This is a genomic window from Stutzerimonas stutzeri, assembly GCF_000952685.1.
In the GTDB taxonomy this organism is placed as follows: domain Bacteria; phylum Pseudomonadota; class Gammaproteobacteria; order Pseudomonadales; family Pseudomonadaceae; genus Stutzerimonas; species Stutzerimonas stutzeri_E.
Map to the genome: position 1 here is coordinate 1 of NZ_JYHV01000018.1, position 57,201 is coordinate 57,201.

The 57,201-nt window shown below is 59.1% G+C and carries 52 protein-coding genes (1 of these 52 only partly in view); 22 read left to right on the forward strand and 30 right to left on the reverse strand.

Annotation, left to right across the window (positions count from 1 at the left end; all coding sequences use genetic code 11):
• Nucleotides 1–135: 135 nt before the first annotated feature.
• From UF78_RS23280 to UF78_RS10850, 3 genes are all read right to left on the reverse strand, one after another.
• Nucleotides 136–348, reverse strand: coding sequence for an MbcA/ParS/Xre antitoxin family protein (locus UF78_RS23280; RefSeq protein ID WP_080890597.1), 213 nt, complete (start codon nt 346–348; stop codon nt 136–138).
• Between the two features lie 425 nt (nt 349–773).
• Nucleotides 774–1,652 carry an alpha/beta fold hydrolase gene (locus UF78_RS10845; RefSeq protein WP_045162237.1) on the reverse strand — a complete coding sequence of 293 codons (879 nt, stop codon included), beginning with the start codon at nt 1,650–1,652 and terminating at the stop codon, nt 774–776.
• 154 nt (nt 1,653–1,806) lie between these two features.
• On the reverse strand, nt 1,807–2,718 hold the full coding sequence (locus UF78_RS10850) for a LysR family transcriptional regulator (protein ID WP_045162238.1): 912 nt from the start codon (nt 2,716–2,718) through the stop codon (nt 1,807–1,809).
• A 101-nt stretch (nt 2,719–2,819) separates the two neighbouring features.
• Between UF78_RS10850 and UF78_RS10855 the strand changes: the two genes are divergently transcribed.
• Nucleotides 2,820–3,629, forward strand: a complete 810-nt coding sequence (locus UF78_RS10855) for a class II aldolase/adducin family protein (RefSeq protein WP_080890599.1) — start codon at nt 2,820–2,822, stop codon at nt 3,627–3,629.
• Nucleotides 3,630–3,700: 71 nt separating this feature from the next.
• Here UF78_RS10855 and UF78_RS10860 read toward each other — a convergent pair whose 3' ends face one another.
• From UF78_RS10860 to UF78_RS10890, 7 genes are all read right to left on the reverse strand, one after another.
• Nucleotides 3,701–4,687, reverse strand: a complete 987-nt coding sequence (locus UF78_RS10860) for an alpha/beta hydrolase fold domain-containing protein (RefSeq protein WP_045162239.1) — start codon at nt 4,685–4,687, stop codon at nt 3,701–3,703.
• Between the two features lie 31 nt (nt 4,688–4,718).
• Complete coding sequence (locus UF78_RS10865; protein ID WP_080890600.1) at nt 4,719–6,089, reverse strand: MmgE/PrpD family protein; 1,371 nt, start codon at nt 6,087–6,089, stop codon at nt 4,719–4,721.
• Nucleotides 6,090–6,171: 82 nt separating this feature from the next.
• Nucleotides 6,172–6,480: a DUF4387 domain-containing protein gene (locus UF78_RS10870; RefSeq protein WP_045162241.1), complete on the reverse strand. Its 309-nt coding sequence runs from the start codon at nt 6,478–6,480 to the stop codon at nt 6,172–6,174.
• The gene (locus UF78_RS10875) at nt 6,473–7,888 is read right to left on the reverse strand and encodes an acyclic terpene utilization AtuA family protein (RefSeq protein ID WP_045162242.1); all 1,416 of its coding nucleotides are present in this window, start codon (nt 7,886–7,888) and stop codon (nt 6,473–6,475) included. The genes UF78_RS10870 and UF78_RS10875 overlap by 8 nt, the downstream gene beginning before the upstream one ends.
• Nucleotides 7,889–7,957: 69 nt before the next feature.
• The gene (locus UF78_RS10880) at nt 7,958–8,968 is read right to left on the reverse strand and encodes a phosphoglycerate dehydrogenase (protein ID WP_045162243.1); all 1,011 of its coding nucleotides are present in this window, start codon (nt 8,966–8,968) and stop codon (nt 7,958–7,960) included.
• A 49-nt stretch (nt 8,969–9,017) separates the two neighbouring features.
• Nucleotides 9,018–10,418: an OprD family outer membrane porin gene (locus UF78_RS10885; RefSeq protein WP_045162244.1), complete on the reverse strand. Its 1,401-nt coding sequence runs from the start codon at nt 10,416–10,418 to the stop codon at nt 9,018–9,020.
• Between the two features lie 93 nt (nt 10,419–10,511).
• Nucleotides 10,512–11,804, reverse strand: a complete 1,293-nt coding sequence (locus UF78_RS10890; RefSeq protein ID WP_045162245.1) for a CitMHS family transporter — start codon at nt 11,802–11,804, stop codon at nt 10,512–10,514.
• Nucleotides 11,805–12,007: 203 nt separating this feature from the next.
• Between UF78_RS10890 and UF78_RS10895 the strand changes: the two genes are divergently transcribed.
• The 3 genes from UF78_RS10895 (at nt 12,008) to UF78_RS10905 (ending at nt 16,149) form a co-directional block, all read left to right on the forward strand.
• A complete protein-coding gene (locus UF78_RS10895; RefSeq protein WP_045162246.1) occupies nt 12,008–13,192 on the forward strand; it encodes a citrate synthase in 1,185 nt (394 codons plus the stop codon).
• A 558-nt stretch (nt 13,193–13,750) separates the two neighbouring features.
• Complete coding sequence (locus tag UF78_RS10900) at nt 13,751–15,031, forward strand: lipase family protein (RefSeq protein WP_052679315.1); 1,281 nt, start codon at nt 13,751–13,753, stop codon at nt 15,029–15,031.
• Nucleotides 15,032–15,057: 26 nt separating this feature from the next.
• Nucleotides 15,058–16,149 (forward strand): AbrB family transcriptional regulator, encoded by a 1,092-nt coding sequence (locus UF78_RS10905; RefSeq protein WP_045162247.1) that lies wholly within the window; start codon nt 15,058–15,060, stop codon nt 16,147–16,149.
• Between the two features lie 75 nt (nt 16,150–16,224).
• Here the strand turns inward: UF78_RS10905 and UF78_RS10910 are convergent, their stop codons facing one another.
• Entirely contained in the window at nt 16,225–17,580 is a 1,356-nt protein-coding gene (locus UF78_RS10910; RefSeq protein WP_045162248.1) for an ATP-binding protein, read from the reverse strand.
• On the reverse strand, nt 17,577–18,290 hold the full coding sequence (locus UF78_RS10915; RefSeq protein WP_045162249.1) for a response regulator: 714 nt from the start codon (nt 18,288–18,290) through the stop codon (nt 17,577–17,579). Before UF78_RS10915 ends, UF78_RS10910 begins: the two co-directional genes overlap by 4 nt.
• A gap of 162 nt (nt 18,291–18,452) precedes the next feature.
• On the opposite strand from UF78_RS10915, the gene UF78_RS10920 reads away from it, so the two are divergent.
• Together UF78_RS10920 and UF78_RS10925 are read left to right on the forward strand one after the other, a co-directional pair.
• Nucleotides 18,453–19,238 carry an MlaA family lipoprotein gene (locus UF78_RS10920; protein ID WP_045162250.1) on the forward strand — a complete coding sequence of 262 codons (786 nt, stop codon included), beginning with the start codon at nt 18,453–18,455 and terminating at the stop codon, nt 19,236–19,238.
• The gene (locus UF78_RS10925) at nt 19,231–19,467 is read left to right on the forward strand and encodes a hypothetical protein (RefSeq protein WP_230623622.1); all 237 of its coding nucleotides are present in this window, start codon (nt 19,231–19,233) and stop codon (nt 19,465–19,467) included. The genes UF78_RS10920 and UF78_RS10925 overlap by 8 nt, the downstream gene beginning before the upstream one ends.
• Before the next feature lie 204 nt (nt 19,468–19,671).
• Here UF78_RS10925 and UF78_RS10930 read toward each other — a convergent pair whose 3' ends face one another.
• Nucleotides 19,672–20,280 (reverse strand): glutathione S-transferase N-terminal domain-containing protein, encoded by a 609-nt coding sequence (locus tag UF78_RS10930; protein ID WP_045162251.1) that lies wholly within the window; start codon nt 20,278–20,280, stop codon nt 19,672–19,674.
• Nucleotides 20,281–20,358: 78 nt separating this feature from the next.
• Between UF78_RS10930 and UF78_RS10935 the strand changes: the two genes are divergently transcribed.
• A complete protein-coding gene (locus UF78_RS10935) occupies nt 20,359–20,826 on the forward strand; it encodes a MarR family winged helix-turn-helix transcriptional regulator (protein WP_045162252.1) in 468 nt (155 codons plus the stop codon).
• Nucleotides 20,827–20,831: 5 nt separating this feature from the next.
• On the opposite strand, the gene UF78_RS10940 is transcribed toward UF78_RS10935, so the two are convergent.
• The 7 genes from UF78_RS10940 to UF78_RS10970 all read right to left on the reverse strand — a co-directional run bounded on the left by UF78_RS10940 (nt 20,832) and on the right by UF78_RS10970 (nt 28,179).
• Complete coding sequence (locus UF78_RS10940) at nt 20,832–21,845, reverse strand: zinc-dependent alcohol dehydrogenase (protein ID WP_045162253.1); 1,014 nt, start codon at nt 21,843–21,845, stop codon at nt 20,832–20,834.
• Nucleotides 21,846–21,849: 4 nt separating this feature from the next.
• Nucleotides 21,850–22,281, reverse strand: coding sequence for a PaaI family thioesterase (locus UF78_RS10945; protein ID WP_045162254.1), 432 nt, complete (start codon nt 22,279–22,281; stop codon nt 21,850–21,852).
• 259 nt (nt 22,282–22,540) lie between these two features.
• Complete coding sequence (locus tag UF78_RS10950; protein WP_045162255.1) at nt 22,541–23,860, reverse strand: NTP/NDP exchange transporter; 1,320 nt, start codon at nt 23,858–23,860, stop codon at nt 22,541–22,543.
• A 75-nt stretch (nt 23,861–23,935) separates the two neighbouring features.
• Complete coding sequence (locus UF78_RS10955; RefSeq protein WP_045162256.1) at nt 23,936–24,985, reverse strand: oxidoreductase; 1,050 nt, start codon at nt 24,983–24,985, stop codon at nt 23,936–23,938.
• A gap of 175 nt (nt 24,986–25,160) precedes the next feature.
• Nucleotides 25,161–25,421, reverse strand: coding sequence for a DUF2790 domain-containing protein (locus UF78_RS10960; RefSeq protein WP_045162257.1), 261 nt, complete (start codon nt 25,419–25,421; stop codon nt 25,161–25,163).
• 680 nt (nt 25,422–26,101) lie between these two features.
• Nucleotides 26,102–27,475, reverse strand: a complete 1,374-nt coding sequence (locus UF78_RS10965) for a heavy metal sensor histidine kinase (RefSeq protein WP_045162258.1) — start codon at nt 27,473–27,475, stop codon at nt 26,102–26,104.
• The gene (locus UF78_RS10970; protein WP_045162259.1) at nt 27,472–28,179 is read right to left on the reverse strand and encodes a heavy metal response regulator transcription factor; all 708 of its coding nucleotides are present in this window, start codon (nt 28,177–28,179) and stop codon (nt 27,472–27,474) included. Before UF78_RS10970 ends, UF78_RS10965 begins: the two co-directional genes overlap by 4 nt.
• Before the next feature lie 410 nt (nt 28,180–28,589).
• Here UF78_RS10970 and UF78_RS10975 point away from each other — a divergent pair, with 410 nt between their 5' ends.
• Nucleotides 28,590–29,489 (forward strand): LysR family transcriptional regulator, encoded by a 900-nt coding sequence (locus tag UF78_RS10975; protein ID WP_045162260.1) that lies wholly within the window; start codon nt 28,590–28,592, stop codon nt 29,487–29,489.
• 18 nt (nt 29,490–29,507) lie between these two features.
• On the opposite strand, the gene UF78_RS10980 is transcribed toward UF78_RS10975, so the two are convergent.
• Nucleotides 29,508–30,002: a lipocalin-like domain-containing protein gene (locus UF78_RS10980; RefSeq protein WP_230623624.1), complete on the reverse strand. Its 495-nt coding sequence runs from the start codon at nt 30,000–30,002 to the stop codon at nt 29,508–29,510.
• A 104-nt stretch (nt 30,003–30,106) separates the two neighbouring features.
• Complete coding sequence (locus tag UF78_RS10985) at nt 30,107–30,940, reverse strand: SDR family oxidoreductase (protein ID WP_045162261.1); 834 nt, start codon at nt 30,938–30,940, stop codon at nt 30,107–30,109.
• A 15-nt stretch (nt 30,941–30,955) separates the two neighbouring features.
• Here UF78_RS10985 and UF78_RS10990 point away from each other — a divergent pair, with 15 nt between their 5' ends.
• A complete protein-coding gene (locus tag UF78_RS10990) occupies nt 30,956–31,936 on the forward strand; it encodes a LysR family transcriptional regulator (RefSeq protein ID WP_230623626.1) in 981 nt (326 codons plus the stop codon).
• Between the two features lie 98 nt (nt 31,937–32,034).
• On the opposite strand, the gene UF78_RS10995 is transcribed toward UF78_RS10990, so the two are convergent.
• Complete coding sequence (locus UF78_RS10995) at nt 32,035–32,829, reverse strand: DeoR/GlpR family DNA-binding transcription regulator (RefSeq protein WP_045162263.1); 795 nt, start codon at nt 32,827–32,829, stop codon at nt 32,035–32,037.
• A gap of 270 nt (nt 32,830–33,099) precedes the next feature.
• Nucleotides 33,100–34,008 (reverse strand): LysR family transcriptional regulator, encoded by a 909-nt coding sequence (locus UF78_RS11000; protein ID WP_045162264.1) that lies wholly within the window; start codon nt 34,006–34,008, stop codon nt 33,100–33,102.
• A gap of 100 nt (nt 34,009–34,108) precedes the next feature.
• Here UF78_RS11000 and wrbA point away from each other — a divergent pair, with 100 nt between their 5' ends.
• Entirely contained in the window at nt 34,109–34,735 is a 627-nt protein-coding gene (gene wrbA, locus UF78_RS11005; protein ID WP_045162331.1) for an NAD(P)H:quinone oxidoreductase, read from the forward strand.
• Nucleotides 34,732–35,940, forward strand: a complete 1,209-nt coding sequence (locus UF78_RS11010; RefSeq protein ID WP_045162265.1) for an MFS transporter — start codon at nt 34,732–34,734, stop codon at nt 35,938–35,940. The genes wrbA and UF78_RS11010 overlap by 4 nt, the downstream gene beginning before the upstream one ends.
• A gap of 38 nt (nt 35,941–35,978) precedes the next feature.
• On the opposite strand, the gene ligD is transcribed toward UF78_RS11010, so the two are convergent.
• On the reverse strand, nt 35,979–38,534 hold the full coding sequence (gene ligD / locus UF78_RS11015) for a DNA ligase D (RefSeq protein WP_045162266.1): 2,556 nt from the start codon (nt 38,532–38,534) through the stop codon (nt 35,979–35,981).
• Between the two features lie 32 nt (nt 38,535–38,566).
• Entirely contained in the window at nt 38,567–38,887 is a 321-nt protein-coding gene (locus UF78_RS11020; protein WP_045162267.1) for a hypothetical protein, read from the reverse strand.
• A 267-nt stretch (nt 38,888–39,154) separates the two neighbouring features.
• Between UF78_RS11020 and UF78_RS11025 the strand changes: the two genes are divergently transcribed.
• Nucleotides 39,155–39,436 carry a DUF1652 domain-containing protein gene (locus UF78_RS11025; RefSeq protein ID WP_045162268.1) on the forward strand — a complete coding sequence of 94 codons (282 nt, stop codon included), beginning with the start codon at nt 39,155–39,157 and terminating at the stop codon, nt 39,434–39,436.
• 26 nt (nt 39,437–39,462) lie between these two features.
• Here the strand turns inward: UF78_RS11025 and UF78_RS11030 are convergent, their stop codons facing one another.
• Nucleotides 39,463–39,993 carry a ferritin-like domain-containing protein gene (locus tag UF78_RS11030; RefSeq protein WP_045162269.1) on the reverse strand — a complete coding sequence of 177 codons (531 nt, stop codon included), beginning with the start codon at nt 39,991–39,993 and terminating at the stop codon, nt 39,463–39,465.
• Nucleotides 39,994–40,180: 187 nt separating this feature from the next.
• On the opposite strand from UF78_RS11030, the gene UF78_RS11035 reads away from it, so the two are divergent.
• Nucleotides 40,181–41,293, forward strand: a complete 1,113-nt coding sequence (locus UF78_RS11035; protein ID WP_080890604.1) for a mechanosensitive ion channel family protein — start codon at nt 40,181–40,183, stop codon at nt 41,291–41,293.
• Nucleotides 41,294–41,384: 91 nt separating this feature from the next.
• On the opposite strand, the gene UF78_RS11040 is transcribed toward UF78_RS11035, so the two are convergent.
• Nucleotides 41,385–41,885, reverse strand: coding sequence for a CinA family protein (locus UF78_RS11040; RefSeq protein ID WP_045162271.1), 501 nt, complete (start codon nt 41,883–41,885; stop codon nt 41,385–41,387).
• A 297-nt stretch (nt 41,886–42,182) separates the two neighbouring features.
• On the opposite strand from UF78_RS11040, the gene glgA reads away from it, so the two are divergent.
• From glgA to UF78_RS11075, 7 genes are all read left to right on the forward strand, one after another.
• Nucleotides 42,183–43,733, forward strand: coding sequence for a glycogen synthase GlgA (gene glgA, locus UF78_RS11045; RefSeq protein WP_045162272.1), 1,551 nt, complete (start codon nt 42,183–42,185; stop codon nt 43,731–43,733).
• Between the two features lie 12 nt (nt 43,734–43,745).
• Nucleotides 43,746–45,527 (forward strand): malto-oligosyltrehalose trehalohydrolase, encoded by a 1,782-nt coding sequence (gene treZ / locus UF78_RS11050; RefSeq protein ID WP_045162273.1) that lies wholly within the window; start codon nt 43,746–43,748, stop codon nt 45,525–45,527.
• Nucleotides 45,517–47,595 (forward strand): 4-alpha-glucanotransferase, encoded by a 2,079-nt coding sequence (malQ, locus tag UF78_RS11055; RefSeq protein ID WP_045162274.1) that lies wholly within the window; start codon nt 45,517–45,519, stop codon nt 47,593–47,595. The genes treZ and malQ overlap by 11 nt, the downstream gene beginning before the upstream one ends.
• Nucleotides 47,592–50,411, forward strand: coding sequence for a malto-oligosyltrehalose synthase (locus UF78_RS11060; RefSeq protein WP_045162275.1), 2,820 nt, complete (start codon nt 47,592–47,594; stop codon nt 50,409–50,411). Before malQ ends, UF78_RS11060 begins: the two co-directional genes overlap by 4 nt.
• Nucleotides 50,404–50,781 (forward strand): DUF2934 domain-containing protein, encoded by a 378-nt coding sequence (locus UF78_RS11065; protein ID WP_045162276.1) that lies wholly within the window; start codon nt 50,404–50,406, stop codon nt 50,779–50,781. The genes UF78_RS11060 and UF78_RS11065 overlap by 8 nt, the downstream gene beginning before the upstream one ends.
• A 99-nt stretch (nt 50,782–50,880) precedes the next feature.
• Nucleotides 50,881–53,031: a glycogen debranching protein GlgX gene (gene glgX, locus UF78_RS11070; protein WP_045162277.1), complete on the forward strand. Its 2,151-nt coding sequence runs from the start codon at nt 50,881–50,883 to the stop codon at nt 53,029–53,031.
• Between the two features lie 246 nt (nt 53,032–53,277).
• Entirely contained in the window at nt 53,278–54,135 is an 858-nt protein-coding gene (locus UF78_RS11075; RefSeq protein WP_080890601.1) for a M23 family metallopeptidase, read from the forward strand.
• Between the two features lie 12 nt (nt 54,136–54,147).
• On the opposite strand, the gene UF78_RS11080 is transcribed toward UF78_RS11075, so the two are convergent.
• Together UF78_RS11080 and UF78_RS11085 are read right to left on the reverse strand one after the other, a co-directional pair.
• Entirely contained in the window at nt 54,148–54,429 is a 282-nt protein-coding gene (locus UF78_RS11080) for a DUF2218 domain-containing protein (RefSeq protein WP_045162278.1), read from the reverse strand.
• Between the two features lie 28 nt (nt 54,430–54,457).
• Nucleotides 54,458–55,285: a DODA-type extradiol aromatic ring-opening family dioxygenase gene (locus UF78_RS11085; protein WP_045162279.1), complete on the reverse strand. Its 828-nt coding sequence runs from the start codon at nt 55,283–55,285 to the stop codon at nt 54,458–54,460.
• 104 nt (nt 55,286–55,389) lie between these two features.
• Here UF78_RS11085 and UF78_RS11090 point away from each other — a divergent pair, with 104 nt between their 5' ends.
• Together UF78_RS11090 and UF78_RS11095 are read left to right on the forward strand one after the other, a co-directional pair.
• On the forward strand, nt 55,390–56,310 hold the full coding sequence (locus UF78_RS11090; protein WP_045162280.1) for a LysR family transcriptional regulator: 921 nt from the start codon (nt 55,390–55,392) through the stop codon (nt 56,308–56,310).
• 311 nt (nt 56,311–56,621) lie between these two features.
• Nucleotides 56,622–57,201 carry the 5' portion of a zinc-dependent alcohol dehydrogenase gene (locus UF78_RS11095; protein WP_045162281.1) on the forward strand. The gene runs 689 nt beyond the window's last position, so the window shows 580 of its 1,269 coding nt (coding positions 1–580); it begins with the start codon at nt 56,622–56,624; the stop codon falls past the right edge of the window.

The following is a 57,201-nucleotide window of genomic DNA, read 5'->3' on the forward strand; positions in this document are numbered from 1 at the left end:
GAATACGAAGGGGCATCAGTACCGTCCGCTCCGGCCGAAAGCGGCTGTTACAGGCGCTGGAGAACCAGCTCGCTTTTGTATATGGGGGTTAATAGCGGGCGCAGCTCGCTAGCAGCATTATTACCAGTTGCGCCACTAGACTACGCCGCCACTGGCAATAGCCCATAGCACTCTTCGGACCTGCTGCGTTCCATGTATGGAGGCGCAGCAGCTAACTGGGGTGTTTCCACCAAGTGCTAAGTTTGGCTTGGCCATCCATTCCGACGCGAGTGAGCGATCTTCGAAGACTTGCTCCGCTAGATCCTGCACATCACTGAGCAATTTCCTTTCAATCTCATTTGGGTCCATGTTCAGTCACTCCTCGCCACAATCCGTAGTGATGATAGCCGTTTGTAATGACAGTGCGACTGGGTAGCTGACCGCCAGCCAAGCGCAACACCATAAGATTATAGCTCTCTCGAATTCGGTCGAATCCGCGCTTGCCTGTTGCGCTTGGCTTGACGCCACACCGCAACAAACCGATGTCGCACTCTGCCACAACACGAGGATTGGCGAAGCCGCGCTAAGACCGGCGTCTCAGAGCGTCCACAAACGCAACAGCTGCCGAAACTGCTCCCTTTGCGTAGTACGCAGTATATGAACCAGCGCCACTCTCGTAGCTTGTCGAGCTGTGTTCAGGCCTGATCTTTCAGCCGCGAACGACAAGCTGCCATGATAGCGCCTGGATTACCGAGACGCTGCCACTGGCAGATTGTCCTAAAGCTGTGGCTTGCTCACCGCTCCAGAAAACCGAATACATGCTCCAGCAATATCTCTGGCACCTCTTCGGCTAGATAGTGGCCGGCTGGCAGTGCCGTTCCCTGGACATCGGCAGCAACCTTTTGCCATTCATTCAACGGATCGAAGCATTGGCCGATTGCGCCATGTTTGCCCCATAACACCAGCAATGGTGCCAGCAGTCGCCGCCCGGCTTTGAGGTCCTCTCGATCATGGTCCAGGTCAATGGAGGCGCTTGCGCGATAGTCTTCGCAGATACCGCGCGCACTATCGGGTAGCCGAAGACAACGGAGGTACTCAGCAAACGCTTCTTCGGTAAATGGCTTCATTCCGGCACTGCGACCGCCCATCACGCCGCGAAGATAGAGATCTGGATCTGCTTCGATGAGTGTTTCCGGCATAGGCGCCGGGCGAATCAGAAAGAACCAGTGCCAATATGCTCGAGCGAAGGCTTCAGTGGTCTGCTCGTACATCGCCAAGGTCGGTGCGATATCCAGCAACACCATTCGTCGCACCGCTTCAGGGTGGTCCATCCCCAGTCGAGCAGCAACTCGCGCGCCGCGGTCGTGTGCGAGCACGTCGAAGTGCGGCAGGTCCAGAGACGTCATCAATTCGACCATATCCCGAGCCATTTCGCGCTTGCTATAGCGGGCGTGCTCAGGGTCCGCTGCAGGCCTGTCTGAGTCTCCATATCCCCGCAAATCAGCTGCGACAACCGTGAACTGTCTGGCCAGTATCGGCGCCACTTTGTGCCAGATCACATGCGTTTGCGGATGCCCATGAAGCAACAGCAGCCCCGGTCCATGACCGCCGATGCGATAGCAAATCTGAACACCGTTTACATGCCGAAACTCTTTGCGGAACTCGTTGAACACGCCGATGACTCCTTCTTAACGGTTTCGCGCATGCTAAGCCGAAGTTGACGGCACTCAAGATGCCAACTGTGATGCGAATGTTCACACTTCATGTTGGCGCTAGAACAACCGGGTAAAGCGTTCACATGCCCTCCTCAGACTAATCTCGGCGTTCTCAAGGCTCCCGTTTCATTAGGATCATGATGTCCACGAGCTCTTTCGTAAGCCAACTCATATACGGCTCACCGCCGAGGGATTTGCGCCAGTACAACCTCACAGAGATGGCCGTGCTGGTAAAAGGTAAGGACACCAGCCGGTTGCCCGTCAGATGGGCGAGCCGTTCCGCGTACGTCCTCGGCATTGTCAGTAGAAGGTCCGTTTGGGCTACCACCTGAGCTGCCGCGTGGTAATGCTCGCAATGCAGTGCTATTCGCCGTGGCTCCCCTGTCAGGCCAAGCACTTCTTGGTCGACAGTGCTGCGTTCGCGGTCGGTCAAGGTAACAAGAACGTGCTCACTCTTCGCATAATCGGAAAGACTGATTTCGCCTTGGTTGAAAGCAAGGTGCTGTGGCCCAACCATCACTGCGAGCTGTTCCTTGACCACTTCGCGACTCGCCAGCAGTTCGCTGACCGGATATTCCAGGCTCATCGCAACGTCGAGCGCTCCTGAGAGGATTAGCGCCTCGATATCTTCGCCCTGCACCCGCCGACTTTGAAAGCGCACTCCCCAACCACCTGCTCGAGCGCGCTGCAGGAGCGTCGGCATGATCAGAAATTCCAGTGCATCGCGAAGACCGCAGCGAAACGTCATTGCTGACTCAGCAGGATCGAACACCCTTTCACGCCGCGCGGTAGTGGCAAGTTCACTGAGCGCATTTCGAACCGTGGGCAGAATGTCTCGCGTATGCGGAGTCATCACGAGTTGGCGGCCGTGTTTAACAAATAACGGGTCGTCAAGGGCAGCTCTAAGTCGGCGCAAAGCATGCGAGACCGCTGATTGCGATAAGTTGAGTCGCTCAGCCGCCTCGGTCGCACTCCCCGTCTCGGCTACTGCAACCAGAACGCGAAATAGATTTAGGTCGCTCATCGAATGAATTGCATTCATGTAATTATGTGAAATATCGCCATTATACACCGCCAACGGCCTGCGCTATTTTCAAACCCCACTAATAATAAGAGGTCCCGGATATGGATATTTTGAGCCAAGTTAAAATGAGCACAGTTGGCGGTGAGGGTGCCGCCAAAATACCAATGCCGCCTACATTCAATGATCCACTTGAACAGCGGGCCTATATCAAGCATCGACTTGCGGCGGCGTTCAGGTTATTTGCTCATTATCAGTTCGATGACGGCCTCGCTGGGCATATAACTGCTCGAGACCCAATCGAGCCAGATACCTTTTGGGTGAATCCGGTAAGCCTGCATTTTTCGATGATACGCGCCAGTGATCTTGTGCGCCTCGATCACAAAGGGCAACTGGTAGAGGGAAATGCATTCGTCAACTTGGCGGCATTCATGATCCACTCTCGGATTCATGCTCGTCATCAGCACATTCACTCCGTAGCACATGCTCACTCTCCTCAAGGGCGTGCTTGGTCCGCCTTTGGCCAGCCTTTACAACCACTCACGCAAGACGGCTGCGTGTTTTTCGAGCGCCATCGTGTGTTCTCGAACTTCAACGGCGTCGTGCACCACAGCGAAGAAGGAGATGCCATTGCTGACCATCTAGCAGATGGAAGCATCGCATTGATTCTCCAGAACCACGGCCTCTTGAGCGTAGGAAAGGATGTAGATAGCGCAGTGTCGTTATTTGTACAGCTCGAAAGAGCTTGCGAAACCCAACTAATGGTGCAGGCCGCCGGCCATGACTTCCAACCCATCAACCCGGAAGTTGCTCGTAAGACCAGGGATTTCACGGGTTCAGAACTCGTAGTATGGGGAAATTACCAACCCCAATACGAAATGATTACGCGCCTGCATCCAGACCTGTTCGAATAACCTCATACTATGTGGCGCCGTCCCTGCACGAGCAGGCGCCGGCGCATTCAAATATGGAACTCCGAAGCGGCCTATTTTAAGAACGACCTGCGCAGCGCTTGCCCTTCGACACGAACCAAATCTTTAACTACTTCTGCTACCTCGTTAAAACGAAGCACACCATGAATGACCCCAGGAGATACAGTCAGACTTGACTCGACACCGACACGTTCAAGTTTGTGTTGCAGTGCGATGTTTTCATCTAGAAGCGGGTCCAGGTTACCAACTACCAGTCGAGTCGTCGGAAGCCCGTCCAGGTTTGCGTACAGCGGTTGAACCCGCCAGTCGTTTTCATCGTGTACCAGATAGCTATCCCAGTACTGACGCATCGAATCAGCAGAAAGCCCATGCCCGCCGACACCGCTTAACCGGCTCCATGATTCAGACGTTGTATCTTTTGAATACACTCCATAGAAAAGCAAAAGATGCTCCAACGGAGTTACCCCATTCTCACGCAGTGCGACGGCCGCTCCTAGCGCCAAATTAGCGCCTGCTGAGTCACCACCGAATGCGAATCGATTGACTTCGAACCCGGCAACCATGCGGTCGCCGATCACCTGTCTGGCTATCGCAACCACTTCCTCGAAGGCCGCAGGGAATGGTTGTTCGGGTGCAAGCGCGTATCCAATTGAAAGGACTGCCACCCCGCTCTCGCGCACTAACTGCCTCAGGGGGGCGTCCCAGTCTTCTAACGAGCCGTGCCTAAACCCGCCGCCATGGCAATAAAACATTAAGCCTGGCGGATAACTCCTGTCGGGCCAGTAAAGTTTGCAGGGCACTTCGCGCCCATTCGCTAGAAAAGCCATTAACTGCTCGAGTGCCAACGGCACGCTGCTTGCCGAGACGAACTGCGCTATTCGCTGTAAATAAGCTCTCACCCCTGAGATCCCCTCTCCTTTTGGAGGAAATAATCCAGCTTGACTCAAAAGCGAAGAAACCCTGGTTAGGTCCGGGTGAACGGCCGATAACTGATCCGTTACGATCGAGTTCGGTAGATAGCTATGTTCAGTATGTTCCATGAGATTATTCTCGTTTTGGACTGATACAAACTCACATTCTCATCATGGCGGCAAAAAGAGCGTCGTAGTCAGATTGCTGTTCGAGCGTAGAGACGAAATCCAGAACGTCGTTCTGTGCACCCTCTCCCAGATACGGGGCCGCCATCTTCCGGAACTTCTTCTCGAAACACTTCCCAGTCATGGGCGTCTCAACCGAGCCTGGTCCAGTAATAATTTCACTAACCAGTACTTCACCAGATTTCAACGTGACGGTGACTCGATTGGCCAAGTGTTTGGGAAATAGTTTCGTGAGTTTCGGGTCTTCTACAACTATCGTCTTGTCCATCAGGGAGATGACGAGAGGATCCGTTATCTTTTCGAGCGAATACGAATCGACGGAAATATCCGCATCAATCAAGGCGCGGGCTACGTTGTAAGGCAAGCTGTGGTCAGCGGTTTCTCTAGTCTGAGGACGCCATTTATCCGATGCATCGGCCAAGACACGTTTGTTGAAGTCGGAAGTTTCGATGCAAATTGCCTGGATATCGAATATGTCATCTATTCGCTTGTTTAGCTCAATCCCTGCCCATACAGCAGTATGTAGCTCTCCGTTGGTAGGAAACGTTTTGGTGAGCGAGCGTTCAATGGCAAAATCTTCGTTTTCAACGGAACCGAAATCGGCAACATCCAGAAAGAAATCGCCCGTGATTTGTTTGCGGAAGCCCATCTCCCCTTCGAATATCGGTGATGGCCCGGTCATTCCATGCCGCGCCATCTGTGCTGAAAATATTGCGTTGCGCGCAGCGTTTGCTGCGGAACATCCCTTCCAGTCCGACAAATTTCCAGAGCGTACCTGGCGCATCGCCAGATGGCCGTTAAGCGAGATGTTAATTGCCTGCTCTATTTGCTGCTCTGTAAGCCTCATCAACTTGGCGGCAGCAACTGCCATCGAGATATTGATGTAATTGACATGGTCCCAGCCCCGCTTATTCAAGCTCGCCGCATCCTGAAATCGCATTTGAATTTCGTACGCCAGTAGAATGGCTGCGATCAGTTCTCGCCCACTCGCGCGCTCCGCCTGTGCAACAGCCAGGCACGCCGGAATGTTGTCACTTGGGTGGCCAGGTTCCAGGCCCATGTAGCCATCGTTGTAATCCAGAAACCTCACCATGACGCCATTGGCAAATGCAGCATATTCAGGCGCTGTTCTTACAGCCGTTCCAAAAATACTGGCTCGACCCGGTACCGAGGCGGCATATGCGACGCTAGCTTGAACTGGGGCTGCACCATACGCGCCTAATACGCATGCAAGGCTGTCCAAAAACCGGTTACGAACGATAGTGTTCAGCTCGTCTGAGTACTCTGCCGTTGGAAATTCGTACGCATACTTCGCGATGTTTTTTGCTAGCGTATGGCTTCCCATCCCCATCTCCTTAAAATAAACGCAGCCCAATAAGCGCCACAAAAATCCCTTATGCGCAGATTAGGGCATAAGGGATCTCGAATTAATCGACAGAAACGTTTAGTAGTCGAACGTACTGCTGACCTGCGTGCATGTCTCGCTCAACTATTCCGCCTTGAGGCGTCAGTCTCGGGTAAGAAATCTTTATCATGTCGAGCTGCGGGACCGGAATACGTTTTATGAACGCAGGATTCGCCCCATATAACTGCGCGAACGCCTCAACAGAAAGCGCTTCGCTCTCGTGGTAGCGATTGAAATTTTCACGTCCATCAAAATAGATGTCGAAGGTAATCCAGAATGGCCCCGCTTGTTTCGATCTGATATAGCGGCACACTTCACGTAATTTAGGCATTGCTTTTCTCCTCGCTTTTATTCTTGCGCCCGAAGGTCAGCCATTCAGTGCTAACTAGTTCGAAAGGATCGTCCAGCTTCACAACATGGTTCAACTTGAACTCGTAAACTTGGCCGCGCGGGATATCGGCAGGAGAAAAAGCAAATCCGTATGAAGGCAGTTCTTTCCCCATAATGCTGGGATAGTGGAAAAAATACGGGTTGCAGGCTTGGGCAATCGAGTTGGCCAGCTCTTGGGTCGCTGCGGTCGAAACGAACAAGATACCTAGTTCAGGAGGTGTCGCAGTGCCCGCTGGGGGCTTGAGGCCGGTCACCGCATTCCAACCGTATATACGGAGAGAGATATGAAATTCCCCGAGTTCTTGTGCCGGAATGCACTGGCGCGTGCGCACATAAAGTGCTTCCAACAGGCGATCATGGAATCCATCGATATTCGCGAGCACGTCCGGGTCTTGCACGCCAACTAGCATAAGCGTCTGGTACAGCCCTGCTGCGGCGCCTTCCAGTTTCATGGTGTAGGGTTTGGGATCCCACCGCGAACCCGTCACCCGAACGACGCGTTCATCCAGCATTTGATACTCAGCGTCCTTTACGTCGAGGACTCCGCCTGGCTCGATAAGACGAAATGGGTCGCTGTTCTCATAGAGCATGTGCCCAGAGACACTCTTGGCGGTGCATCGATTATTCAGACTCAGCGGCTCTACTTCGAAACCGTCATTATCAATCGTGAGCAAAACCCCGGAGCCCGCCGTAGGGTTGTCAGCGCATTGCACGCCACACTCCGCGATCTTCCCTGCGTGCCATGAGGGTCCCCAGGGCGCTCCTTTCCAGATGGGAAATGCTGCGATGACGGCGGTATCAGTCGCCCTACCGGCCAGGATGATGTCTGCGCCATCTTCCAGGGCAGCCACGAATGGCTCGACGCCCAGCGCGGCGACGATATGCTCACAGGAGTCGATAGTGGCGTCATCCAAAGACTGGGACGGCGGAAGCGGAGTGATACGCCCTTCCGCGTTCAGCCTCTTAATCGTCGCCTTATCCTGTTCGCAATGGATCAGTGCGATTCTAGGCGTGATATTCAGTTCACCGGCGACCTCGAGCACGATATCGCGAGTCCATGCCAAGTTCAGATCGCCGCCTGCCTGTCCGGAGGTCCCTACTATTATCGGGACGCCACTATCTGCGTGGGCTTGCATCAAAATTGTCAAATCGCGTTTGACCGCGCCGCGATTGTTCTTGGATATCCCCAGCGCCAAATATGCCGCACCGCTATCGGTCGAGCCGGCGTCCGTAGCGATTGCCTGAGCGCCCTGCTCCAATCCGTATGCTATTTCATCCTCACGTACGCCAGCGCCCAAAGAACCACAGGGTACGATAATTCTAATCGCGTCTTTCAGATTCCGATTCATAAAGTATCTCTTGAATTATTAGGAGGTACGCAACACACCGTGCCTGAGCACAGCTACTTATTGAGTTGTTTAACCAGCGCAGTTGACGGGGCCCGCGATCAGGCATTTCGAAGGAGGCATTTCTCCATTAAGTACCGATGCAACGCAGTTGGCCACGACCATGTTCGTCCGTTGCAACCCTTCATGTGTCGATGCACCTGAATGCGGAGTGGCTACAACATTCGGACGGCGGACCAATTCCTTGGTTACTTCAGCAAGGCTGGCATCCAGTTCGCTTTCGAAGACATCAAGTCCAGCCCCGGCGATATTTCCTGCTTTCAGTGCCGATAGAAGCGCCTGATCGTCGACAAGACCACCGCGAGCCGTATTGATTAAGAAAGCGTTCTCTTTCATCAGCGCTAAGCGGCCAGTGTTGATTAGGTGACGTGTATCGGCTTTCAACGGAGCATGAATGGACACGAAGTCGCTGCGCTGTAAAAGTGTTTCCAGCTCAACGTACTCAATGTTCATCGATTCGCCATAAACGAATGCGGGCCGTGGCGTATTTACCAAGATGGTCGTATCGAACGCTTTTAATCTTCTAATGACATTTCTGGCGATACGACCTAATCCGACGATGCCCACCGTTTTAGCGTAGAGATCGCTGCCAAGAAGGATCGAGGCAGGTCCATCTATGAGTTGCTGTTGAGATTCCCGAAGACGATGTGCCGCCGCAAGCATCAGAGCCAGGGTGCGATCCGCTACGCTCTCTTCGTTACCTCCGGTGGCGATGGTTATGACCTTCCCTGTTTTGGCTGCCGCGTCGAGATCGATCTTTTCGTAGCCCACGCCTCTACGTGCAATGACCTTGAGCCGAGGTAGCGATTCGAGGAGGCTTGACGTCACGTTTGCATGGCCGACGATCCAAGCATCCGCTTGGGCCAAAACCGAGATCAACTCTGCCTCTGTCGCGGCGGCATCTGCCTTATCGTCAGGCAGGCGGGCTAAAGTGACCGAACAACCATGCCCCTCCAGGTATCTGATCGCCGCATCGTCGAAAAACTTTGGTGTTACAACCACTGACTTTCCGTTACTCAGCATAAGCTCACCGTTTAACTTCGCTCTGCATACTGGGGTTCTCGTTCAAGGGTTAAAACGCGTAATCGACGTACACTCTGAGCTCTTTGCCGTTCACCACATTGTTTGGTTGAGCGGACACGAGCGCGACGAAATCTTCGTTAATCCAGTAGCGCGTATAAATCATGCCAACCGAGAGGCCTTGATAATCCGGCTCTTCAAATCGATAATTCAGCCGGTATTCCGCCTGACTTTCTTGAATGTCTGTATTGACTCCGGAAAATGGATTGGTCGCATCGAATTTGCCTCGTTTGAATAGAACCATCGCATTGAAGCCGTCCAGCGAAATCCCAGCGATAGATTTCCCGTCAAATTCATACTTTCCGGCTATCTGCCAAGTCTGCTCGTCGTCGTTATTGAAGTCGTTACCCGAGCGAGTCCAGGCATCCATCAGGCCGTCAACGTTTTCGCCATGATCAAAAAAGGCGTAGCCAAGTTGCCCATTAGTCAGCTCGGCGCGTGTTTTTGAATAAGAAAGCCCAAAACTCCAGTGATCAATTTTTAGCCCTAGATTCAGGTTGAGCCAGCTTGCTTTGTCATCGTAGCCGGCATTCCCATCTAGCCAGTCACGGTCCCAGATGCTGCCGCCTCGACGGAAATCGTAGTAGTGGGTATCAAAAACGGCGCCGCTGTTTTCACCCAATGGGGCTCGTAGTGTCAGACCATAGTTGGTGTTTTTGTTGAAATCTTCAGCGATACCTTTGGCGAACTTCAGGGCGAACAGTTTGGCATCGTACGTAACACTGAATGTCTTGATGTCGTCTACTTCAAATCCGCCTTTACTCAGTATCCGTTCAAAATCCTCCCGGTCCCGAGGAGACACTCTATTGATGTAAGCACCATCAATATTCAATACACCCGGCAATGGGCCAATATCGAGCCCGTCAACTTGAATCTGCCCTCTAGCCCCTTGAAGGCTCCCCGGCACCGCCCGTGTATCAAGGGTGACTACCGTACCGGCATCGAACCTTCCGCGGCCGGCTTGAAGCGCAGCAGACCAGTTATCACCGGCATGGCGAAGTTTCAGACTTGCCTGGCCTAACTTCGCAAATCCTTTACTTTCGCCGGACGTGTCATCGAAAAGATCCCGGTTTTCCGGTCGGGCATCAATTTTTGCGACGCCATAAAGAGAGGCGTCAAAGCCGATGCTGTCTTGCCAGTAACCCGAGTTATAGTCCGCAACTAAACCGAGGGCCGTACCGCCGAGACGGCTTCCAAATGGAAAGCCGCCGAAGTCATCTTCGATGATGCCGTTTTCAATTCTGGTATCGATATGTACAGCTCGCAGATAAACATTGAACTTACCATCGTTGTTAGTCCTGTTGTAATCGTGGATGTTGGATGCAAAAACCTTGGCGTGTGCACCTAAAACTATCGCCGATACGATTACCGATATAAGTTTTTTTGTTTTCATTTCCTGATCCTTTATATTTATTCTTTGCAGCAGGAACCCGCTGCCGCCGGTAATCACCGGAAGCGATGTTTCACATCAATTCGTTATGAGTTGCTAGGAAATAGCCCCGGTGATGGAGGCACCTGCAATTAGAACCAGCGATGCGCAGATAGCTGGCAACAGCGCAAACTTCTGGAGCTCTCCAATCTCCTTTTTAAGAAGCCCGCCTATCACATAGATGGCCGCGATCAGTGGGCTGAGCGCATGTACGGGTTGCCCAAGCATAGAGGCTCGCGCGATATGAATTGGATCGACTCCATATTCAGCTCCAGCGGCAGCAAGGATTGGGACGATCCCAAAAAAATAAGCGTCGTTAGACATGAAGAAGGTGAAAGGTAACGACGCGAACGCAGTAATTATCGCCATATAACTACCGGCAGCTTCTGGGATAACCGAAACAAACGATTGGGACATTGCGTCCACCATCCCCGAGCCCGTCAGAATGCCCGTAAACACACCGGCGGCGAAGATAAGTGTGGCAACCGTAACCGCATTCTCTGCGTGTGCTGCGATGCGCTTCTTCTGCTCTGCCAGCCGCGGATAATTGATCAGCAACGCTAGGGCGAAGGTAACCACCATGACAACTGGCAACGGCGCCAAACCAGTACCCATGGCCCCAGCCATTCCAAGCATCAGGAAAAGATTGACCCAGACGAGTTTTGGCCGCTGATGACTCCGATCAATCTCCGGTATCGCCACGTCTGTTTCCGACGCCAGCATATCTTTGCCAGGCGCCCAACCCAGGCGCTTTCGTTCTCTTATGCCTAGCCACCACGCAACGCCTCCGGCATAGACGAGTCCTAGCAAGGCGGCCGGAATAAGCCCTACGAAGACATCCATCACATCCAGGTGCAGAGCGCTGGCTACACGGGCCGTAGGGCCGCCCCAAGGAATGATATTGATCATTGTGTTGGTCAGAAGGATAAGCAGCGCAATAATCAGTGGATTCATTCCGATGCGAAGATAAACAGGCAGAAATGCCGTCACTACGATAAGTACGGTACTGGTTCCATCGCCATCAAGAGAGGTCACCGCGCCAAGAAAGGCCGTCGCCAGGCTGATCCGCAGGGGGTCGCTGCCGGCAAAGCGTGTTATTACTCTGACGATCGGTTCGAAAAGCCCCGCGTCGTACATGATTGAGAACAGCAGTATCGCGAACACCAGCATGATCGCGATCGGAGCGACTTGGCGCATTCCATCCATGATCATGCCGCCCATGTCGCCACCCAGCCCGGCCAAGAGTCCATAAACTACTGGGACGAGAATAAGCGCTACCACGGCAGACAATCGTCTAGTCATGATCAAGGCCATAAAGGTAATGACCATCCCGAAACCAATCCAAGCCATATCACCATCCTTCTTATTTTTAGAAATATGCGATTCACTCGTCCGGTGATCACAGCGCAACAGTACATATTGATTATCTGTGCGTAAATCTTGATTTTTTCAGTGCATATTTACTTTTTTTATGCATGCATGATTAAATCTATCGCTGTCGAGATACGACGGGAACGATGAGGAAATCTGTAAATGGCCAGGGCGGTTTACCTATGAGCGACGATCATCTGTATCTGACAGCAGAGGAAGCGGCTAGCCGTCTCGGTGTGAACCTGCCAACTCTGTACGCTTATGTAAGCCGTAAGAACATCCGATCGGTCAAAGTCGAAGGATCTCGAAAGCGACGATATTGGGCCGCCGACATCGAAAGGCTGTCCAAGGGTGAGCAGCGAACCAATATCGCCGCACAGCCGGCACTAGACCTGGGCAATCAAAGCAGTGCCATCACCCTGTTGACGGACAACGGCGTCTATTACCGTGGCGTAAGCGCCGTAGAACTGGCCGACTCAGCGTCCGTTGAAGAAGCGGCGGAGCTCATTTGGCAATCGTCGGGAGCCTTTTCAAATTCGCTCCCCGTGATGCCTGAAAGCACCCAGGCACTGCTTGAGCTCTACCGTGATATGACCGTCTCAGAAAAAGCGATTGCGCTTTTTCCGTTGGTTGAACGAGAGAACCCGCGATCATTCGACCTGTCGCCCGACGCTTACGCCCGGACTGGCGCCGATGTCGTACGCATCCTGGCATCGCTTATCGCGGGCCGCGGAGCTCCTAGTACAAGGCCATTGCACGAATTCTTGACCGCGGAGTTGGGCGTAGACCCAGCGTATCGGGACCTGATCAGACGCTTAATGGTCCTGTTCATCGACCATGAATTCGATCATTGCACTTATAGCGTCAGAGCTGCGGCCCGAACAGGTGTGACTCCCTACTATGCGGCGATCGCAGGGCTGACTACATATCAAGGCAGGCGAACCGCTTACAGCAGACACCAGGCAGCCAACCGGCTGCTCTCCGAAATATGTACCGCGAAAGACCCTACTCCAGCCCTTCTGCAGCACTTCAGCCAGAGCGGTGAAATACCTGGGTTTAACCATTCCACCCACAAAGTGGTGGATCCCCGCGTTGGCAATCTGATGGCTGCGTTGGTGGAAACATTTGAGGCTGATCAGGAGTTCAAAAATCTGCTCAAAGCCGCTGAGGTGGCCAACGAGTTGGTTCGTAAACCACCAGAGTTCGTTCTGCTGGCCAGCTTTGTGGGAAGAAAATGCAATCTTGTCGGAGAGGAGCTAGCGTTGGCGGGGATTGCCAGGACGATCGGCTGGATTGCTCATGCCAGCGAACAATGCCAACAACCTGCGGCCCGTCAACGTGCTAACTACACCGGCAAGCTTCCATGATGGGTGACGAGGCGATGCCCCTTTGCCGCGTCCGCCTCGTCCTTCGTTAACCAGCAAACCTACCCTCCACGAGACAAGTCGATCGCCCAGCGGCTCCACCTAAATGCTCGAAGATGAAGGCGCCCGCTCTTCTGTAGGCGTCCTGGGCCTCGACGCTCCGTGAGCCAACGCCCCCTGCCCGCCTCGATGCAATGAATAGTTTACATTGATGAATTTCGTACAGATTTACGGCATTAAATCAATAGCATAAATTCAATCAAGCTATGGCGTAACCGGGCGGTGAAGTAGCGCGTCAGGTCCTGTCCGAACAGCGCATCACCAAGTACAGAACAATCAACACTCGGCCTGTCGACCTGATGTCCTTGCTCGGGCAGAACAACGCTGTATCCACGGCTAAAAAACAAATGCCCAACCGAACTTGCAAGCCACTTTTTTTCGAGTGACAGGTAATAGCTGGCAATTCGGTATGGGTGATATTCGACTCTGCTCTCATCTAAGTTGGCCGGTCGGCTGGCTTTCAGATATTGCTCTGATGGTCTCGTATAGAGGCAAACTCTAATGCCGATTTATCGATCTTTTAAAGTTTCACGGATTCTGGCGCGCATTGGGCTATGCGCATCCATTGTGGTTTTACCTAACGTAATGACCGCCGATGAACTACCAGTAGGCCCCTCCGCAGGCGATATGGACATCTCGCCATTTTATCGATGGCAGGACGAGATGCCCGCGTTTCCCGGTGCTGCGCTGAGGAGCGAAACGCTCCAGCCGCAGAAAGAGATCCCGGCGGCCTCTGAGGCGATTCGCATCCTCTACAGCTCCACGGACCAGCGTTGGCAGTCAGGGTTGATTCCTGTCAGCGGAACACTATTTCTGCCAGCGACCCCTGCCCCATCTGAAGGTTGGCCACTTTTGGCATGGGCCCACGGCACGCTTGGCATCGCTGACATTTGCGCGCCTTCCTGGACCGGCTTCAAAGCGCGTGATGCTGCATACATCAATCGTTGGCTAGAGCGTGGATTCGCCGTCGTTGCCAGTGACTATCAAGGCTTGGGAGGTCCGGGACCTCACCCCTATTCGGTCTGGCAAGCAGAGGGACGCTCTGTTCTCGATGCGATTCGCGCAGCCCACGCCGTTAGGCCTGGGCGTCTATCAAGCCGGGCTTTCCTCGCTGGGCAATCACAGGGCGGGGGCGCCGCTTTAGGAGCGGCGATACTTAGTGCTAGCTATGCACCAGATCTAACGATCCTCGGCGCGATTATCACAGCTCCTAACAGCACGTTCCCCGAAGGGCCGGTCGCGGTTCCGCCACGCTATTCCAATACCATGTTCCTGTCGTTCGCCACCGGAGGGTTGCGCGGAGATGGGCCGGCAATTGAGGACATACTTTCATCTCAGGGGCTTGAGCTTCTCGACATCGCCCGACGGGGTTGTACGCGTGATATCGCTCTCAAAGCCCGAGAACTCAAGGTTCGCTCGTTTACCGACCTCTTGGCGATTACTCGCGACCAGCTTGACGCGCTGCGTGTTCCCACGACCGACATGCCATTGGCCGAGATTCCATTTCCGCTATTGATCGCCACAGGCCAGGCCGACGAGACGATTACACCCAAAAGGCAGCATGCCGTGGCGGCAGCATTGTGCGCTGCTGGGAATCAGGTTACATGGCGGGTTTTCGATGGATTGGGTCATGACGGCGTGCTGCATGGCTCGTTGAACGAGGCCTTCGCTTTTGCGGATGCACAACTTGCCGAACAGCAGTACACGCCGAATTGCTCGAATATCCAGCCTCCTGGGCCTCCCGGTGAGAAAGATCCCAGCGCACCCTTTAACGACGATTGATAAGGGGTGCGCCCCTGGACTCGACAATGACAAGACACGGCATTCGCAAAACCACCTCCTGGCTCGTCCTCATTCTGTTGTCCGCCGGGGCCGCGGCATTGATGCACCAGTTGAGGATGCCTGCTGCTTTTATGCTCGGCCCTATGATCGCGGCGATACTGGTTGCTTTGAGCGGAGCCGGCCTTCGCCTGCAACGAAACTTCTCGCTCGGCGCGCAAAGTGTGATGGGCTGTCTGATAGCGGGATTCATCACGCCTAGCTTGCTCGCTGCGTATACAGATCATTGGCTTGCGTTGACGACAACCAACATCGCAACCATGGCCATTATCGTAATTGTCAGCGTGATCATCGCGCGTTGTCGGTGGCTGCCCAACACCACCGCGATCTGGGGGCTCTTCCCAGGCGCGGCATCTGCGATGGTGCTATTAGCCGATACCCACCATTCCGATCCGCGTGTCGTCGCGATGATGCAGTATTCCCGTATCGTGCTGGTGTCGGTTGCATCAATTTCCATGGCCTCAATTCTCGGTCAAACGCATGGGACTGGCGAATCGGCATCCGGCCCGGCTGGGCTAGCGTGGTCTTTATCTGCGGAATACGGGCCTATCCTCGCCGGGCTCGGCCTTGCGTTTTGCGGCTATGCGGTGGCTAAGCTGACCGGCAATGGCGCTCTCGCGCTTCTGTTTCCTGCATTCGGCGGAACGGCATTGCAAGCGGCCGGTTTGATCAGCATCGAGGTGCCGTCATTCATTTTCATCCCCGCCTTCACGATAACGGGCTGGTACGTGGGTTTGATGTTCACTCGTAGCGCGCTAAGACATTGTCTGGCGCTGTTGCCAGTAATGCTGGCGGCGATTGCAGTGGTCATTCTCGTTTGTGGCCTGCTAGCCCTCGTGCTGGCTCGTATGATTCCGGACATCGGCTTGCTTACAGCCTATCTCGCCCTGAGCCCAGGCGGCATCGAAACCATCGTAATCATCGCCAGAGACGCCGATGTGCTTCTGCCACTGATACTGGCATCGCAGTTTTTGCGCTTGCTCATGGTGCTGTCGATCGGGCCGGGAGTGGCAAGAGCGGTTGCTGACTGGCAAAGCCGGCGACAGTCGGCTGAGTTGTGACGATCGGGCGTGTCGTACTAAACGCCTCGCAGTTGGGTGAATCCTTGATGTCCGTGCTTGCTCGCGCCTTGATCGCTAGCAAGTCGGCAGTACGATTTCAGCTGCCAAACCGCCTTCATGGCGGTTACGCAGTGTCAGCGTTCCACCATGCTCAAGCACCGTTGCCCGTGCGGCGGGCAATCCTAGACCTATCCCCCCGGTGTCTTTGTTTCGAGAGCCCTCTATGCGAAAGAATGGCTTGAACACGCACTCCAGATGCTCGGTCGCGATACCGGGGCCTTCGTCCAGAACTCGAATCTCGACCTTGCCAGCACCAGCGACAAGCTCAACAGTGCATCCGCCGCCGTACTTGATCGCATTGTCCAACAAGTTGGTGACCGTCCTCCTGATTCCAATAGGGCGACCCACATAAACGAGGCGGTCAGGACCGAACAATGGGATGTCCACTCCGGAGTCTTTATAGTCGTCTACGACGGTCTGCAGCAGCGCAGCGAGGTCGAACGTCGTGGCTGGCTCTAGCCTCGCATCATCCCGGAAGAATTCCAGAGCGCTGTTTACCATTGCGCGCATCTCGTCCACGTCCCGGAACAGTCTGGCCTGCTGCTCCGTATCTCCGATAAATTCACCGCGTAGACGCATACGAGTCAGGGGTGCACGAAGGTCATGTGAGATAGCCGCGAGCATCTGCGTACGGTCATTTATGAAGTGCTGCAACTGAGCTTGCATGGCATTGAACGCCACAATGGCCTGACGGATTTCCCGCGGACCCTCCACGGCAATCGGAGGTGATCTGAAATCCGTTCCAAAACGTCTCGCGCCCTGGGCGAAACGTTCCAGCGGGCTCGCCAGATGCCGCGTGGCAATCAGAGCGACGACAATCGTCGACAACAACACCGTGACCATCACGATCAAATTTCTTGGCACCACATCCAGCCCCCAGTTACGAGTAGGAGCCGAGAACATCACCCAGGAGCTGTCACTGAGCTCGATCAACAACACGTAACCTTTAGCCACATCAGGCGCAGGCCAATCGCTCGGTACGTACGCCTCGATCTTTACGTCAGACTGCTTTAGCTGACGACGCAAGATCTGCTCACCGGCTCTGAACTCAGGGTCATCCAGCTTCGGCATTCCTGCATCGTCATGCTTCTCGAGCCATTTGACGGTGAGCATCTCATCACTGGCTGCCTTCGCAATTCCAGGCCTTTGCTCGGGTATCGCAGCGCCGACTATCCGGGTAATGGTCGCGCACCTTTCGAGCAAACCCGTTTCCAGCAACGGTGGACGAGCCCAGATGCCGGCCAACTGACTGAGGAGCCCATTGAGCGCCAATGCGGTCAACATGGCGGCCATCGTAGTCAATGCAATCCAGCGAGCCACCGTATCGCTGGAACGATGGACCGAAGCCAGCATGCGGCGCACTAGATTCATCGTTTCACCGCGACCTGTGGGGTAAATAGATAACCGCCATTGCGGACAGTACGAATCATTGGCGTTTCAATAACATCACTTTCCAGCTTGCGCCGTAGACGGCTGACTTGAACATCGATGCTTCGGTCGTAGGCTTCGTGAGCCTCGCCCCGTGTCAGGTCGAGCAACTGTTGTCGTGTCAGGACTCGCCGAGGATGCTCAGCGAATACCAGGAGCAGCTCGAATTCTCCGCCAGAGAGCGGGATCATTACGCCCTCCGGCGACCTAAGCTCGCGAAGCGCCACATCCAGCTCCCAACCGGCAAACCCCAGGATAGGCCGGGGCTTGTCGTTTCGTGCGTTATTGATGCCAGCGGTACGCCTGATAACAGCACGGACCCTGGCCAGAAGCTCCCGGGCATCGAATGGCTTGGTCAGATAGTCATCGGCACCCAGTTCCAGGCCTACGACGCGATCACTGAGTTCGCCCATTGCCGTGAGCATGATGACCGCTATCGCATAGTCGGCTCGCAATCGCTGGCAGAGCACCAGGCCATTCTCGCCGGGGAGCATCACGTCCAGGATCACAAGATCAGGCAGTTGCTTCTCCAGCGCCTGCCACAATGCACGGCCGTCTGTTGCCACATCCACGACATAGCCATGTTGCTCTAGGAATTTCTTTAACAGGGCGAGGACTTCAATGTCGTCGTCTACAAGTAATAAACGGATCATGGCTTCGTACACGGCACGCAGGAAGGAATATCTAAAACCATTGCGCGCCGCCCGTCATATATTTCAATTTGGGAATATTGTTTCCTCACAGAAGCGATAAGGAAATCTTCAGGAAAAACCGCTCAGGCAGCATCGCGAAAAATCCTCACCGAGATTGCTCGCATGCCAATCCTGAAGTCCGCATTGACACTTCGTATAACCGCTCTAAGCGTCGCCGCCGCATTGACCGTTGGCTGTGCAAGCACGCCACCTTCCCTCGCGACGTCGAGCTGCGCGGTTGAACCCGTTTCGGTCTATGACCCAGTGGAACCGCTCAATCGCGGCATCTTCGCGTTCAACCGCACTGTGGATGACTACCTACTGGCTCCCGTCGCGCGCGGTTATCGTCACCTTCCGGGCGTCGTTCAAGACGGCGTTCATAACTTCGTCGCCAACTTTGGCGAGCCGAAGGTATTTATCAACGACCTATTGCAGGGCAATGCGAAGCGATCGGTGAGAACGGTGGGACGCTTCGCGCTGAACAGTACGGTTGGTTTACTCGGACTCGTCGATGTTTCCGGACGGTTGAATATCGAGCGGCACGAGTCTGACTTCGGTCAGACCTTCGGCGTATGGAATCTGGCCAGTGGTCCGATCGTTGAGCTGCCATTGCTGGGTACATCCAACCTCAGGGACGCTGCGGGGAGACTCCTGAGCTCCGTGGTTTCGCCGTTGAATTCCGACAGCGATACGATTGAGACACTCGGCACGGTTGACAAGGTCGGAGGGGTAATCGATGGCCGGGCGGAATCATTGCCCTTGACCAGCAAACTCGAGAAAGAACCCGACTACTACCTTGCATTGCGTGACGAGGTAGCGAAACGGCGTGCCAACTTCGTTATCGAAGGCAAAACCGGATCCACCGACGCTGCAACGCGAAACTGTATCGAGGAAAGCGACAGTGACTGATACAACGATGCGGCTTCATCGCCGGCTACGAGCCCCTGACTCGAACTCGTTGCACTATCGCGAATTCGAACTCAACCTCACGAACGACAAACGTCACCTGATCCTCAGCCGCTACACGGAATTCTATTGCCGCGAACGACCCGGCTGGGATCTCGTGCATCATCACCAGGTGCCTGTGGCGAGTCTGATTCGCTGGATCATCAGCAACAGCGATGCGGAAAAGAATTAAAGACGCCCGAGCACGCCGTGTGCATCGGATCGCGAGAGTGGGAATAACAAGCGGAGCGGATCATTTGGCTGCATTACGGCTCGAATGGCCGCTTCGTGTGATCTGTCGTAACGCCTCTTGGGAGAGCTTCGCATTGACGCGGCGCTAGCGAGCCCCAAAAACAGGCAGGCTTCGCCTAATGCATTCACTGCAATGTTGATTCCGTTACACCGGAGCCGTGAGCTTCATCGATTCACGAGCTGCAAACCCTTCCTGAAAGCTTGCCAATTCTGGCGCTCCATGTCGCCACGCCAAGTCGGCGAAGCGAAAATCCAGGTAGCCCAATGCGCAAGCGACCGCAATTTGCGCAATGTTCAGTGACCCCTGAAGCTCCGTAGCCTGCTGTTCCAGCGTCATCAATGCGCGACGCACCTTGCCCAGCTGACCTTCGACCCACTCATCCCACTGCAGCTCAGCCGGACGCACGGCGCGCTCATATCGCACCAGGAGCGCGGCTTCCATCAGGCCGTCCGCCAACGCTGCCAGGCGTAGGGCGCGCCATCTTTCGGCCGCCTCTGCCGGGTACAGCCGAGGCCGGTCGTGCAGGCTGTCGAGGTATTCGCAAATCACGCGGCTGTCATACAGCACCTCGCCGAGATCAGTCAGTAGCACCGGAACCTTGCCAAGCGGATTGAGCGCATTGACCTGGTCATTGTGGGTAATCGGCAAAACAGCGGTATCGATCAGCTTCATCCGCTGAATCAGGTCGGTTTCAATCGCCAGCACACGGACTTTTCGAGCGAAGGGCGATGCGGCGGCATAGGTTAGTTGCATGATTAGGCCTCACTGCAAGAGTTGTTCGAGTGACGGGCAAAGCTTAGGCTTCGCCGCAGTTCAATGAAGGGGCGCACCATGGTCATAGACAAGAAGATCAACGCGGCCTCCGTGCGCATGAAATCGCTGGACCCGCTCGATCGCTGCCTGGAGTTGTTGCACTTTGGATTCCGTGGGCTGACCGTCGAGGCGGACGCGTTTCTCGGCGCCCAGGGTTTGTCCCGTGTACATCACCGTATCCTCTATATCATTGCCCGTGCCGAGAAGATCAACATAGGGGAACTGACATCCACGCTTGGCGTCAGCAAGCAAGCGATACACCGGCCGCTGACGCATCTTTTCGAGCGTGACCTTGTGTGCTACACGCGCCAGCCGGAGCGCCATCGCTACAAGCTGCTGGCGCTCACCGAACAGGGTGAGGCGTTGGAGCACCAGGCCACCGAGCTGGAGCGCGAGACACTGCGCCAAGCCTTCGCGCACACCGATGGCCCAGGCCAGGAAGCCTGGACGGCGGTGATGCTGGCCCTGGCCGAACGCCTCAACTAAGTGGCTCAGGTGATGCGCTCGCGTACCACGATGCACTTTGCCAGCGGCTGGATCAGCGCTTCTGTCGCCTCTTCGCATGAGACCACACTGGGGCTTACCAGCAACGGATCGCAGCGCCCGGTTGCAACCAGATCGAACACCTTGGGGATGTGCGGACGCACATTACATACCCCTACCGATAAGGTGACATCGCGAAGGTACATGCCAAACAGCGGAATTTTCGGATCCTCGAAAATGATGCCGATGCACGAGCAGTGCCCGCCCGGGGCCAGCGCCAGAAGCGCTCGGTGCAGCGCTTGGGGATCGCGCGTGGCCGAAACCACTACGTCGTAGCGCTCATCCAGTACCCTGTCCAACTCAACGTTCGCACCGCTTTTCCGAGCCAGGTCCAACCGATAGTCGCTGTCATCCAGATAGTCGACCTCAGCCGCCCCTGCCGCAACCGCCATTTGTACCGCCAACACGCCGAGGCTCTCGGTGCCGCCGACGACCAGCACTCGCGCATCGTCGCGCGTGGCGATCGGGCGGCTGGCTGCGACCCAAGCATCCGTCAAGTTGTCGCTGGCGCTGGCGACTGCCAGCGGGTTCAAGCCGGGCGGCAACGGCACCAGCATGGCGTCTGCGAACGGGACATGGACGACCTCCGAGAAAAGCCCTCCCCAGTTCCCTCCCGCCGGCACGCCATAAGCGGCGTGACGTGGCACCGCGGTACAGGCGGTGAATCGTCCTGCACGGCATTGCGGGCACTCACCACAGGCGATCTTCCAGGGCACCGACACCAGGTCGCCGCGCCGCACGCCTCGAACCTCCTCGCCGACCTCCAGCACTTCGGCCACGCATTCATGACCTAGCGCGAAGGGCGGTTTGAAGGGCGTCACGCCAGCGATCAAGCGGCGGTCGAGATCGCAGGACGCGGACGCGATAGGCCGCACCAGTGCGCTGCGCGGGCTACCGAGCGCTGGAGACGGGGCGTCCACCCACGCCAGCTGCCCTCCCCCAAGAACCATCAGTTCTTTCATCGCCTCAGCCTCTGATCGCGAAGGTGGTCGTGGCTTTGGCGTATAGCGTTCCAGCATCGTCAACCACCTGGGCGTCGCAGATCGCCAGGCTTCGGGTGCGATCAACGACCCAGCCATCCACGCGATAGGTCTCACCCGCGATCAGGGGGCGTAGATATTTGACGTTCAGGTCGACTGTCGAATGCGCAGTCGTGGCTTCCAGCATCGAGAACAACGCCAATGCCGCCGCGCCGTCCAGACAGGTCGCTGCGAAACCACCATGTACGCCGCCGGCTGGGTTGAGATGACGCTCGTCAGGTCGAGCCTCAAGCCTGATGCGCCCTGGCGTCACGTCCACGGCGGTCATGGCCATCGTATGACCAATGGTAGGCGCGGCAATCTCACCGCGGATCAGCGCGCGCAGGGCCTGCAAGCCCGAAGTCTCCGATTCAATCATGCAACGTCTCCATAATCGCAATGGCGTTGTGATGGGCTGGGTGCAAAACCGCCGGAGCCTCAAAGAGCCGGCGCACGCCAAAGCTGGTATCAGCCTCTTCAACGGTCACAACGAGAAGGCTCGTGAACTTGTGAAGCAGCTGCAGGCGCGATGACTAGCGCTAACCTATACGTTGTACGTGCATCAGGTCAACATTGTTGATGTGATGAGTCTTCTATTCACGCAGGCGGGTCAAGACGCCGCAATTTGGAAGCACTCGTCATGTCCCGACGGCACTGGCGGTAACCCGCACACGCTCCTGCTGATGGTCGGCCTGTCGTCCGAGTCGCCATCCCAGGCCGGCCCAAAGCAATGCGCAAACCGCTCCGATCATTGCGCCCAGACCGGCGCCCTGCCCTAGCATGTCCAGCAGACTCTTGGCCCACCCGCTGACGGCGTCACCGCCGCGATAGACCACCGTGTCGATAAACGTCTTGGCCTTGTATTTGCTCTCGGCATCCAACGGTGCAAACAGCATTTCCCTTCCCGGCCGGACGAATGCGTATTCGCCGATGCGTCGGACAATCATCAGGGTCGCGAGCAGAGCGAATCCGGGTGCCAGCGCGAGGCCAACGAACCCGATGCACATGAGTAGCGGCACGACCGCCAGCAACACGCGCACCCCCAGTTTCTGCGCGATACGTCCGGTGATGAACAGCTGCGAGAGTAAAGCGCCGACCTGCACGATGACGTCGATGGTGCCGAAGACCCGGACCTGCATCTCGCGATCGGGGAATTGTTCGGCCACCAAGCGAGCCTGCTCGAAGTAGAGAAACGTGGTCACGGTCGACAATAGCACCACGAATCCAGCGATCCCCAGCAAGTACGGTGACCTGAGCACCGACGTCAGTCCGCTGAACGGATTGCCGGGCAGCGGCTGTCGGGGATGTTCCGACGGCGCGGCGCCGGGCCGGCCAGCACCGCCCACTTCACGCCACCGCATCAGCGCCTGTTTCAATACAAGCGTGACGCCGAGCAAGAGGGCCGCCACGAACATCAATCCCGCCTCGCCAATGACGCCGATGAGCAGCGCGCTCAGGGCCGGTCCGAGCAGCCCGCCGACGCTGGCGCCCGCCGCGATGAAGGCGAACAGGCGTTTGGCCTGCTCGTTGTCGAACACATCCGCCATCAGGCTCCAGGCCACGGAGACAACGAAAAGGTTGTAAACGGATATCCATACGTAGAAGACGCGGGCCAGCCAGATGCTGTCTGGCTGAAATTGAAACAGCTCGACGAATACCAACAGGTTGATGGCAAAGAAGCCGTACACCCAATTGATGAAGCGCAAACGTGGAACCTTGGAGCTGAGCCAGGCGAACAGCGGAACGGCGGCCAGCATGACCAGGAAGGTGACGGTGAATAGCCACTGGAGATTCTCGACGCCTGCCGCGATGCCCATCGATTCGCGTATGGGACGCAGCATGAAGTAACCGGCGAAAAGGCAGAGAAACAACAGAAAGCCCGATAGCGCCGGTTGTAGCTCTTGGTCACGGGCATTGATAGCGAGGCTTAACCGGCGCAAATAAGAAGACGTGCTCATGGGAACTCCACGATTAAGACAGCAGGCGGCTGCTAGGAGCGTCGGGCACGGGCGGCGCCCATGCCCGCCAAGCAATCAGGGATAGGTAACGCCCGTTAGCTGCTCGGAGACCGCCCAAAGCCGGTCGGCATCTTGCTTGTCGGTGGCGGTTGGCGGAATCTTTGCCAAGCCCAACGGCCCGCGTTTTTGATCTTCCCCGATCGGGCCGTAATAGGCGCCGCCGACAGCCTCTGGAGCAGTGGCAGCATAGAGCGTCGACAGCGCCCCCTGAGCCGCGGAGTGGTATTCGTCGCGATCCTTTGCCCAGCGCTGGCCGAATTCGCTGTTCAACCCGGGACCACGTGCGATTAGCTCGGTCACGGCGACGCCCGGGTGCGCAGCAATGGCCTGGACACCCCACCCGGCGGCCTCGCTGCGCCGCTGCAAGGTGAACATCCAGTGGAGGATGGCCAGTTTCGACTGCGCATAGGCCGCCAGCGGGTCATATGCCTGCTCGGCCTGGAGGTCGTCGAAGTTCATCTGCCCGCGAGCGGCAGCAATGCTCGAAACGCCGATTACACGAGCATCTTGACTCTCCTGCAACAGCGGCAACATCAGACCGGTTAGGGCGAAATGCCCCAGATAATTGGTCGCCAGCTGCATTTCGAAGCCGTCGGCGGAAGTGCCGCGTTCGGGCGGCGCCATGATGGCGGCGTTGTTGATCAGCACATCGAGCCGCGGCAGCCGTTGATTGAGACGCTGGGCCAGGCCTCGTACGGAAGACAGATCGGCCAGGTCCACGGCCTCGAATTGCACCTTGGCATCGGGCACGGCCGCCTGGATACGGGCGATGGTCTGTGCACCACGCTCCGGATTGCGGGCGGCGATGATGACCTCAGCGCCCGCACGCGAAAGTGCTAACGCGTCCTCATAGCCCATTCCGCTGGTGCCGCCTGTGATCAGGACGATGCGCCCCTCCTGGGATGGCATGTCACTGGCTGACCAATCGGGGGGCGGTGCGACGCGGCCAGCGGCCTCAATGCTCACTGCAGCTAGCAACGTGGCGCCAGCGGTCAGCGTGCGCACCAGCTTGATAACGCGGCTTTTACTGTCCGCCATGTCCATCACTAATGTTCTGTTCCACATGACTGAGTTCTCTATTGAAGTAGTGACTAGCGCCGCCAGACCTGTGACGGCATGTGTACACGACCCACAGGCCGCTACCGCGCGCATGGGTAAACCGGTCCGATGCGCGATACTCCGTCTCTTCGCCAGCGACAACGGCATCGCCCGGAAAGCGATCTCGCACTGGCTTTGGCCTCTACTGCAGCAGGCACGAATCGGCCTGTTTCAGAAAACTGACGGTTTCTGTTTTTCCTTCTGAAGTCAGGTACGTCATTTGCGCTCGCACGAGCTCGCACACTGGCGGCGTCGGTTCCTCGATGCGAATGACCTTGGCGATATCCAGTTGCATGCCGTATTGATAGGCGGGGACATCGGCCTGCTCTGCGGCGCTTAGCGGTGAACCGCTTAGGGTGCTGATCGCCATGAGGCTGGCGATCGACAAGTTACGGATGTTCATATGGACTCCTGGACGGCTGGTGACCCGCAGCCTTGACGGTTTTGCCGAAGACGGCTTTGCGAATGAGGAACGGCATCAATGCGGCGCTGGCGGACGCAAAGCCGGAGTTGACGCTCGATCAATGACAGGGCTGTCGGAGGTGATACGACTGCCCGGGAACGGACTGCGGCGGCGTTGAGCTAGCGTTCGCGCAATCTCTGCAGGCTGGACACTTCGTGGACAACCGCCCCGTGACGGCACCTGCTGCGACCACTACGGTCCGGGCGCGCTTTGAAGGGGGGTTCAAGCTGGGCTGCAGGTCGAGGGCGGCCGCGTTCAGGGCATTGAGCGTGAAGTGTTCGGTGATTTCGGCGAGCGGGTTGGGATGCGCTCGCGATGGCGCCTCGATGGCTTGGGCGCGGCTATTCGGGAAGCTGGCGGTACCAATGCCGAAAGGCGTGGCGACCAAAGCAGGCGGAACCTGTATCCGATTGGCCGCCATGCTGGCTTGGCGATCCCGCCCTGAACCAGGCCAATCACGCACCGCATTTGGCATTTCCACGTTGATTCTCCTCACCCTAGGTGTGGATGCACTCTAGGGCGGGAGGGCTGACGTCAAGGTGACAGTTGGCTAACAGGAAGATATCAATCGCTGGCGTTTGACGACGTGCGCCCGGACGGCTCGGATTGATCGGTAAGGGTTAACGGATGGTTTCGCTCGTCAAGGAAAATCCGATGGTATTGACCCCGTCCTCACTGCGCGCGAAGACCTGTCCTCCATGCATGGAGGCCACCGCTCGCACGATGGACAGCCCCAAACCGTGGTGCGCGTCACTCCGCGTCCTGGCCGCGTCGGCGCGATAGAAACGTTCGAACAGGCGCTCCAGATGCGTACTGTCAATGGGCTCGCCCACGTTGGAGACGCTCACCTCGGCCTGCATGCCGTCACGGACCAATCTCACCGTGATGGTGCTTGCCGGAGCCGCATAGCGAACCGCATTCTGCAGCAGGTTTGCCAGAGACCGATGAAAAAGGCGTCGATCGATCCGTACGTGCATGTCACCTTCGATGACCACTTTCAGGTGTTTGCCGGCCAGGGCGGGCTCGAGATAATCCACTGTCTTCGCCGCCTCCTCGCAGAGCGAAACATCGCTCAGCTCGGTGGCTCGCTGCCCGCTCGCGGCACCAGCCAGGAACAGCATATCGTTGACTATGGTGCCCATCCGCTCCAGTTCCTGGAGATTCGATTGCAGCAACTCCTGGAGCTCTGTCAGATCGCGCTCGTGTGCCAATGCCACCTGAGTCTGGCCGATCAGGTTTGTCAGCGGAGTACGCAGCTCATGTGCAACATTGGCATTGAAGCCTTCGAGCTGGCACCAGGCCTCCTCTTGGCGAGCGAGAGCGCCGTTGAACGACACCGCCAGTTCTTGCAATTCGTGAGGCAGCGCCTCGGTATCCAGTCGCTGCTTCGAGACCCCCGGTGGCAGGCTGTTCGCCTGGCTGCTCAATCGCCTGACAGGCCCCAGGCCGAAGCGCGCGACCCAGTATCCGAGCAATGCAACCAGCACCACACCCAGCGCTGAAATAAGAATCAGCGTTTCGGTGAAGTTGTTCAGAATCTCCATGGCGGGGGTTGAGTCCAGGCCTACGGCAAACTGCAGTTCTGGACGGCTGCCCATGGCCGGGATGGTTTTGAGCAGTACCACCATCGGGTGATACCGGTCAGCGAGTTCCATCCTGAAAAAACCATCCGGGCGCTTCGACCAGTCCCGACCATCGGGCATCGGCCCGCCGTAGCTATAGTCCGGGTTATCGACCAAGACCCAATAGCGCACCCGTTGATCCGAGGGCGTCAGGCCATCGAGCTTCTGACGCAAGCCGACCCAGAACGCCGGCGAATCGTATTTCGCAAGCACGGGGTCGAGTACCGAATGACGCAGTATCAGCTCACTATGAACCTGCTGCTCGAGCGACTGTTTCAAAGAACAGCGCAACAGTACCGCGCTGATCAAGGTGATCAGCATCACAGCCAGACCAAACATCAGCGCCAATCTTCTGGCGATCGATCCCTTCATCTGGCGACACCGCCGTGTTTGCCATTCTCTTCGCGAATTTCCAACACATATCCCATGCCGCGGACGGTGTGCAGCAATTTGCGCGGATAAGGCGCATCGACCTTGGCACGGAGGCGCATGATCGCGACCTCGACCACGTTGGCATCACTATCGAAATTCATGTCCCATACCTGCTCGGCGATCATCAACTTGGAAAGAATCTCTCCCTGATGCCGCGCCAGAAGGCTCAGCAGACAGAACTCCTTGGCCGTCAGATCCAGGCGTGTCCCGGCACGCATGACCTTGCGCGCCTGCAAGTCCAACTCCAAATCATCAATGCATATATGAGTCAGATCGGCTGCGTCACTGCCGCGGCGACGCACCAACGCCTGGATTCGTGCGACCAGCTCAGCAAATGAAAAGGGTTTCCCCAGGTAATCATCAGCGCCCTCTCGCAGTCCTCTGACCCGGTCATCCACCGATCCCCTGGCCGACAACATGATGACCGGAGTCTTCTTCTGCAAACGCAGGCCCTGCAGCACGCCATAGCCGTCCTTGCCCGGCAACATGACGTCGAGGATGACCACGTCGTACTCGATCTCCAGCGCGTAGTGCAGACCATCAATGCCGTTACTCGCCACGTCGACGATGTAGCCGAGCTCCGTCAAGCCACGATGAACATAAGAGGACGTCTTTTCTTCGTCCTCGACGATGAGCAGGCGCATGCGGCAACTCCTTTGGCGAAATCGCGGAACAGGCCGCAAGAGGCCCGATCCGGTCTTACGTAACACTGCAACCTACTAAGCGACGATAATGGCTCACTAGCCAAAGAGCCGTAGTTGGCGTTGTTGCGCAGCGGCCAGCTAGGGTCTATTCCATCCATCAGGTTAGGGGATGATGGATGTCGGGAAGCTGACCGCTTCATAACATCTTCGTCAGAAAACACACTGATGCCGGTCCCGCGTCGCTGCGTGAAAGCGTTATCAGCATCTGGCGCCATTCGATATGGCCGGCCTTGCATAAACGGGCGCGCGAGGACTGATTATTTCTGTACGAGCGCGATGCGATAATCCACCGATCTCTGGACGGCCCGTACGACCGACCGTACAGTTTCGGCGGGTCACAGGAGAGCCGCATGCGCCAACCCAATCTGAGTGACGTTGCCCTGTTCAGCGCTGTCGTAGAAGCCGGCGGGTTCCGATCCGCCGCGCAGAAACGAGGGATCTCCGCTTCTTCGCTAAGCGACGGCGTGCGACGTCTCGAAAGCGATGTCGGCGTACGGCTGCTCAACCGCACGACCCGCAGCGTAACGGCAACCGCCGCCGGAGCACGCCTGCTTGAACGTCTACGCCCTGCCCTGCTGGAAATTCAAGCGGCCTTCAACGACCTGGATGACGATGAGCATCGCCCGATCGGAACACTCAAGCTGAATGTTCCAGTTCCTGTTGCGCGTTACATACTGCCGGATCTGCTGACGCGCTTCCTGAAGCTCTACCCCGGCGTGAACGTCGAGGTGGTAATGGAAAATACCTTCATAGATGTCATCGCTGCGGGCTACGACGCTGGCGTGCGCTATGAGGAGAGCTTGGCGATGGACATGATCGCCGTGCCGATCGGTCCTCGGCGCCAGCGCTTTGTGGCAGCCGCTGCGCCGGCGTACCTAGCGGCACGAGGCACGCCACATCACCCCGCTGAACTGGAACATCACGACTTGCTCGGCCACCGTTTCGAGAGCGGTAAGGTCGGCGTATTCGAGTTCGAGAAGGACGGCCGCACGTTCAGAATCCCTCCGCGCGGCCAGTTGCTCACGTCCTGCCACGATCTAAAGATCCGTGGCGCCGTAGCCGGGCTCGGCATCCTCTACACCTTCGAGGAGTTCATCCGCCAAGAGCTGGCCGACGGCAGCCTGGTGCCCATCCTTGAAGACTGGTGGCAGGCCTTCGACGGCCCCTTCCTGTATTACCACGGGCGCCGTCACATCCCGTCACCGCTGCGAGCGTTCGTGGATTTCATCAAGGCCGAAGCCAACGCCTAGTCGCCCGTACGGCATCTACTACCGAACCCGCTCCCATTCGATGTGAACTCTGGTTCCGTCAGGGCGACGGAAATTTTCGATCATTCGTTCACCCTCGCCCCTTAGCTGCAGTTCATCACGGGTACGCACCGCTCCTACCCAGTTCGGGAACGTTGACCCCAGGACGGTGTTGCCGCTGAACTCACCGTTCTGGTCGACGCTGTAGCGCCCGAAGAAGCCGATCCCGCCGATCATCGCCGCCCGATTCTCCTCATCCGTGCCTTCGCCACGTACCTCGGAGGCGAATTTCGGAACGCGCGGGTCGGTCAGCACCTCGACGAAGGTCAGCTCCTTTGTGAATACCAGCCAGCCATGCGGGTTAGGTCCATAGGCATTCGACCTGACGCCTTGTCGCTCGGTCGTTGCGCTGACCATCGTCCAGGTTCCGACCACATGATTGTTCGGCTCGGCGAGCGCTGCGTTACGTGCGCAAGCGGACAATGCCACTACCCCGCTCAAGACGATTGCGAGCATTATGATTTTCATAATTTGTACCTGCTGCATTCCTCGAATGTCGTACCTGAAGACAGTGCCTTCTCGGCAGGCTCTTGATGAAGAGCCTGCGTCTGGCCATTGGGTCACGACGGGCATTTGTCGGCGAACAGCGCCTCGGCTTTGTAGGCGTTGAGCTCTTGCAAACGCTTCGTCAGCGCCGCATGGATGTTGTCGTATGCAGCGCTACCGAGCGCGAGGCGAAACGGCGGGTTGCGCTGGTCAATGGCGCGCATCATGACTTCCACCGTACGCTCCGGATCCCCCTTCACCGGGAAGGATCCTGACCGCAGTGCGGTACGCACGTTGTCAGCCGGCGTACCGGCATAGTCGGGCCGTGCCTGGGCATAATCGATGCCTGCGCCGAAATGCGTGTCGGTTGGTCCAGGTTCGGCCAGCATAAAGTCGATTCCGAATCCGGCCACCTCCTGCGCGACCGCCTCGATGAACCCTTCAATGCCCCATTTGCTTGCGTGGTACAGGCTGAACCCGGGGTAAGCCACCTGACCGCCTTCGGATGAAATCTGAACGATGCGCCCACCGCCCTGCCTGCGAAGATGAGGCAGTACCGCACGGATGAGCTGGATACTGCCCGTGAGATTGGTCGCCAACTGCCGAGCGAGCTGTTCATCGCTCAGCTCTTCGGCGGCACCGACCAGCCCATAGCCTGCATTGCTGACAATGACGTCAATGCGCCTAGCCTGCGTAAAAGCCGCATCGACTGCCTGCCGAATATTGGCCGTATCGGTGAGTTCCAGCGCAAGGGGATGCAATTGCTCCGGGTAACGTGCCTTTAGATCGTCCAAGGCGCTGAGGTTGCGTGCTGTCGCGATCACGTGGTCCCCTCGCGTCAGCGCACGCTCCGCAAGTACGCGTCCGAGGCCAGAAGATGTGCCAGTGATAAACCAGGTCTTGGTCATGAAGCTCTCCTCACAATGATTGAGAGCTTCATGCTAGTCCTGCATCATTGCTGCCAGAATCCCCACCAAACAGAACGTGCTGGTGAGATAAATTCACCAATGAAAAGACCTTCCTGGAACGACCTGGACGCCCTCGCCGAGATTGTGGCGCGTCGCAGCTTTCGCGAAGCGGCGGACTCGCTTGGCGTGACCCGCTCCTCGCTCAGCCATACGATCCGCGCGATGGAGCGGGATCTCGGGGTGCGCCTACTGCATCGGACAACACGGAGCGTATCGCCTACCGCTGAAGGTGAACGGCTGATCGCCGGGATGCGGCCGCTGATCAACGCTATGGATGCAGTTCTGTCCGACCTCGCGCCCTCTCCTGCGCAATTGCGCGGCGTGCTCCGCATAAACGGCAACGAAGGGGGGATACGAACGTTGTTGTCCAGCGTGGTGCCGAAATTCACCGAGCAGTATCCTCGCGTAGAACTGGATCTGGTCACTGAAGGCGCGCTGGTGGACATCATCGAGCGGGGGTTCGACGCTGGCGTCCGCTTAATGGAGGCAGTGCCACGTGACATGATCGCCGTGCCTCTGGGGCCTCCCGTGCGGTTCATTGCAGTCGCCTCGCCGGCCTACCTGAGCAGCCAGCGTCCGATCAATGAACCGGAGGCCCTTCGGGAACAACGTTGCATTCGCCAACGGCTACCGAGCGGCAAGCGCTACCGCTGGGAATTCGCTCGTGAAGGCAGAACGGTTTCAGTCGATGTGCCGGGGCAACTTACCTTGGATAACAACACGCTGATGGTGGAAGCGGCCATCGATGGGTTGGGCATCGCCTATGTTCCGCAGCCTTATGCGGACGCTGCCATAGCCGAGGGCCGGCTGGTAGCCGTCCTGCTGGACTGGTGTCCTCCCGAGCCAGGACTCGCCCTTTACTATTCGGGGCACCGGCAAATACCGACGACGCTGCGCGCCTTCATCGATGTACTGAAGGCAGTACAAGCGAGCTAATTCGATGCGGAGACGATAGGGTCTTGAACGCTCCGCCGCCAAAGCGCCCTCGGACCTGCTACGGCGAGCGAGTGGCGGCTGGGCACCGGAACTTCCCACTAATAGGCAAGCTCGGCAGGCTCCACCGCCATGCCTTGCGCGCGAAACCCGTCCAGCACGCCGTCAGGCACATCGGACTCGGTGATCAATTGATGAATGCCTTTCGCTGGGGCTACCGAAAAGGCTTCGACGGCGCCCAGCTTATCGGCCGTAACCGCCGCGACGACATAACCGGAGCGTTGGATCATCGCCCGTTTGGTTGCGACTTCGGCGAAGCTGGACACAGTAATGCCGGCTTCCGCATGCAGCGCGCAGATACCCAGGAAACAGAGGTCGGCCTGAATCCCCTGAAGCATTTCAACCGCTTGATGACCGGTAACGGCCATAGCGTCCGGGGTCAGCTCTCCTCCGATCATCAGCACTCGCACCCCCTCATAGCGGCCAAGGGCAATCGCGACCTCGGGCGAATTGGTGACCGCGGTAATCTTGATGTCGATTGGCAAGGCGCGGGCAATATTCAGCGTCGTGGTGCCCGAGTCGAATATGACCACTTGCCCTTCTTGTACATGCCGCACCGCTTGGCGCGCCAGGTCTCGCTTGATATCGCTGGGTTGTTGGGCGCGCGTGAGGTAATCCTTGCCCGAGTCGCTTGAGCGCGGCAGGCCTCCACCATGAACACGTTGCAAAAGGCCGGCGCGGCCCAATTCGTTGAGGTCACGGCGAATCGTATCTTCTGACACCTTGAAGTGCTGGCTGAGATCGGAAGCCATCACCTTGCCCTCGCGCTCAAGCATGAGCAGGATCTTCTGGCGACGAAGCATTGGCAGTTTGCCGTCTTGTTCTGGCGCGTGCATGTTTTTGCCCGGTTATTGACGTAAGCGCATCCTAGGGCGTCAGAGGTTGCGGCTCAAGACGCACGCACAAATCACTTACAGGGAGGCACTTGTATCAGACGCAGCTCGGATGGTTGCCCAGGAGCGGTGAATAAGGTCGGTATTTGGCCGAACGCGGCCCACCCATACAGGCCGCGGCGGCGACCATGCCCAGCGCGTTGTTATGGCCGGCTCGCGCTGCCAGGTGCTCAGCGCCAGACTGAGCAACAGCACCGGCAGCACGCCGAAACATCACCCTTGTTCGCGGCTTGTCAGGAATCGACGCAGGGTTTGGGCTACCGGACCGACAGGCTCGTCCAGACGATGCGCTAGATAGGCCTCATGGTTCACCTCGCCGTTTCGGCCGAGATTCGCGATACCAAGACGGACCAGTCGCCCCGCGTTCAGGTCCTCCTGCACCAGCCATGCCGGCAGCCTGCCCCAGCCGAGGCCTGTTTGGATGAGTACCAGCTTCGCTTCCTGGGTGTTCACCCGACAGGTATGTGGCGAAAGCACGCCAAAGGTTCGCCCTTCGGACAGCGGGCTGGGATCCGTCAGCACGATCTGGAGATGATCAGCGAGTTCCGGCAATCCTAGCGGAGTTTGTTCGGTTAACCGGGCCAGCGGATGGTCCGCCTGCACAACGGCAATCTGCTGAACCGCGCCGATCGCTTCGAGCTGGATTCTTGGGTTTCGAAAATCTTCGCCGACGATGATCGCTAGCGTGCAGCGCTTGTCTTCCAGGGCAGCCAGGGGGCCACCCAGAGGCTGAGATTCCAAGCGAAAGGTAGTCGACGGGTACTCGGCTCGTACCCTGCGCATTGCCTGCGCCACCGCGGCGATCGGGTAAAGCGTATCCACGACAATCGCCAGTTCCAGCTCGACCCCTCCAGCGAGCGCGCGAGCACGGGCACGCATGGCATCCGCTCTGAGCAGCAAGTCCCGCGCGTTGGCCAGCAGTGCCTGCCCCTGCGGGGTCAGCGCCGGACGATAGCCGGTGCGGTCGAACAGTTGCACGCCCAACTCGGACTCGAGGTTGGCAATGGCATGGCTGACCGCCGATTGCACCCGCAGCAGTCGAGTCGCGCCAGACCGGAAGCTGCCGCTGTCGACCACCGTGACGAAGGTCCTGATCTGATCAAGGGTCATTCCATCCAACATGATCTTCTCCATCGATCGGGTTGTTCGGTTTTTTATCACTCTTGCGGAGCGTTTTAAATGGATAGGCTTGCCTCATTCCAACCTGAACGAGGCGACGATCATGGCGAAAGTACTGGTTCTCTACTATTCCTCCTACGGCCACATCGAAACCCTTGCGCAATCAGTCGCCGAGGGCGCGCGCCAGGCTGGCGCGCAGGCGGTGGTGAAACGCGTACCCGAGCTCGTCCCTGGGGCTGTGGCCGAAAAAGCGGGATACAAGCTCGATCAACCAGCCGATGTGGCTAGCGTGGCGGAACTGCCCGAATACGACGCGATCGTTATCGGGACGCCGACGCGTTTCGGCAACATGGCTTCTCAGATGAAAAATTTTCTCGACCAGTGCGGCAGCTTGTGGTTCGAGGACCGGCTGGTCGGCAAGGTCGGTAGCGTGTTCACCTCGACCGGCAGCCAGCACGGCGGCCAGGAGAGCACGCTACTGGCGACGCACACTGTTCTGCTCCATCTGGGCATGATCATCGTGGGTCTGCCCTATAGCTTCAAAGGCCAGTTGCGAATGGACGCGATCACCGGCGGCACCCCGTACGGCGCTTCGACGCTGGCTGACGATGGTAACGGCGGCGATCGGCAGCCGAGCGACAACGAGTTGCAAGGGGCCCGTTTCCAGGGCTGGCATGTCGCTCGAGTCGCCGAGGCGCTGGCCGCATCGCCTGTCGGAATACCCCAATGAATGCCACCGCGGCGAGTACGCGGCCCTCCTCGCTCGTCTGGTTAGTGTTGGGCTGTGGCGTGGTGGCGGCCTTGTATGTGGGCAAAGCCGCCATCGCGACGCCCGCGCTTCAGGCTGACTTGAATCTCAGCCTTGCCGAGGTCGGCTGGCTTACCGGGATATTCGCAGTGCTCGGGCTCATTGGCGGTGCGCCGGCGGGTGCACTGGTGGCGGCTGTTGGTGACCGACGCACACTGCTTATCGGTCTGGGAACGATGACGTTCGCAGGTGCAGCGGGTGCCATGGCCGGCTCGTATCCGATTCTGCTGGGCTCGAGGCTGGTGGAAGGGTTCGGTTTTCTGCTGACCATCGTCGCCGGTCCGGCGCTGCTGCAGCGCGTCACGACCGGCGCGCAGCGTGACATGGCGTTTTCACTATGGAGCTGTTTCATGCCATGCGGGATCGCCCTCGCGATGCTAGCCGGGCCGCTGTTCCAGACCTGGCAATCATTCTGGTGGTCGAGTTCGGGTCTCGCCGCTGCGGCGGCAGTAATGGTGGCGCTCTGTGCGCCGCGAGGCGGCTCGCCAGGCGACTTTGCACCGGGGCGCATGATCGAAGGCATCCGCCGGCTGCTTTGCGCCAAAGGCATCCTGTCACTGGCGATCGGTTTCGCGCTGTACAGCCTGATGTTTTTCGCCCTGTTCAGCTTTCTTCCGGTCCTGTTGATGGAGCGTATGGAGGTGTCCTATCGAAGCGCCGGTCTGTTGGCCGCGCTGGCGAGCGCCATCAACGTCAGTGGCAACCTCGCCGCCGGTTTTTTGATGGCGCGCGGAGCCGATCGCGCATCGCTCATAGCCGTTGCAGGCGGCATCATGGGGGCGTCGGGGATCTGCATTTTTCTGGGGTTCCTTCCGGCCCTGCCGACGCTGCTGTTGTGCCTGCTCTTTTCCGCAGTTGGAGGGCTGATTCCTGCCACCTTGTTGGCCTGCGCACCGCTGCTTGCAGCTCAGGCCGCGCTGGTACCGATTGCGGTCGGTCTGATCATGCAGGGAAGCAATCTCGGGCAACTGATTGGTCCGGTTGCGGTGGGCAGCGCAACGGCAGCGTTCGGCTGGAGCGCAGCCGGTGCGGTGGTGCTGATTGCAGCAATCGCGATCAATCTAGTCGCGCTGCGTCTACGTCCCGTCTTCGCCGCGGCGAAACGCGACGCTGTTACGGCGCGCTGAACCGGTGGCAACGATGACCGATCCGCGGTCGCCCGGTGTCATTTCATTCCCAGGCGCTCGCGCATGTCCGCCGTAATCCGTTGTCCCGTCTCGTCGATACCGATCCAGGGGTCGTCATCGCCCTGCTCTTCCAGCCGCGGAATAAGGTTGCGAATGGTCCAGAGATTGGCGCCCTTGAGTTCGGCCAGCTCGTCGCGATGAATCGGCACCGACACACCCAGGCCTTCCCGGGCGCGTACCGAGTAAGCTGCGACCGTGCTGGCGCCCTTGCTGTTGCGCAGGTAGTCGATGAAGATCCGCCCCACGCGATTCTTCGGCCCGCTGACCGCCGAGAAATGCTGCGGCAACAACTTGGCCATGTACTGTGCGATGGCTTGGCTGAACGCCTTGACCTCGCCCCAGCCGTGGACCGGTTCGAGCGGCACCAGAATATGCAATCCTTTGCCGCCGCTGGTCTTGAGGAAGGATTGCAGACCGATCTCATCGAGTAGCGTCTGGGTCAGCTGCGTGGCTTCGATCATGCGCTTCCACGGCAGCGCCGGATCGGGGTCGAGATCGAGGACGAAGCGATCGGGATGATCGAGCACCGGCGCCACCGCGTTCCAGGTGTGCAGCTCGATGGTGCCCATCTGCGCGGCGCTGACCAGCGCCTCGGGCGTGTCGATGGTCATCAGCGCGGCGTGGTCGGGAAACAGCGCAGTATCCAGCTGAGTGATGTGCGGGATGCTCAGCTTCTCGGTGTGTTTCTGGAAGAACAGTTCGCCATCGATGCCTTCCGGTGCCCGCACCAGTGCCAGCGGCCGGTGGCGCAGATGCGGTAGCGCCCAGGGCGCCACCTCGGCATAGAAGCGCGCCAGTTCCATCTTGGTCGCGCCGATGGATTTGTCGATGACGCGCTCTGGATTAGAGATCTTGATCTTACCGGCGGTATTCTTTGCCGTGCCGCCCCTGGGCTTGTGCGATGTCGCAGCCTTCTCCGCCTTCGCCGGGCGCTCCTGGGTAATGGCTTCAGCGGGCTTGTCGGAACGCAACCCGTGAAATACCGAATGGCGAATAACACCCTGGCGGGTCATTTCCGCGTAGGCGACTTCACACATCAGCTCTGGCTTCAGCCAGTGCGCGCCCCGCACATCAGCAGGAGGTGGTGCCTTGGCCAGTGGGCTCTTGTCGATTTCCAGCGGTTTAAGCTTGGCGTGCAGGTTCTTCAGCGTGACCTGATTGAAGCCGGTGCCCACCTTACCCGCATAGTGCAGTTCGCCTTCGTCGTTATGCAGCCCGAGCAGCAAGGCCCCGAAGCCGCTGCGCGCGCCTTTGGGATCGGTGAAGCCGACGATGATGAACTCCTGACGGTTCTTGCATTTGACCTTCACCCAGCTGTTGCTGCGCTTGGAGACGTACGTACTGCCGGCGCGTTTGCCGATCAGCCCCTCCAGCTTCATTTGGCAGGCGCTCTCCAGCACACTCTCCGGCTCCTCGGTGAAATCGCCGGAAAATCGCAGCAGTTCGTTGTCATTCTTCTCAAGCACCTGTTCCAGCGCCGCCCGGCGCTGCTCCAGCGGGACTTCGCGAAGATCCATGCCATTCAGGTACGGTAGATCGAACAGGTAGTAGACGATGGTGCCGCTGCGCCCGACCTCGAAGGCGTTCTGCAGCGCCTGGAAATCTGGCGTTCCGTCCTCGTTGGGCACCACCACTTCGCCGTCCAGCCAGGCCGATTCCAATCCGAGCGCCGCCAGCGCTTCGGCTTGCTGTGGCATCTTGGACGTCCAGTCGTGACCGTTGCGGGTAAACAGCTGCACCCTGCCGGATTCGATCCGAGCCATGATCCGATAACCGTCGAACTTGATCTCGTAACGCCAATCGCCATCGGGCACCGAATCGACCAACGTGGCCAGCTGCGGTTTGATGCTGTCGGGCAAGGACGCGGGTCTGGCGCCAGACAAGCTGGCTTTTCTGGATTTGCTCTTGCGTGCGGCGGGCGTTTTGATCGGCTTGGCATCGGTTTCGAGTTTCGCCTTGCCGCGTTTGCGCGGAATCAGCGTGCGATCGCTGAGCACGCTGTCGGGCTGTTCCCTGACGATGTCGTACTCCTGCTCGGGCCGTGCCGCCTCATCGTTCGACTTGATCAGAAACCACTGTTCCTTGCCGCCGTCCATGCGGGTGCGCACCAAGTTCCAGCTGCCGCTGAGTTTTTCCCCTTCCAGGGTGAATTTCAGCTTGCCCTTGCGGTAACCCTCCTGTGGGTCGCCCTGCGGAATCCAGACACCGCGATCCCACACGATTACATCACCGGCACCGTAGTGGCCTGCCGGAATGGTGCCTTCGAAGGTGGCGTAATCGAGCGGATGATCTTCGACATGAACGGCCAGTCGGCGCGATTTAGGATCAAGCGACGGGCCTTTGGGTACCGCCCAACTTTTCAGCGTGCCGTCGAGTTCGAGCCGGAAGTCGTAATGCAATCGGGTCGCGTCGTGCTTCTGGATGCAGTACTGCAGTGCGTGGCGGGCGCCGCGCCGCCCCTTCGCCTTCGACTCGCCATCGGGTTCGGGTGTCGCGGCAAAGTCTCGCTTTCGATTGTATTCGTCGAGGGCCATGGCGCAGCTCCGTGATTTGCGCAAGCGAGCGGCTATTCAAGCGAGCCCGGATCTGACGCAGGATCGGTCGGCCCGCCGTGGCTGGAATGGCGGCCGGGGCTCACCGAAGAGTCCTTCACGTCTGGATCCGATTCGCCTTCGGTTTTGGGCGGTGTACTGACGACGTCCCCATCCTCAGTCACCGTGCGGCCCTTGCTGTCCTTGTGCGTCTCAAGCGTCTCCTGCGGAGTCGGGTTGCCCATAGGGCTGGGCCGGGCGCCCTTCTCCTCTTCGGGCGTGCCGGCGGGCCATTGAGCGAACGCGGGTAATGAAGCCATGGCGCTCGCCAACAACAATATTTTTATCAAGTTCATGAAAGGTTCCTCTGTGTGAAATGCTCGCGCTCGAATCGGCGCGGCCCATGAAGCCGCCTTTTTCGCCGGAGCGCGTAGCGACGTCGGTCTACAAGCCCAACGGCGGGGCTTACTTCACGAACCGGTCTTCTGCCGAGCGGTGGCAAAAGGGTATTTACAACGGTGTAGGGCCTGCTAGCGTTGAGAAAAGTCGGCGCACAGCTGCGAAGGCTGACTGCGAGCAATCTCGCGAAATATGAACTTGGACATGTAATGGGAGGAAGGGTCATGGCTTCACGTCTACCTCTGTTGACGATCGAAAACATCCTTCGCAACTACCTTCATCCCTTCCGCTGCGACTGCCATGCGCAGCAGGACAGCCGAGTCACCGTTCGGCTCTACGAGGAGCATCTGGACGGTGAGGAGCTGACCGTATTCGGCATCACAGATGATCAGTGCCGCGACGCGGCCAATCTGGTGCGTCTCGCCCAAGAACTGCGCTTTGAACTTTACGCGACCCGGGGCGGGCTAATGACCTCGTCACTTCCCGCGAAAGTCGCCGAGCGGTAGTTACCGCTCGGCAAACATCCTTGCTATCAGCGTTTGGCCTCGGTGTTCGGCGCTTGTGCGCGGGTCAGATAGGCCTGAGTGAGTTCCGCCAGGTGGCTGCGCATCCATTCGGCCATGGCGACCTCCTCGGCCAGGATGCGGGTGCAGATTTCCGCAGTCTGGGTGTCACCGACCGCCTTGGCAGCTGCGATCAGAATTTCGTAAGAAGCAATTTCGAGGTTCTCGAAAACGTATCCCATCTGGGCCCCTTTGACGATTTCGTCGTTGACCATCATGCCGCCCATGGCCTGCCCCATCGCCATCATCTTGCCGCCCAGATCCTTTAAGCCCGAGTAGGATTTGTCGTACCGCTGAAGACAGGATTCGATCAACTTGGCCTGATTCTGAGTCTCGGTGATGTGCTGCTCGATACGCGCCTTCAATTCGGGGTAGTGCTCGATGCGGCTCGCCTGCTTGGTGAGCATTGATTCGGCCTGGGCCTCCATCGCGTGAGCGTCACGCAACCACTCGATCAAACGTTCGACGCGGACATCGTTCCCGGTTTGTGCACTTTGCATGGCTGTCTCCCACTGGTTCGGATAGCGATGAGGTTTTGCACCTCTTATCTAGTGTGAAAAGAGCCTTTCAAGGGAGTTCCAAGCTTCCGACTGGCTGCACGTTAACCATGAACTTTGCAAGGGCGACATCAGTCATTTGATGCACCCACGAAGCGGAGCTGGCTTTATCGAAATTCTCAACATCCCCCTGCGATGGGAAGCCTACATAACCGAGCCCGCGCTGCGCACGCTGCTGGCAGCGGCCTCCGTTGTGGTACTGCTGAGCGTGTTCAGTCGTGTACTCACCGCCGTGATGCTGCGATTGGGCCGCAGTTTTCTGTTTACCAAAGCCGTCTCCGAGCAGCTGGAAAAACCCGTTCGGGTGCTGCTGCCGTTGCTTGGCCTGCAGGCCGTGCTTGCGGCGGGCAGCGATGAGCCTGCATTGATGGACGCCGCCAGACGCATCACCACTTTGTTGATCATCGCCTGTTTCACCTGGCTGGCCTTGCGCCTGCTGCGCGGTGTCGAGCATGCCGTGCGCTTGAAAAACCCTGTGGATGTGATCGACAACCTCCGCGCCCGGCAGATTCAGACACAATCGAGGGTACTGCTGCGCACCCTGGGCTTCTTCATTCTGTTGGTCGGTGCCGCTGGCATGCTGATGACCTTTCCCGCCGCACGCCAGTTCGGTGCCAGTTTGCTGGCCTCCGCCGGACTGGCCGGGCTGGCCGTCGGTTTCGCCGCGCGTCCGGTGCTCGCGAACTTGATCGCCGGCATCCAGATCGCGGTCACCCAGCCGATTCGGCTGGACGACGTGGTGATCGTCGAGAACGAATGGGGCCGTATCGAGGAAATCACCGGCACCTACGTCGTCGTGCGGATCTGGGACGATCGCCGGCTGGTGGTACCGCTGCAGTACTTCATCGAAAAGCCATTCCAGAACTGGACGCGCCGCAACTCCAGCATCATCGGCTCGGTATTTTTCTGGGTCGATTACTCGCTGCCACTCGAGCCGTTGCGCGAAGAACTGCGGCGACTCTGTCAGGAGGTTCCTGAGCTTTGGGATGGGCGCGTCATCGTATTGCAGGTGACCGATACCAGTGAAAAATCCATCCAGCTGCGGGTGCTGGTCAGCTCACCGGACTCATCCCGTAACTGGGATCTGCGCTGCCACCTGCGTGAGAGCCTCATTGGCTTCGTCCAGCGCAAATACCCTCAGTGCCTGCCGCAGTTGCGTGCCGATCTGAGCGTCGGGCAGAAGCCGAGCGTCGATCATTCGGTGCCGGAACGCGTGGAACCGGAGCGTCAACCTCCGGTTTGATGGTGCTGTGTCGTAGCTGAGTCGTGCTGCTATACGGGGCGTCGCGCAGCGGACTGTCGCCTCTCGGTGCGTAACGGATGGCTGCGTCGGCTCATTCGTGCTCGCGCAACTTGCGCAGCAGTTGCTCGTACTTGCTCGGTAACTGCTCTAGCCCGTAATGCGCAGCCTGCTTGCGGATCTCCACCCGATCACCTTCGAACTGAACCGTCTCGCTGATGCTGACTTGGCGTTCGCCTTGCATCAGCGCAAAGGCGTAGCACTGGGTGCCGCCGGGATCCTCCTCACCATCGTCGGCGACTCCGGTGTTGGCGATGGCAATGTCGGCGACGCTGGCATTCAGTGCGCCGACCGCCATCTCGGTGGCGACTTCTTCGCTGGTTAGGCCAAAGGTCTCGATGGTTTCAAAACTGACATGAAGCAGCCGGTTTTTCGCTTTCGGCGAGTACACGACGAAACCGCTATCGAGCACCTGACCGCAGCCGGGAATGTCGCCTAACAACGAGGCCATCAGGCCACACGTACAGGATTCGGCAGTGGTCAATTTAATGTGTTTGTCGCTTAAAAATTGCACGATTTCAGCAAGGTCTCGCATGGTCTTGCCTCCGACTGGCAACGGTAATACACCCAAGTTCGGTCAATTTTCGGAACCGAGGTGCCTTCGCAAAGTTCCCCTAGGCTGTTTGCATCAAAACTTGAGAACTAATTCATAGCGGTCCGGTCTTTTTCAAGGTAGGGCCGTGCGAGCCCTATGCCGCGAAACAAGCGGCCCTAACAAGAAAAATCACTCTTGCCGTGCTCATGGTTTGCAGCTCCCCAGCGGGCGCTGTGTGGAAACAAACGTGCTCGTGACCACCTTGGCGCAGATGCCGGTCACTTGGGGAAGATTCTTATGAGTATTGCTGCAGTGAATGCCCGGCCTGTCCACCTCAACACAATCCAACGTCTGGAGACGCCCATCGAGCGTCCAGTGCTGCAGCTTCGCAGCACGCAAGACGACAAAAAGAAGATCCTCTTCGTCACCTCGGAACTGACCGATCTGGTCAAGACGGGTGGACTTGCAGACGTGTCCGCTGCCCTGCCCCGCGCATTGGGAGATCGGCACGATGTCCGGGTGTTGATCCCAGGCTATACCCAAGTCATGCAGTGCCCCGAACCAATCCGCATCGTCGGCAGAGTGCTCTCGCACGGCGATCTACCTTCTTGCCGGATCGGCCGCCTCGATATGCCCGACGGTCTGATCATCTACGTGTTGATCTGCCCTGAGCTCTACGAGCGCGATGGTCTGCCCTACAGCGATGAGCACGGTCACGACTGGCCGGACAACCCGGTGCGTTTCGCCCGCCTGTGCATGGCCGCCGCGGATATCGCCGCAGGCACGGCCTGCATCCGCTGGACCCCCGATCTGGTCCATGCCCACGACTGGCCGACCGGGCTGACCCCGGCGTACATGCATTGGCGAGGGCTGCACACACCCAGCATCTTCACCATTCATAACCTGGCCTACCAAGGCAACATCGACATGAGCCTGCGCCGGGCGCTGGGTATTCCGCTCGAAGCCTGCGGACCTGAGCGGATGGAATTCTACGGTGCGCTGTCGCTGCTCAAGGCCGGTATCGCCTACGCCAATCACGTGACGACCGTCAGCGCTACCTACGCTCAGGAGATCACCACGCCGGAATTCGGCTGCGGCATGGAAGGCTTCCTCAGCATGAAAGCTCGCCAGGGCCTGCTCAGCGGCCTGCTCAATGGTATTGACGAAAGTTGGGAGCCACAAAGCTGCTCACACCTGGTCAGCCCGTTCGGTCCCGATGACTGGTCTGGTAAAAAAATCAACGCGGCGCATGTCCGTGAGCTGTTCGGGTTGGACGAAAGCGACGGTCCACTTTTTTCGGTGGTGTCGCGGTTGGTGCACCAAAAGGGCATCGACCTGACCATCGAAGTGGCCGAGACGATCGTTCAGCACGGCGGCCAGTTGGCCATCCTGGGCCGTGGCGACCCGCATATCGAAGACGAAGTCAGACGCTTGGCCGAGCGCTTCCCCGGCCGTGTCGGCGCGCATATTGGCTTCAACGAGACCGATGCCCGTCGGCTGTTCGCCGGCAGCGACTTCCTGCTCATGCCCTCGCGCTACGAGCCTTGCGGCCTGAGCCAGATGTACGCCCAGCGCTTCGCCTCGTTGCCCATCGCCCACCGCACAGGTGGGCTGGCCGACAGCATTGACGACGGCGTGACCGGCTTTCTGTTCAACGAGGCCACCACGCAGAGTTACCGCCACGCCGTGGAACGGGCATTAGCGGTGCATCAGCGACCGCAACTGCTCAATGCAATGCGCTGCCGCGCGATGGGCAGTGGCTTTTTCTGGCGCCACGCGATCGAACCCTACGACCGGCTGTACCAGCGGTTGCTGGGCGGACGGCGCGAGGCCCGTGCCATTTTTTAACGAGGGTGATCAATGCAGAACAGGCCTGCCCGCAACGGGCAACACGGACCGGTACTACTCGATGCGTCTCGTACCCGGTTCAGGCTCTGGGCACCCGACGCGCAAAGCGTCAGCCTGGTGATCGTCGGCGGCGATACGCTGCTCATGCAGGAAGGCGAAAACGGTTGGTATAGCACCGAGGCAGAGGCTGGGCCCGGTACGCATTACAGCTTTCTGATCGACGATGAACTGACCGTGCCTGACCCAGCGTCTCGCGCGCAGTCAGCCGATGTGCACGATCCGAGCATCGTCGTCGATCACGACGCCTATCAATGGCGCAACCATGATTGGCGGGGCCGCCCATGGCACGAAACGGTTCTCTACGAGCTGCATGTGGGCGCCTACGGCGGCTACGCGCAAATCGAACAGCGACTCCAGACGTTGGCCGAACTCGGGGTCACGGCGATCGAGTTGATGCCGCTCGCCGAATTCCCCGGCGAGCGCAATTGGGGCTATGACGGCGTTCTGCTGTACGCGCCGGAGGCGTCATACGGCACGCCCGAGCAGCTCAAGCACTTGATCGACACCGCCCATGGCCTCGGTCTGATGGTTTTCATCGATGTGGTCTACAACCACTTCGGCCCGGACGGCAACTACCTGCACCGTTACGCCAAGCATTTCTTCCGCCACGATCAGCAGACGCCCTGGGGTGATGCCATCGACTTCCGTCGCCCGGAGGTGCGGAGTTTCTTCATCGACAATGCGCTGATGTGGCTGATGGAGTACCGCTTCGATGGTTTGCGCATGGATGCCGTGCATGCCATCCCGGATCGTTCGTTTCTCACCGAACTGGCCGAGCGAGTGCGCGCAGAAACCGAGCCCGGGCGCCATGTGCATCTGGTCCTGGAAAACGAGGACAACCGCTCCAGCCTGCTCACACAGGGCTTCACTGCCCAATGGAACGACGATGGACACAACGTCCTGCACGCACTGCTGACCGACGAGCGTCAGGGCTATTACGCCGACTATCACCAGGATTCGACCACCAAGCTGGTCCGGTTCCTCGGGGAAGGCTTCATTTACCAAGGCCACCAGAACCGCCGTGGCGAATCGCGGGGCGAGCCCAGCGGGCATCTGCCGCCGACGTCGTTCGTGCTGTTCCTGCAGAACCATGACCAGACTGGCAATCGCGCCTTCGGCGATCGTTTGATCAGCCTCACCGATCCCGATGCGCTCAAGGCGGCGACGGCCGTTCTGCTGCTCTCGCCGATGATCCCGCTGTTGTTCATGGGTGAAGAATGGGGCGCCCGCGAGCCATTCCTGTTCTTCACCAGCCACCACGGTGAGCTGGCCGATGCCGTGCGCGAAGGTCGCCGCGGCGAGTTCGCCGAGTTCGCCGAGTTCGCCGACGAGCACACCCGCGAGCGCATTCCGGACCCTAACGCGGTGGAGACCTTCGAAGCGTCGAAACCCGACTTCAGCAAGCGGGTTCAACCGGAACACGCCGAGTGGCTGGCGTTGTATCGCCAGTTGCTGGAAATCCGCCATCGCGAAATCGTGCCGCGGCTGGAGGGCTCGCAGTTCCTCGGCGCACAGGCGCTCGGAACCGCCGCTGCCCTTGCCCGCTGGCGTCTGGGGGATGGCAGCGAGCTGCGTCTGGAGCTGAACCTCAGTGATGTCGACGTCGCGGTCGACCCACCGAATACCGGCGCCCGTCTGCTGCACGCCAGCCGTGCCGGCGCAGCCGAACCCCATGCAAGCACGCTGCAAGCGCGTTCCGCCAAGCTGTATCTGGAGACTGTCAATGAGCGATGAACGACTGAACCGTCTGGCCAAGGCAGCGGGTCTGTCCATCGACTGGGTGGACGCCGATGGTCGCGACCAACGGGTAAGCCCGGAGGTGCTGCGTGCGGTACTCGGAGGGCTGGGCCTCGCCGCCGACAGCGAGAGCGACATCGAAACCAGCCTGGAAAAACTCGATGCCATCAACGGGACTTCCCACGTACCGCCCTTGATGACCCTGGATCAAGGCGCACCCCTGCAATTAGGCCGTTATTTCGAGCCGGGCACAGCCTATGCCCTGACGCTCGAAGACGGTCACCAGCACCAGGGCACACTGGACGATCAGGCACATCTGGCAGCGATCGATACACCGGGCTATCACCACTTGGAGATCGGGGGACAGCAGCTGACGCTCGCAGTCGCACCGCATGCCTGCCCTAGCGTCGAGGATATCGCCGGTCCCAACGCCTGGGGTCTTACGGTTCAGTTGTACGGCTTACGCCGCCCGGGTGATGGCGGGCTGGGCGATACCCTGGCCCTTGAAGCCATTGTGCGCAATGCAGCCGCCCATGGTGCCGATGCCCTCGGTATCAGTCCTATCCATGCGATGTTCACCGGTAATAGCGATCAGTACAGCCCCTATTCGCCTTCGAGCCGCTTGTTCTACAACATCCTGCACTGCGCACCGGAGGCGATACTCGGCGACACACCGCTGCGAATCGCCATCGAATCCTGCGGGCTGACCGAGGAGCTGCAACGGCTGGAACAACTGGAGCTGATCGACTGGGGCGCAGTGTCCAGCACCCGTCAGTGCCTGTTGCGGGCGCTCTATGACGACTTCGTCACCGGTGGCAATGCCCAGCAGGCCGACTTCGAGAGCTTCCGCGAAGCGGGTGGCGAAGCACTGGAAAATCATTGCCGTTTCGAAGCGCTGCACGCGGCCCTGCTTACCCCTGAAGGCGATCCGCAGCACTGGCGCGACTGGCCTGAGCAATATCGCAGCCCGCAAAACCCTGCGGTGGAACAATTCGCCCAGGAGCATGCCGACGAGGTCAGTTACTACGCCTTCTGCCAGTGGCTGATCGCGCGTGGCCTGGAACGCGCCCAGACCGCCGCGCGTAGCGCCGGAATGAAGATTGGCCTGATCAGCGATCTGGCGGTGGGCGCCGATGGCGGCGGCAGCCAGGCCTGGAGCCGACAGGATGAGGTGCTGGCGGCACTGAGCGTCGGCGCACCACCGGACATCATCAACCGTCAGGGTCAGAGCTGGGGTATTTCCGCCTTTTCCCCGTGGGGCCTCAAAGCCCATGGCTACCGGGCGTTCATCGAGATGGTTCGCGCCAACCTAGCGCACGCCGGCGGGATGCGGATCGACCACGTCATGGGCCTGATGCGATTGTGGGTGATGCCGGCCGGCGCTGGCCCCATGGAGGGCGCGTATCTCAACTACCCCGTCGATGATCTGCTGCGACTGCTGTCGCTCGAAGCGTGGCGGCGCCGTGCGGTGATTCTGGGCGAAGACCTCGGCACAGTGCCTGAGGGACTTCGCGAAAAACTCGCCGCTCGCGGCCTGCTGGGCATGCGCGTGCTGTTCTTCGAACGCGACCACCACGGCAACTTCAAGGCGCCTGGGGAGTGGCCGCGCAGCGCCCTGGCGACCTCCACCACCCATGATCTGCCGACCATCAACGGCTGGTGGCGAGGCCACGACATCGACTGGCGCATCCGCGTTGGCCAGCACCAGGAACACGAACGTCCGGCTCAGCTGGAGGAGCGCGAGCGGGAACGTGCCGGGCTGCTCCGTCTGCTGCGCGAATATGCACCGGAGGTTCAGGGCGATCTAGCCGACGCCGAAGTGCTGGCCGACGCCTGTGGGGCCTTCCTCGGGCGTACGCCCGCGCCGTTGGTGCTGTTTCCGGTGGAGGATGCGCTGTGCCTGCTGGAACAACCGAACATGCCCGGCACCACCGATACCCACCCCAACTGGCGACGCCGTTACCCCGGCGACAGCGCCACTCTGCTTGACGATCCTGCTTGCACGCGCCGCCTGAAAATCCTGGCAGAGGCCCGCGAGCAGACCATTGGGAATGACCATCGATGAGAGACCTTAGCGCCACCCTGCGATTGCAGTTCCATCGAGACTTCACCCTGGACGACGCGACGGCGCTGGTCGACTACTTCGCCGACCTGGGCATCAGCCACCTGTACGCATCGCCCTTGCTCACCGCCCGTCCGGGATCGATGCATGGTTACGATGTCATCGACCCCACACGCATCAACCCGGAGCTCGGCGGCGAACCGGCGCTGCGTCGTCTGGTCGCCGCGCTGCGCGCCAAGGGCATGGGCCTGATACTCGATATCGTCTCCAACCATATGGCCGTTGGCGGCTCGGGTAATCCCTGGTGGCTGGACGTGCTCGAATGGGGCCGTCGCAGTCCGTATGCACAGTTCTTCGACATTCAGTGGAACTCGCCCGACCCCCTGCTCGAAGGCCAGCTGCTGATTCCGTTTCTCGGCAGTGATTACGGCGAAGCGCTGCAGGAGGGCAAGATTCCCCTGCGCCTGGATGCCGAGAACGGCGCGCTCTACGCCGAGCACTACGAACATCGCTTCCCCATTACTCCGCCCAGCTATGGCGAAGTGCTGCGGCTTACCGACAACCACGAGTTGCGCGCCCTGGCACAGCATTTCGATGCCTTGAAGACCGAGCCGGCACCCTATCAAACGGCCCGGCAACTGCGCGCAGATCTGGCACGGCTGCTTGAAGACGACGCAGTCAGGCATACCCTCGAAGCCGCGCTCAAGCACTACGACTCGACCACCGAAGAGGGTTTCAAGCGCCTTCATGGCCTGCTGGAACGCCAGAACTACCGTCTCGCCAGCTGGCGTACCGCCGGCGATGACATCAACTGGCGGCGCTTCTTCGACATCAATGAGCTGGGCGGTCTGCGTGTCGAGCGTCCGGTGGTATTCGAGGAAACCCACGCGAAAATCTTCGAGCTGATCAGCGAAGGCCTGGTCGACGGGTTGCGCATCGATCACGTCGATGGGCTGGCCAACCCACGTGGTTATTGCCGGCAGCTGCGCCGCCGGGTCGATCGGCTGAACGCCGCGCGGCCTGCCGAAGCGGCGCAGGCGCATGTCCCCATCTATGTCGAGAAGATCCTCGCCGGGGGCGAACGCCTGCACGACGACTGGGGCGTGGACGGCACCACCGGCTATGAATTCATGAACCAGGTATCGCTGCTGCAGCACGATCCGGCAGGAAAATCGGTGCTCTGCTCGCTATGGAGTGAAATTTCCGAGCGCCCGGAAGACTTCATGGAAGAAGTGCGCCTGGCACGCCAACTGGTGCTTACCGGGCCCTTGGCAGGCGACTTCGAAACCGTGGCGCAGGCCCTGCTACAGGTGGCGCGCTACGACGTGATGACCCGTGACATCACCTTGGGCGCCATTCGCCGGGCGCTGCTGGAGCTGATCGTGCACTTTCCGGTGTACCGAACCTATATCGGTGCCCATGGCCGGCGCGAGGCGGACGAGCCGTTCTTCCAGCAGGCGCTGGCGGGTGCACGCACCACCCTCGGCGAGGCGGACTGGCCGTTGCTGGATCTGCTCGATCGCTGGCTCGGTGGCGAGAGCCTGCGCTCGCTGCCTCCGGGTCCGGCCCGACGAATCCGTCGCTACGCCTGCACACGCTTCCAGCAGCTCACCTCACCGGCAGCGGCCAAGGCCGTGGAAGACACTGCCTGCTATCGCTCCGGCGCCTTGCTGTCGCGCAACGATGTCGGCTTCGACCCGCAGACCTTCAGTGCGCCGGTGGACGCTTTTCATGCCGAGTGTCTGGCCCGCGCCGAGCATTTCCCGCGCAATTTGCTGGCCACCGCGACCCACGATCACAAGCGCGGCGAAGACACCCGCGCCCGGATGACGGTGATCAGCGAGCGTGCGGAGTGGTTTGCCGCCAAGGTGCGTCATTGGCGACAACTTGCCTATGGGCAACGACAGGACCTTGCCGAAGGGCCCGCGCCTTCCGCCGGGGACGAGATGCTGCTGTTCCAGATTCTGCTCGGAAGCTGGCCGCTGGATATGGATGCGAATGACCGCGAGGCTGTCGAGGCGTACGGCGAGCGGATCATCAAGTGGCACGAAAAGGCCGTGCGCGAAGCCAAGCTGCGCAGCACCTGGACCGATCCCAACAGCGAATATGAAGGTGCCTGCCAGCAGTACATCAGAGCCCTGCTGCTCGACGAGCAATGCAAGACCCTGCGCACCGAGATCGCCGCTGCGGCGACGGAACTCGCGCCGGCCGGCGCCCTGAACAGCCTGACCCAGACCTTGCTGCGCATGACCACGCCTGGCGTCCCTGACCTCTATCAAGGCGCCGATTACTGGGACTTCAGCCTGGTCGACCCGGATAACCGACGGCCCGTGGACTTTGATCGGCGCCGCGCCACGTTCGACCTGCACGCGCAGCCCGCCGAGCTGCTCACCAATTGGAAAGACGCCCGCCTCAAGCAATGGTTGATCGCCCGAACCCTGGAGCTGCGCCGTCAGCAGCCTCGGCTGTTCACCGAGGGTCGTTACCTGCCGTTGAAAGTCGAGGGTGAGCACGCCGATCGCCTGATCGCCTTCGCACGGGAATTGGATGGCACTTGGCTGATCGTCGTCGCCGCACGGCTCGCCAGCTGCCTGCTCGCCGACAGCCCTTCGCCGCAGATTCCGGCTGAGCGCTGGGGCGACACCGTCGTGCAACTACCCGATGCGCTGAGCGGTCACGCAATGGAGCGACTTTTTGACGGAATGACAGTCACACCCAAACAGGCGGGTGTACATGTAACAGAGATTTTGCAACCACTGCCCTTGGCGCTTTTACAGCTATCTATCCCAGTTCAACAGGAGAATCAGAACGATGACTAAAGACGAGAAACGCATCCGCGAATTTGCTTACGACATTTGGGTATCGGAGGGGCGCCCACACGGCCAGGACGAACGTCACTGGGAGATGGCTCGGAAATTGGTCGAAGCAGAAAATGGCAAGTCGACCGAGAAGCCTGCAAGTCGCTCGCGCAAGACGGCCACCAAACCGACCGATGCGACGCCTGCTGCAAAACCCACCAAGGCCGCCAAGCCCGCGCAAGATGCCAAGCAGCCCACCGACGTCAAGCCAGCAAAACCAGCGGCCAAAAGCACTGCGCGCCCCAAGGCCAAGGCTGGTACAGAAGCCGCCGAAGGCACCCCTGCAGGCGTGAAGAAAACCCGCGCCCCACGAGCCAAGAAAGAAAGCTGAACGTTACGCCGCGATCCCGATCCGGCTGTCGAGCGCCAATCGTGACTGCGGCTTTCCAGTGTCTTAACCGCCCGACCAAGAGCTGCCATCGGAGATTTCATGAGTAGAAAAAAACCTGCGGCGCCTCAGATTCTGATCCCTTCGCGTATACGCGAAGGACTTCCCTTCCCGCTTGGCGCTACCTGGGATGGGCTGGGAGTCAACTTTGCGATCTTTTCCGCGAACGCGACCAAGGTCGAGCTGTGCCTGTTCGATACCGATGGCGAAACCGAGCTCGAGCGCATCGAGCTGCCCGAATACACCGACGAGATCTGGCATGGCTACCTGCCCGACGCCCATCCGGGGCAAATCTACGGCTATCGTGTGCACGGCCCATACGAGCCCGATGCCGGTCATCGTTTCAACGCCAACAAATTGCTGATAGACCCCTACGCCAAGCAGTTGGTGGGTGAGCTGAAATGGTCCGAGGCCCTGTTCGGCTATACGATCGGACACGCCGACGCCGACCTCAGCTTCGACGAACGCGACAGCGCCCCTTTCGTGCCCAAGTCCAAGATCATCGACCCGGCTTTCACCTGGGGGCATGACCGTCCCGTGCAGGTGCCGTGGGACCAAACCATCATCTACGAGACCCATGTGCGTGGTTTCACCATGCGCCATCCCTCGGTGGCCGAAGACATGCGCGGCACCTTCGGCGGTTTCAAGACGCCGGAAGTGATCGATTACGTGCGCAAGCTCGGCGTCTCGTCGATCGAGTTCCTGCCGATCCATGCCTTCGTCCAGGACCAGCACTTGCTGGAAAAGGGCATGAGCAATTACTGGGGCTACAACAGCATCGCCTTTTTCGCTCCGCACCCGAAGTATCTGGCCAGCGGCAAGATCAGCGAGTTCAAAGAAATGGTCGCGCACCTGCACAATGCCGATCTTGAGGTCATTCTCGATGTGGTCTACAACCACACCGCCGAAGGCAACGAGCTGGGCCCGACTCTGTCCATGCGGGGCATAGACAACGCCTCTTATTACCGTCTGATGCCGGACGAAAAGCGCTACTACATCAACGACTCTGGTACCGGCAACACGCTGGATATGAGCCACCCATGCGTGGTGCAAATGGTCACCGATTCGCTGCGCTACTGGGCGCAGGAGATGCACGTCGACGGCTTCCGTTTCGACCTGGCGACCATCCTCGGCCGCCAGCACGATGGCTACGACGAACGCCACGGCTTCCTCGTGGCCTGTCGTCAGGACCCGGTGCTGGCCAAGACGAAACTGATCGCCGAACCCTGGGATTGCGGTCCGGGTGGCTATCAGGTCGGCGGCTTCCCACCTGGTTGGGCGGAGTGGAACGATCAGTTCCGCGACACCGTTCGCTCGTTCTGGCGCGGCGATGATGGGCAGTTGGCTGATTTCGCCAGCCGGCTCACCGGTTCAGGTGACCTGTTCAATCAACGCGGCCGTCGGCCCTTCAGCTCGGTCAACTTCGTCACCGCCCATGACGGCTTCACGCTCAAGGACTTGGTGTCCTACAACGAGAAGCACAATGAAGACAACGACGAGAATAACCGCGACGGCAGCGACAACAACATTTCCTGGAATCATGGCGTAGAAGGCCCGACCGACGATCCAGAGATCACAGAGCTGCGCTTCCGGCAGATGCGCAACTTCTTCGCCACGCTGTTGTTCTCTCAGGGCACGCCGATGATCGTAGCTGGCGACGAATTCGCCCGCACCCAGCACGGCAACAACAACGCTTATTGCCAGGACAGTGAAATCGGCTGGGTCAATTGGGATATTCCGGAAGACAGTCGCTCGTTGCAGGCCTTCGTGCGCAAGTTGATTCGGCTGCGCCAGCGTTATCCGATGCTGCGCCGGGGACGATTCCTGGTCGGTGCCTATAACGAAGAGTTGGGCGTCAAGGACGTTACCTGGCTGGCTCCTCACGCAGAAGAGATGACCGTCGAGCATTGGCAGGACGGCAACAATCGCTGCATGGGTATGCTCCTCGATGGCCGCGCACAGCCGACGGGGATCCGCCGGGCTGGCTCGGACGCGACGCTGCTGATCATCGTCAATTCCCATCACGACGTCGTCAATTTCACGCTGCCGGAAGTGCCCCAAGGCATCTACTGGAACCGCCTGATCGACACCAACAACCCTAATGCGCGGCCCGAGCAATTCGAGTTCAGCGATGAGTACGCGCTGACCGGCCGTTCGTTATTGCTGTTCGAGCTGATCAAGGAAGAGGAATAACGTCGATCAAGGGAACGGCTCCGCGTAACAAGGTCAGGGCCCCGGTTCCCGGGGCCTTGGCGCATCTGAAGCCAGTCGCGGCGCGGGCGCGTCATTGGCACTCAATCGTTGGTTGGATACCGACGTGCGGTAGTGAACGCCACCTCCTTCCCTTAGTCCCAACCCCTGCGCGGCATTCACGCAACCCGACGGATTTGTCCTGCCGGCCGCAGGCAGATTGTCCCATCCGTGACGGATCACTCGCATATGGCTTCGACCCGGCTGATCGTTTCACTTGCTCTACTGACCTTCTGTTCCGCCACTGTCCTGCCCGTTCTGGCCGGTGGCAGCATCACCAACGCGACGCTGCCGGCGACCAAACCCGGTAGCGTGCGACTGCTCGTGAATCGGACAGGCTCCGGCAAGGCAATGGACGTGCACAACGATACGGACGTGCCGGTCGAAGTGGTGCTGCGCTTGACCCGCATGGTTAATGTCACTGGTGTCGGCAAGGGTGTCGTTCGCCAGACTGTGCCCGCACGCACCCGCATGCGCGTTGCTACCTTGCGCAAACGCCAGCCTGGTTATCCGCTGATGTATCAGCAGTCGTTCAGCTATTCATTGATCTACTCACCAGAGCCGGGGAAGAAAGGTTCGGTGGGCGGTTACGCCTATGCGCTTCCTTGGAAAGGTGGCCCTTTCCGTATTTCCCAAGGCGCCGGAGGAGATTTCAGCCACAACTCGCCCAAAGGCCGCTTTGCTGTAGATGTCGCCATGCCGGTGGGCACGCCAATCGTAGCGGCACGCGCGGGTACCGTACTGGAAGTGCGCAATAACCAGGGCGGCCGGCTGCCTGATCCGGCGGGCAACTATGTGCGCATTCTTCACGACGACGGCAGCCACAGCGCCTATCTGCACCTCAAGCGCGGCTCAGTGCAGGTGCAATCGGGGCAGCAAGTCAAGGCGGGCGCCCTGCTCGGACGCTCCGGCAATACCGGGCGCAGCACCGGCCCGCATCTGCACTTCGTGGTGCAAAAAGCCTATGGCGATTCGATGGTGTCGATCCCCTTCCGCTTCTCCCAACCGGTCAATGCCCTGCCGAACTTCGCCCGCAACGACCCTTGAGCTACAAAACGATCAGCGCTTCCAGGCGAAATTGAAGATTTCGTCCGCGGACATGCGCTGCAGGTGGTCGGCCACCACGGTTTCCATTTGAGCCAACTGTCCTTCGTCTTCGGTTTGCACCTGCGCGGTCAGGCTCCCGTCGCCTGCGGTCAGCAGACACTGGGCATCGCCAAACGCGATATGGCCTTGTTGATCGTCGAAGCTGACCTCGAACTTGTGACTCCAATGCTTGCAAAGCCTGCGGATCAGGCGACTTGGGTTGGACGTTTCGATCTGTACGGTGGAACTGTGCATGTTGATTTCCTGATTAAGGGCCGATCGCTCAGCCAAACTGGTAGGCCGACAAAGTCGTTTGCATGACCCGGTCGGAGAATATCTTGCGGCCCGAGCTGTTCGCTCCGGCGCCTGCTGCCACCATGAGCGGCAGCAGATGCTCTTCGCCATGAGGTGGATGACACAGACGCGCCGATGGCGCCTCGGTCCATTGCTGCAGCAACGCGTCGCGCTGGGCTGGCGCGGCGCTGACGGTTTCGCTCAACCAATGATCGAACGCGTCCGAAATCGGCGCAAAACGCGGGTCGCCATAGCCTTGCATGTTGTGAAAGCTCATGCCGCTGCCAACAATCAGCACGCCCTCGTCGCGCAACGGCGCGATGGCGTGACCGATATCGATATGGGCCTGGGCATTCAGGTCGCTGCGCAACGACAGCTGCACGACCGGCACGTCCGCATCCGGAAACATCAGCTTCAGAGGAATGAAGACACCGTGGTCGTAACCGCGCTGTGGATCTTCGCCAGCAGCGATTCCGGCCTTGCCAAGCAGATCGACCAAGCGCGTCGCCAATGCAGGATCGCCCGGCGCCGGGTAGCGCAGCTCATAGGTATGCGCTGGAAAGCCGCTGTAATCGTAGATCAGTTCAGGACTGGTGCTGGCGGTGACCATGACCTTGCGCTCCAGCCAGTGGCCGGACACCAGCACGATGGCACGCGGTCGCTGTGGCAGCGATGCGGCGACGCCTTTGAGGAAGGCGGCCATCTTGTCCCAGGCATCGACCGGATTCCACTCCATGAAGAAGCAAGGGCCGGCGCCATGCGGTACGAACAGGGTGGGCATGCGCGTCGGTGGCGCGTCTTCGTGCTGGCGGGTCATGTCATCGTCGTCCTCGCGTGTGAGGCGACAAGTATGGATTACACTTCGTATGGCTTTAACAAGGCAAAACGCCTCAACAGTTCTAACTGAGAGTAGGAGCCAAGATGCTCGACCGAATAACAGGAATGCGAGTGTTCGCCCGGGCCGCCAGCGCCGGCAGCCTTTCCGCCGCGGCGCGGCATCTCGGGCTATCTCCTGCGATGGCGACCAAACATGTCGATGCACTTGAAGCCCGGCTCGGCGTCAAACTGTTCCATCGCAGCACGCGGCGCCTGAGCCTCACGGCAGCTGGCAGCAGCTATCTCGAAGCATGCCTGCGACTGCTGCCGGAGATCGACGAGGCCGAAGCGAGCATCGCATCGCAGCGGGTCGACGCCTCTGGCCTTCTGCGGATGAACGTGCCGCTATCGTTCGGCACTCGCTTCATCGCTCCGCTGATGCCGGGGTTCAGCCGGCGCCACCCGGCCGTGAAAATCGAGTTGGGGCTGACCGATAGCCAGGTCGATCTGATCGATGGCAGCTGGGACATGGCCGTACGCATCGGCCGCCTCACCGACAGTCCGTTGCAGGCCAGGCGCCTGGCGGACTGCCCAATGCTGGTATGCGCTTCACCCGGCTATCTGACGGAGCATGGTGTACCGAAGCGGGTGAGCGATCTATCTCGGCACAATTGCCTCGGCTACAGCCTGTCAACCTTGTCGGGTGGCCGCGAGTGGGCATTCGGCCCGGCCGGTGAATTTCGAGTGCCCATCCAAGGCAACCTGATCGCCAACAACGGGGCGGCTCTGGTAGCGGCTGCGGTGGGCGATCAGGGCCTGATCTATCAACCGCAGTTCATCGTTGCCGCTGCTTTGAGCCGCGGCGAACTGGTGACGATAGAGCTGGACCAGCCATCGCTTGGGCTCGGCGGCATCCATGTGGTTTACCCCCCCGATCGCCGCCCCCCGGCCAAAGTGCGAGCGATGATCGACTATCTGGTCGAAGCCTTCTCCGGCGAGCTGCCCTGGGCCTCGCCGCGCACCTGACGTGGCTCGCCCCCTTCGGCATCGCTGCCGGCCGCTTGTCGTTCTCGACTGATCTCCCCGCCAAAACGCCGCGGCAGAGGCCGCGCATGCGCGGCGGATTGAAAAAAAGATGAACCGCGAAAGCCTCGATTAGTCCGAATGAAGGTGCACCTGTTCGGCGCAGCGTGCCGTTGGACGACTCGCCGGCCAAGCCCGGGCCGATCCGCAGGAACGCCGACCGGTTCTCGACCGGCTGACCTACAAGCAGGACGTCACCAATCATCCATGCCGTTCGAGTCCAACAGGCTGGAACGGTGCGTTACGGAGTAGCCATGAAAGCTGTCGTTTATCACGGTGTCGGCGATATCCGCCTTGAGGACGTAGCCGAACCACGCATCGAAGCCCCTACCGACGCCATCGTTCGCATCACCGCCTCGGCCATCTGCGGCACAGATCTGCACTTCGTTCGGGGCACCGTCAGCGGAATGAAGCCCGGCACCATCCTTGGCCACGAGGCCGTAGGCATCGTCGAGGAATTGGGTGAAGACGTCCGTAACCTGCAAGTCGGCGATCGGGTGGTGGTTCCGTCGACCATCGCCTGTGGCAACTGCTCCTATTGCCGCTCCGGCTATTTCGCCCAGTGCGACGTCGCCAACCCGAACGGCAAGGAGGCCGGCACGTCCTTTTATGGCGGCCCGTCCCAGACTGGGCCGTTCCATGGCATGCAGGCCGAGAAAGCACGTATCCCCTTCGCCAATATCGGTCTGGTCAAGCTGCCGGCGGATATCAGTGATGACCAGGCGATTCTGCTTTCCGACATTTTCCCGACCGGTTATTTCGGCGCGGAAATGGCCGAGATCCGCTCGGGCGATACCGTGGCCGTGTTCGGCTGCGGCCCGGTCGGCCAATTCG

What these genes read in the sequence shown, in the direction of transcription:
- UF78_RS11020 (WP_045162267.1), bottom strand. Translation starts at nt 38,887, where the DNA reads ATGAACTTGATAAAAATATTGTTGTTGGCGAGCGCCATGGCTTCATTA.
- UF78_RS10955 (WP_045162256.1), bottom strand. Translation starts at nt 24,985, where the DNA reads ATGTGGAACAGAACATTAGTGATGGACATGGCGGACAGTAAAAGCCGC.
- UF78_RS10855 (WP_080890599.1), top strand. Translation starts at nt 2,820, where the DNA reads ATGGATATTTTGAGCCAAGTTAAAATGAGCACAGTTGGCGGTGAGGGT.
- wrbA (WP_045162331.1), top strand. Translation starts at nt 34,109, where the DNA reads ATGGCGAAAGTACTGGTTCTCTACTATTCCTCCTACGGCCACATCGAA.
- UF78_RS10880 (WP_045162243.1), bottom strand. Translation starts at nt 8,968, where the DNA reads ATGCTGAGTAACGGAAAGTCAGTGGTTGTAACACCAAAGTTTTTCGAC.
- UF78_RS10980 (WP_230623624.1), bottom strand. Translation starts at nt 30,002, where the DNA reads ATGCTCGCAATCGTCTTGAGCGGGGTAGTGGCATTGTCCGCTTGCGCA.
- UF78_RS11040 (WP_045162271.1), bottom strand. Translation starts at nt 41,885, where the DNA reads ATGCGAGACCTTGCTGAAATCGTGCAATTTTTAAGCGACAAACACATT.
- UF78_RS11085 (WP_045162279.1), bottom strand. Translation starts at nt 55,285, where the DNA reads ATGACCCGCCAGCACGAAGACGCGCCACCGACGCGCATGCCCACCCTG.
- UF78_RS10935 (WP_045162252.1), top strand. Translation starts at nt 20,359, where the DNA reads ATGGTCATAGACAAGAAGATCAACGCGGCCTCCGTGCGCATGAAATCG.
- UF78_RS10995 (WP_045162263.1), bottom strand. Translation starts at nt 32,829, where the DNA reads ATGCACGCGCCAGAACAAGACGGCAAACTGCCAATGCTTCGTCGCCAG.
- UF78_RS10950 (WP_045162255.1), bottom strand. Translation starts at nt 23,860, where the DNA reads ATGAGCACGTCTTCTTATTTGCGCCGGTTAAGCCTCGCTATCAATGCC.
- UF78_RS10875 (WP_045162242.1), bottom strand. Translation starts at nt 7,888, where the DNA reads ATGAATCGGAATCTGAAAGACGCGATTAGAATTATCGTACCCTGTGGT.
- UF78_RS10860 (WP_045162239.1), bottom strand. Translation starts at nt 4,687, where the DNA reads ATGGAACATACTGAACATAGCTATCTACCGAACTCGATCGTAACGGAT.
- UF78_RS11075 (WP_080890601.1), top strand. Translation starts at nt 53,278, where the DNA reads ATGGCTTCGACCCGGCTGATCGTTTCACTTGCTCTACTGACCTTCTGT.
- UF78_RS10975 (WP_045162260.1), top strand. Translation starts at nt 28,590, where the DNA reads ATGCGCCAACCCAATCTGAGTGACGTTGCCCTGTTCAGCGCTGTCGTA.
- UF78_RS11000 (WP_045162264.1), bottom strand. Translation starts at nt 34,008, where the DNA reads ATGTTGGATGGAATGACCCTTGATCAGATCAGGACCTTCGTCACGGTG.
- treZ (WP_045162273.1), top strand. Translation starts at nt 43,746, where the DNA reads ATGCAGAACAGGCCTGCCCGCAACGGGCAACACGGACCGGTACTACTC.
- UF78_RS11090 (WP_045162280.1), top strand. Translation starts at nt 55,390, where the DNA reads ATGCTCGACCGAATAACAGGAATGCGAGTGTTCGCCCGGGCCGCCAGC.
- UF78_RS10940 (WP_045162253.1), bottom strand. Translation starts at nt 21,845, where the DNA reads ATGAAAGAACTGATGGTTCTTGGGGGAGGGCAGCTGGCGTGGGTGGAC.
- UF78_RS10905 (WP_045162247.1), top strand. Translation starts at nt 15,058, where the DNA reads ATGACAAGACACGGCATTCGCAAAACCACCTCCTGGCTCGTCCTCATT.
- ligD (WP_045162266.1), bottom strand. Translation starts at nt 38,534, where the DNA reads ATGGCCCTCGACGAATACAATCGAAAGCGAGACTTTGCCGCGACACCC.
- UF78_RS10920 (WP_045162250.1), top strand. Translation starts at nt 18,453, where the DNA reads ATGCCAATCCTGAAGTCCGCATTGACACTTCGTATAACCGCTCTAAGC.
- UF78_RS10945 (WP_045162254.1), bottom strand. Translation starts at nt 22,281, where the DNA reads ATGATTGAATCGGAGACTTCGGGCTTGCAGGCCCTGCGCGCGCTGATC.
- UF78_RS10890 (WP_045162245.1), bottom strand. Translation starts at nt 11,804, where the DNA reads ATGGCTTGGATTGGTTTCGGGATGGTCATTACCTTTATGGCCTTGATC.
- UF78_RS11065 (WP_045162276.1), top strand. Translation starts at nt 50,404, where the DNA reads ATGACTAAAGACGAGAAACGCATCCGCGAATTTGCTTACGACATTTGG.
- UF78_RS10900 (WP_052679315.1), top strand. Translation starts at nt 13,751, where the DNA reads ATGCCGATTTATCGATCTTTTAAAGTTTCACGGATTCTGGCGCGCATT.
- UF78_RS10850 (WP_045162238.1), bottom strand. Translation starts at nt 2,718, where the DNA reads ATGAGCGACCTAAATCTATTTCGCGTTCTGGTTGCAGTAGCCGAGACG.
- UF78_RS10915 (WP_045162249.1), bottom strand. Translation starts at nt 18,290, where the DNA reads ATGATCCGTTTATTACTTGTAGACGACGACATTGAAGTCCTCGCCCTG.
- UF78_RS10910 (WP_045162248.1), bottom strand. Translation starts at nt 17,580, where the DNA reads ATGAATCTAGTGCGCCGCATGCTGGCTTCGGTCCATCGTTCCAGCGAT.
- UF78_RS10960 (WP_045162257.1), bottom strand. Translation starts at nt 25,421, where the DNA reads ATGAACATCCGTAACTTGTCGATCGCCAGCCTCATGGCGATCAGCACC.
- UF78_RS10895 (WP_045162246.1), top strand. Translation starts at nt 12,008, where the DNA reads ATGAGCGACGATCATCTGTATCTGACAGCAGAGGAAGCGGCTAGCCGT.
- UF78_RS10970 (WP_045162259.1), bottom strand. Translation starts at nt 28,179, where the DNA reads ATGCGCCTGCTCATCGTCGAGGACGAAGAAAAGACGTCCTCTTATGTT.
- malQ (WP_045162274.1), top strand. Translation starts at nt 45,517, where the DNA reads ATGAGCGATGAACGACTGAACCGTCTGGCCAAGGCAGCGGGTCTGTCC.
- UF78_RS10985 (WP_045162261.1), bottom strand. Translation starts at nt 30,940, where the DNA reads ATGACCAAGACCTGGTTTATCACTGGCACATCTTCTGGCCTCGGACGC.
- UF78_RS11025 (WP_045162268.1), top strand. Translation starts at nt 39,155, where the DNA reads ATGGCTTCACGTCTACCTCTGTTGACGATCGAAAACATCCTTCGCAAC.
- UF78_RS11080 (WP_045162278.1), bottom strand. Translation starts at nt 54,429, where the DNA reads ATGCACAGTTCCACCGTACAGATCGAAACGTCCAACCCAAGTCGCCTG.
- UF78_RS11010 (WP_045162265.1), top strand. Translation starts at nt 34,732, where the DNA reads ATGAATGCCACCGCGGCGAGTACGCGGCCCTCCTCGCTCGTCTGGTTA.
- UF78_RS23280 (WP_080890597.1), bottom strand. Translation starts at nt 348, where the DNA reads ATGGACCCAAATGAGATTGAAAGGAAATTGCTCAGTGATGTGCAGGAT.
- UF78_RS10930 (WP_045162251.1), bottom strand. Translation starts at nt 20,280, where the DNA reads ATGCAACTAACCTATGCCGCCGCATCGCCCTTCGCTCGAAAAGTCCGT.
- glgA (WP_045162272.1), top strand. Translation starts at nt 42,183, where the DNA reads ATGAGTATTGCTGCAGTGAATGCCCGGCCTGTCCACCTCAACACAATC.
- UF78_RS11060 (WP_045162275.1), top strand. Translation starts at nt 47,592, where the DNA reads ATGAGAGACCTTAGCGCCACCCTGCGATTGCAGTTCCATCGAGACTTC.
- UF78_RS10990 (WP_230623626.1), top strand. Translation starts at nt 30,956, where the DNA reads ATGATTGAGAGCTTCATGCTAGTCCTGCATCATTGCTGCCAGAATCCC.
- UF78_RS10965 (WP_045162258.1), bottom strand. Translation starts at nt 27,475, where the DNA reads ATGAAGGGATCGATCGCCAGAAGATTGGCGCTGATGTTTGGTCTGGCT.
- UF78_RS10885 (WP_045162244.1), bottom strand. Translation starts at nt 10,418, where the DNA reads ATGAAAACAAAAAAACTTATATCGGTAATCGTATCGGCGATAGTTTTA.
- UF78_RS10870 (WP_045162241.1), bottom strand. Translation starts at nt 6,480, where the DNA reads ATGCCTAAATTACGTGAAGTGTGCCGCTATATCAGATCGAAACAAGCG.
- UF78_RS11030 (WP_045162269.1), bottom strand. Translation starts at nt 39,993, where the DNA reads ATGCAAAGTGCACAAACCGGGAACGATGTCCGCGTCGAACGTTTGATC.
- glgX (WP_045162277.1), top strand. Translation starts at nt 50,881, where the DNA reads ATGAGTAGAAAAAAACCTGCGGCGCCTCAGATTCTGATCCCTTCGCGT.
- UF78_RS10865 (WP_080890600.1), bottom strand. Translation starts at nt 6,089, where the DNA reads ATGGGAAGCCATACGCTAGCAAAAAACATCGCGAAGTATGCGTACGAA.